The following is a 57,671-nucleotide window of genomic DNA, read 5'->3' as shown; positions in this document are numbered from 1 at the left end:
CTGCCGAGGACTACGAGACGATTCATTCCTATCACCCTTGGTTGAGTACATCCTGGTCTGGGTGGGCCCAGACCAGGCGGCACTGGCGGAAAAAGAGAGGGGAGGCGAACCTCCCCCAACAACTTACTTGTTGACGATTTGCAGCGGTACCGGGATGGATTTTTCCACCGGTTGACCCTTGAGCACCTTGTCGGCGGTTTCCACGCCGATGGCGCCGATGAGGGCGGGCTGCTGGGCCACGGTGGCGGCCAGTTTACCCTTGGCCACGGCGGCTTTGCCATCGTCGGTGCCGTCAAAGCCGACGATCATCACCTCTTTGCCGGCGGCCTGCACGGCGCGGATGGCACCCAGCGCCATCTCGTCGTTCTGGGCGAACACTGCCTGCACGGTCGGATGGGCGGCCAGCAGGTTCTCCATGACGTTCAGACCCTTGGTGCGGTCAAAGTCGGCGGGCTGGGAGGCCAGCACCTGCAGCTTGTTGGCGGTGACCGCCAGGGCGAAGCCTTCGCCGCGATCACGGGCGGCGGAGGTACCGGCGATCCCTTCCAGCTGGATCACCTTGGCGCCGCTGCCCAGCTTCTCGGCGATGAAGTCGCCAGCCAGCTTGCCACCGGCCACGTTGTCGGAGGCGATGTGGGCCTTGACGTCACCCTGGGCTGCGCCGCGGTCCAGGGTCAGCACCGGGATGTTCGCCTTGTTGGCCAGGCGAATGGCGTTGCCCACCGCTTCGGAGTCGGTCGGGTTGATCAGGATGGCGTTGACCTTGCGCACGGCGAGATCTTCCACGTTGGAGAGCTCCTTGGCCGGGTCGTTCTGGGAGTCCAGCACCACCAGCTCGTAGCCAAGCTCCTTGGCCTTGGCTTCCGCCCCTTCCTTCATGGTGACGAAGAAGGGGTTGTTGAGGGTGGAGACCACCATCGCCAGGGTGTGATCAGCTGCCTGGGCAGTGCCCAGCACGGACATGATGGCGGCGGCGAGCAGGGTATTGAGCTTTTTCATCATTTCATTCCTTGTGTGTGGCTGGTTTGGGTTGTTATTTATTGCTTTTGTTATCGATCATCACGGCAAGCAGGATCACGCTGGCCTTGGCGATCATCTGGTAATAGGAGCTGACGTCGAGCAGGTTGAGGGCATTGTTGAGGAAGCCGATGATGAGGGCACCGATCAGGGTTCCCATGATGCGGCCCTTGCCCCCCATCAGGCTGGTGCCCCCCAGCACCACGGCGGCGATGGCATCCAGCTCGTACCCCATGCCAGCAGTGGGCTGGGCGGACGAGAGACGGGATGTGACGATGAGCCCGGCCAGTGCCGACAGCATGCCGCACAGACCATACACCGCGAGCTTGACCCGATCCACATTGATACCGGAGAGGCGGGTGGCCGATTCGTTGCCGCCGAGGGCATAGATGTAGCGGCCCAGGCGAGTGTGATTGAGCAGGTACCAGGCCAGCAGGAAGACGATGGCCATCAGCCAGATGGGCACTGGCAGACCCAGCAGGTAGCCGGTCCCGAGCCAGGCGAAGTGATCGGCGCCGTCACTGAAGCCGGTGGAGATGGGGCGCCCCTCGGTGTAGACCATGGTGACGCCGCGCAGGGCGGTCATGGTGACCAGGGTGGCGATGAACGCCTGTACCTTGCCCTTGGCGATGATGAGGCCGCTGATGCTGCCAAGCAGGGCGCCGGCACCCAGGGTGAGGGGGATCACCAGGCCGATGGGCAGCTCCATGGCCACCATGGTGGCGGCCAGGGCGCCGCACAGAGCCAGTACCGAGCCGACCGACAGATCGATGCCGGCGGTGAGGATGACCAGCGTCATGCCGACCGCCATGATGGCGTTGACCGATGTCTGGCGCAGGATGTTGAGCAGGTTGTCAGCGGTGAAGAAGTTGGGGCTCAGGAAGGAGACCACGCCGATCAGCACCAGCAGCGCGACCAGGGACTTGTTCTCGATCCACCAGGCCTTGCTCATGACGCCGCGGCGGGAAAGGGTTTGGGTTGTCATTGTGCTGCCTCTTGCTCTGCTTGCCACTGTTTACCGACTGCCGCTGCCATCAGCTTCTCCTGATTGGCATCGCGGGTGTTGAATTCTGCGCTGATGCGCCCTTCGTGCATCACCAGGATGCGATCACTCATGCCGAGCACTTCCGGCATTTCGGAGGAGACCAGGATGATGCTCATCCCCTCCTTCTTGAACTGGTTGATGAGCTGATAGATCTCCTTCTTGGCGCCGACATCGACGCCGCGGGTCGGCTCATCCAGGATCAGCACCTTGGGCCGGGTCAGCAGCCCCTTGGCGATGGCCACCTTCTGCTGGTTGCCGCCGGAGAGCAGTTTTATCAGCTGATCCTGACTCGGGGTCTTGATGTTGAACAGACGCACATAGTCCCCTACCGCCTGGCGCTCGGCCTTGCCGTCAATCTTGCCGCCACGAATGAACTCGCCGAGGGCGCACAGGCTCATGTTTTCGCGCACCGACAGCTCCAGCACCAGGCCGTCGCCCTTGCGATCCTCGGAGATATAGGCGATGCCGGCGGCCAGACCATCGGCCGGGCTCTTGGGGACCAGGGCGTGGCCATCCACCGTCACCTGGCCAGCGCTGATGGGGCTGGCACCGTAGATAAGCTTCATTAGCTCGGTGCGGCCGGAGCCCATCAGGCCGCTGAAGCCCAGAATTTCACCCTGACGCAGGGAGAAGCTCACCCCGCGCACGCCGGGGCCGGCCAAATCCTTCACCTGCAGGCTGACGGGGCCGAGATCGCGGGCGAGGCGCGGGTACTGCTCTTCCAGCCGGCGACCCACCATCATCTCGATGATCCTGTCTTCGTCGAGATCGCTCACCGCCTGCTCGCCGATCCACTTGCCATCCCGCAGCACGGTTACCCGATCGCAGATTTCGAAGATCTCCTTCAAGCGATGGGAGATGTAGACGATGCCGCAGCCCTGCTCGCGCAGTTCGCGAATGACGGTGAAGAGCTGCTCGGTCTCGGTGTCGGTGAGGGCATCGGTGGGCTCGTCCATGATGATGACGCTGGCATCGAACGACAGCGCCTTGGCTATCTCCACCATCTGCTGTTCACCGATGGAGAGATCCCCGAGCCGGGTATCCGGGCCGTGTTTGACGCCAAGCCGTGCCAGCAGGGTGCTTGCTCGTTCGCGCAGCTGTTTGTGGTCGATGCTGCCAAAACGGGTACGGGGTTCGCGGCCGAGGAAGATGTTGGCGGCAATCGACAATTCCGGCAGCAGGTTCAGCTCCTGGTGGATGATGCTGATCCCCTGATCCTGGGAGTCGCGGGGGCCCTTGAAGTGAACCGGCTGGCCGCGATAGCTGATGCTGCCCGAATCGGCCTGGTAGATGCCGGTCAGCACCTTCATCAGGGTCGACTTGCCAGCGCCGTTTTCGCCGAGCAGGGCCATCACCTGGCCCGGATAGACCCGAAGACCCGCTTCGTCGAGGGCGCGTACCCCGGGGAAGGTCTTGACGATCCCGGTCAGCTCCAGAATGGGTGAGAGGGGGGAGGTTGTGCTCATTTGCAGCTTCCTTGAAGAGGCCTTCTTTGAAGAATTCAGAACGCCACACCGGCGCAGAGGATCAGGTTGGCGTAGGGAGTCACCTCGCCGCTGCGCACGATCGCCTTGCTCTGGCGGGAGCGAGCCTTGAACGCTTCGTGCAGGCAGTACTCGATGGTGATGGGCTTGCCTTGAGCCGCGGCGTGCGCCTCCAGCTGATCCACCAGCGCCTGATGGGTGGCGGGGCTGATCGCCTTGATCTCGCTTGCCATGATCACCTTCTCCACCACCAGATCGGTGAGTAGGGCGGTCAGCACGGTTTCAAGGCTCGGCGTCCCCGCCATCAGCGCCAGATCGATGCGCTCGGGGCCTGCCGGAATGGGCAGGCCAGCGTCGCAGACGGTGATCTCGTCGGTGTGGCCCATCTGCGCGACCAGCGCGCTTAAGGGAGCATTGAGCAGCTTGCCTCGTTTCATACAGCACCTCGGCGGCCTGGGACCGCATATGGATATTGAGTTGGGCAATCGGTTACGCAACCGGTTGCGTCATTAGGGCGAAAGATAGGTGTTAACCGTTAACGGGTCTAGGCAGTGATGACGAAAATGTGAAAACGATCTCAGTGACAGGGCAATTTCAGAAGAAACGGGTGCCAGAAGAGCACCCGTCTGAGAGGCGTCGCCGGATGTTGCCCGTACAAAAAGGCGTACCCGGCGCGAGGAGATCAGAGGGCGAGCGCCGCCTGCACTGCGGGGCGGGCCAGCATGCGCTGATAGTGATCCGCCACCTTGGGAAACTCGCTGATGGCAACCCCGTCGCTCTCGAGCCAGCCTGCAATCACGAAGAGGTAGATGTCGGCCAGGCTGAAGCGCTCCCCCAGTACCCAGGGGCCGGCCAGATAGTGGCGCTCAATCTGGTCAAAGCCATCGCGCATGTTCTGGGGCATCTTGGCCTGCATGGCAGCCATGGCCTGTTGATCGTCGGCCCAGCGGCCGGGACGGCGTCCATGGGCATGGGCGACATGGACGGTGGAGACGAGGAAACTGTGTACCTCCTGCATCCTGGCCAGGAGGAAGGGGTCATCCAATGGGGCCAGCCCGGCGTTAGGAAAACGCTGGGCAACGTAGAGCAGCAGAGCCGGTGTTTCGGTCAGCACGCCATGCTCCGTCACCAGTGCCGGGACTCGCCCCTTGGGATTGATGGCGAGGTAGTCAGGGCTGCGCTGTTCACCAGCGGCCAGATCCAGGCGCTTGACAAGGTGAGGGGCACCGGCCTCCACCAGAGCGATGCGCACCGCCATGGCACAGGTACCCGGGGCAAGATAGAGCGTCAGTTCGGACATGACCGTTTTCCTTGTGTGAGAGAGAAAAGCCAGTGGACATCTCGTCCGCCAGCGCGTGCCATCATCCTACTCCCGTTGGACAGAGGGGCCAAGGGTGAGGGGAACCTCATCAAGAAGGGCTGCAAGGCCTTTGGTATCAATGGCTTTCTGAACGGAAGATAACAGGAAAAACGGCTACGCATGCCGGTTCAAACCGCTATAATGTGCCACCTTGGATCAGTCGTCAGTGAATGTTGGACAGTCAATTGAGTAATAGAATGCGGATCGGTGGAACCCTCGAACAGTCCCTCAGCCAGGGATATCGTCTGGACCTGCAAGGGGTGTTGAAAGAGGGGTGGCAACAGACTCGTCGCACCGGTTTCGGATTGGCGCTGGCCATCGCCGGGGTCATGGCAATCTGGATCCTGCTGAGCAATACCTTGCTGACACCCTATGTCGCCCGTGAAGGAGGGGATATGGATATGGCCCTGATCCTGAGCCTGCTGGTCACGGTGATCATGTCACCCATGACCTCCTCCCTCGACATGCTGGGGTTGCAGCAGTCGGTGGGGGTGCGCGCCCGGCCGAGCCAGGTATTCGACTTCTTCCGCCACTTCCTGCGCCTGGGCAGCCTGAGTCTGCTCGGCAGCCTCATCACCAGCCTGTTTGGCCCCCTGTTCGAGCTGCTGGGTGTGCCGGTGATGCTGGCCTTCATCCCTTCCGCCCTGGTGGGCATGGGGCTGGTGTTTACCGTACCTCTGGTGCTGGAGCGCGGTCTTTCCCCGGCTCAGGCCATTCTGGTCTCCCTCAAGCTCTTTGCCCGGGGATGGCCCAGCATAGTGCTGCTGCACGGGGTCATGCTGGCACTCTTCTTCCTGGCGCTCATCCCCATGGGGCTGGGACTTATCTGGGTGGCGCCGCTCTACTTCAACTGCAAGGGCATTCTCTACCGGGAGCTGTGTGGGGTGGCAGTCGAAGTGACCGAGGTTGCCAGTGGCAACGACGGGCAGGGCCCGGATCATTTCAACGCATAACGGGATACCAGGGGATCAGCCGGTGTCGACCCGCCCGGAACATGATGCAAAAGGATGGCATATGAACAAGCGATACGGGATGGCGGCGCTCCTGCTGGTACCCATGCTGGGACAGGCTGAGCCGTCCCTTGAACTCGACTACGGCACCTTCTACAGCCAGATGAAGACCTTCGCCAAGGGGGAATTTGGCCACGCCAGACTGGGCTTTTATCTGGCCAGTCAACAGAACGGTCGGCGCTGCGGGCTCACCTCGGCCCGGGTCTCGACCCCGGACAGGGATGTGCCCGCCGAGGTCACGGTGGATGGCGAACTGCGTCTGCCCTATGACGAAGATCTCAACCTCGACAAGGCGATCGTGGTGGTGGGGCTCACCGAGGCCCACGCCGCCTGCGATCTGTCGGTACAGGTGATGGCCGACGCCCCCGCCACACCCGAGGTGCCGCTGGCCGAGCTCGTCTCGCGCCAGCAGCAGATGCAGCGATTGCTCGACAAGATGGCTGGCATGGTCGGCCAGTATTTCCTGCCCAAGATGGAAGGGGTGCGGATCTCCATGGTGGCGCCCGCAGGCACAGCCTACCTTGTGGAGGGGGCCCGTCAGGAGGCCGTCTCCTGGCAGCAGGGGCAACTGCTGCTCAGCAATGCGCAACTGAAGGGGTTTGCCCAGGGCAAGCTGCAACTGCAAGGGGAGATCCTGCGCCTGACCCCCTGGCTGCACAAGGGGTAGCGACCCGAGTCCGCAGATTGCCAGAATGAGAAAAGGAGCGCCTGGCGCTCCTTTTTTGTGGGTGACGGGGCTTAGCGCACCTCAATCACGTCCAGCATGTCCATCTCGTCGATGTCCAGCAGCGGCGCCTTGGGCAGCTCGGGCGGATCAAATGCCTTGTCGCCACCGTCGATGATGCCGGAGTCGCGGTTGATGCTCTTGAAGTCAAACAGCTGGTGATCGAGCAGGTGGCTTGGGATCACGTCCTGAATGGCGGTGAACATGGTTTCGAGACGACCCGGGAAGCGGCGATCCCACTCCTGCATCATCTGTTTGATGGCCTGGCGCTGCAGGTTCTCCTGGGAGCCGCACAGGTTGCAGGGGATGATGGGGAAGGCCTTGACCTCGGCATAGCGCACCAGATCTTTCTCCTTGCAGTAGGCCAGGGGGCGGATCACCACGTTCTTGCCATCGTCGCTCACCAGCTTGGGGGGCATGGATTTGAGCTTGCCACCGTAGAACATGTTGAGGAACAGAGTCTCGAGGATGTCGTCACGGTGATGGCCAAGGGCGATCTTGGTGCAACCCAGCTCCTGGGCGGTGCGATACAGAATGCCGCGGCGCAGGCGGGAGCAGAGCGCGCAGGTGGTCTTGCCCTCCGGTACCTTCTCCTTGACGATGGAGTAGGTATCTTCTTCCACGATCTTGAAGTCGATGCCGAGAGTGCTCAGGTATTCGGGCAGCACGTGCTCGGGGAAGCCGGGTTGCTTCTGATCCAGGTTGACGGCCACCAGATCGAAATGGATGGGGGCGCTGGCCTTCAGGCTCATCAGGATGTCGAGCATGGCAAAGCTGTCCTTGCCGCCAGACAGGCAGACCATGATCTTGTCACCCTCTTCAATCATGTTGAAGTCGGCGATGGCCTGGCCCACGTTGCGCCGCAGGCGTTTCTGCAGCTTGTTGAAACTGTATTTCTCTTTGGCGTTAAGCTCTTCTAGCATGGCCTCAAACCCGGGACAAAAATAAGCGGCTTATTATAGCCATGTCCCGGGGGAGGGCAAGAAACGCTTATGCAGGATGACGCCTGTCATCCACAGGGCAGCTGTAATCGTCGGGTTTGAGGATGAGAATGTCGCAGTTGAGCCTGTCCACCACGTGCTCGGCGGTGTTGCCAAGCAGGGCGGCAGAGAGGCCGGTACGGCCGACGCATCCCATGATCATCAGGGTGGCATTCAGATCGTCCGCCATGTCCGGCAGCACCTCCTCCGGCAAGCCTTCCGCCACCTTGGTCCACATGTGGTTGATGCCGAACTGATCGGCATGCTCCCGCAGCAGATCTTCATGGTGTTTGCGAATGGCATCGTTGTAGGCGTTGGGATCGAACTCTGGCAGTTCGATGGCGACATTGACCGGGGTGCCCGGGTAGGTGTTGACCAGATAGAGACTGGCACCAAGCAGCTCGGCGATGGCGATCCCCTCGCGGGTGATCCGCTCGTTGAGCACCTTCTGCTCCTTGTCATCGCTCGAGCAGTTGATGGCGGCAATCAGGTTGCCCCCCCGTTGCCAGTGCCCTTCTTTTACCAGCAGAACCGGACAGGGGCATTTGCGCAGCAGGTGCCAGTCGGTGGGGGTGAAGATGAAGGTTTGCAGGAAGGAGTGCTTGTGAGTCGCCTTGACGACCAGATCGTGACGCTGTTCCAGCACTTCCTGAATGACGCACTCGAAGGGACGGTTGTGCCAGAGCACTTTCACTTCGCATTCCAGCCCTCTGGCCCGATAGGGAGTGAGGATCTCGTCGAGCCACTCCCGACGCTGGGCGATGACACCATGGCGCATCTCTTCCCGCTCGTCTGCCGAGAGCATGGCGGTCATCTCGTAAGAGAAGTCGTAAATCGTCAGGAGCAGGGTCAGCTGGGCGCCCTCATCCAGCTCGGCGACCTTGACCGCGCGCTCGAGCGCGATCTGGCGCTCCTCCTCGGGATTGATCACCACCAGAATGTTTCGGTACTTGACCATGTTCTCCTCCTTGGCAAAAAGGCCAATGATGGCAACTCTTTAGCTATTACAGCTTAGTCCAAGGGGGGAGACGGGAAGGTGTGCCGGATCAAATTTCAGGGTGATCCGATCCGGCAAAAGAGGGAATAAACGGGGATTAACCGCAGGGAGGACGAGTGGCTCCGGCCATGACGCCCAAGGCAACGTTGTCCAGTACAGTAATGTATTTGCCTTTGACGCTGATGAGACCGGATTTCTGGAAACGGCCCAGCAGGCGGCTGATGGTCTCGACGGTGAGACCGAGGTAGTTGCCGATGTCCCCACGGGTCATGGAGAGGCGGAACTCCTTGGCGGAGAAGCCGCGCTCGGAGAAACGAACCGAGAGATTGTGCAGGAAGGCAGCGAGGCGCTCTTCGGCGTTCTTTTTGGAGAGCAGCAGTATCATCTCCTGGTCGCCCATGATCTCGTTGCTCATCAGTCGCATGATCTGCTGGCGCAGTTTGGGCATCTTGCCAGAGAGGTCGTCGAGCACATCGAACGGGATCTCGCACACCATGGCGGTTTCCAGCGCCTGGGCGAAGGAGGGGTGGGCCTGCTTGTGGATGGCGTCGAAACCGACCAGATCACCGGCGAGGTGGAAGGCGGTGATCTGTTCGTCACCCTGTTCGGTGATGGTGTATGACTTGATGGTCCCGGAACGTATGGCATAGAGCGACTTGAGCTCGTCGCCGGCCTTGAACAACTCTTCACCCTTCTGGATCGGCTTTTTGCGCTCGATAATGCTGTCGAGCTGATCAAGCTCGTTGTCGTTCAGGGTGAAGGGGATGCAGAGCTGGCTGATGCTGCAATCCTGGCAATGAATTGCACAGCCACCGCTCTGAATACGTCTGCCAGGTTTCTTGTCCGGGATCATAGGCTCAAATGAATAATTGATTTATATCAAACAAGTTTACCACCATCTCATCCGTTTTGGATAGGGTTTCAAAAGGACGCCATCCCGATCCAGAGGGTGTGGATCCCGTAGGCAATAAGCAGCAAGGCGCCCCCAAGGCGCAGGCTGCGCAGGGTGAGCCAGTAGCGTAATCGGTCTGCCAGCCCCCCCAGCGCAAACAGGGTCGGCAGGGTGCCGAGGCCGAAAAAGAGCATGATGAGTGCCCCGCCACTCGCGGAGCCTGCAGCAGCGCTCCAGGTCAGCATGGAGTAGACGAGACCGCAAGGGAGCCAGCCCCATATCATGCCAAAGGGGAGGGCCTGCCAGGCTGATGTAAACGGGAGAAACCTGCCTGCCAGCGGCTTGATGAGAGGCCAGAACTTCGCACCGATGCGCTCGAGCAGCAAGACGCCATGCCACCAGCCAGCCAAGTAGAGGCCGAGCGCTATCATCAGCAGGGCTGCGATGAGGCGAAGCCATGCCAGGGCGTGTTTGCCAGCGCCTATCTCCGTGGTGGTGGCGAGCAAGCCGCCCACCAGCGCGCCCGCCAGCACATAGCTCAGGATGCGCCCCAGGTTGTAGTTGAGCAGATAACCGAGCCTGCCCCAAAAATGCTGCTTCTCGGTAGGTATGGCCATGGAGAGCGCTGCGGACACGCCGCCGCACATGCCGATACAGTGGCCGGCACCGGCAAGCCCGACCAGCAGGGCGCCCATGAGGTCAAGGTTGCTGGTCATGAGGCCTGCTTTCCTGTTCTGCGTGTTGTTCAGGGGAGGGCAAGGGGCGCTGCTCCTCGTCAAACAGGATGTTGGAGCCCTGCCTGTCGAGATCCTCGAACTGCTCGGAGCGGATGGCCCAGAAGAAGACGGCTCCTGCAATGACAACGAACAGGATGGCGATGGGGATGAGGACGAAGATGATGTTCATGGCGCGGACCCTGTGGTGAAAGGGGGATGATAACCCGGCGAGGCAAGAGGTGCCGCCACCCGGGAGGATGCCAGACGGCTGCTCACCGGTTGAGCCGCATGGAGTTGGTGACCACGATGAGGGAGCTCAGGGACATGCCAGCAGCCGCCAGATAAGGGGGGAGCCAGCCACTGGCCGCCAGCGGCAGCACAAGCAGGTTGTAGCCGATGGACCAGGCAAAGTTCTCCTTGATGATCTTGCGAGTGCGCAGGGCCAGGGCCCGGGCGGCCAGCAGACGGGAGAGATCGTCGGCCAGCAGGATGGCGTCGGCGCTATTCTTGGCAAGATCCGTTCCCCCCGCCATGGCAAAAGAAGCGTGAGCACCGGCCAGCACAGGGGCGTCGTTGATGCCATCTCCCACCATGATGCTGATATCCCCGGCCGCTTCCCGGGCCTTGAGATAGGCCAGCTTGCCGTCCGGGGTGACCCCTTTTACCAGCTCATCGACCCCCAGCTCGCGGGCCAGCATGTCCGCCTGGTCCGAACCGTCGCCGGTGAGAATGGTGGTTTGCAGGCCTGCCTCCTTGAAGGCTTGGATCAGTGCACCGACATCGGGGCGCAGCGTGTCGGCCAGGATGAAACGGGCCAGCAGTCCGTGCTCATCGGCCAGATAGATGGCCAGCCCTTGAGCGGCATTCTCTTCTTGCGCCAGTTCGAGCCAGCGTGCACTGCCGATGCGGTAATGCTTGCCCTCAATCACTCCCTGCACGCCGTGGCCGATGACGGGGGTGACGTCGCTGGCGGCGAGCGGCACCCCGTCCGCCAGTGGTTTGCTTCGAAACGCACGGGCGATGGGGTGCTCGGAGTAGGTCTCCAGGGCCTGGGCGAGGGCGAGGCAGCGGGCTGCGTCGAGCTCGCCGAGGGGCTGGGTGCTCACCAGGCTGATGTTGCCCGTGGTCAGGGTCCCCGTCTTGTCCATCACGATGCGGTTGGCCCGGGTCAGAATGTCCAGCACGTGGCCGCGGCGCAGCAGGATGCCGCTGCGGGTCAGGTTGGCAGTGGCCGAGGTCAGTGCGGTCGGGGTGGCCAGCGAGAGGGCGCAGGGACAGGTCGCCACCAGCACCGCCAGGGTGACCCAGAAGGCCCGCTCGGGCTCATGAAAATGCCAGAAGGTCCAGACCGCAGCCGCAATGATCAGGAGCACCAGGATAAAGTGGCGCGACAGCACGTCCGCCAGTTGGGCGATGGCGGGCTTGTCGTCCAGAGCATGATCCTGCAGGCGCATGATCTGGGCGAGACGCGACTCTTCAATGGAATGGCTGACCCGGATCTCCAGGGGGGCATCGGTGTTGATGGTGCCTGCATAGACGGGATCCCCGGCCTGTTTGAGCAGGGGCAACTGTTCACCAGTCAGCATGGATTCGTTGAGGCTGGCCTGGCCCAGGGTGACGATGCCGTCGGCTGGCAGGGTGGCCCCCGCGAGTACCCGCACCCTGTCTCCGACTCGCAGCGTCTTGGCGGCCACCTCGTGTTCGCCGTCATCATCGATGCGGGTTGCCATGATGGGTACCAGGCGCGCCAGGTTGGAGCTCGACTCCGACGCCTTGCGCCTCGCTCGCAGTTCCAGCAGACGGCCCAACAGCAGGAAGAAGACGAACATGGTGATGGAGTCGTAATAGACCTCACCCGTGTTGAAGACCGTGGCCCAGATGGAGGCGACGAAGGCGCCGATCAGTGCCAGCGACACCGAGACATCCATGGAGAGGTGGCCCTGCTTCAGGCTGCGCCATGCCCCCACGTAAAAAGGCTGGGCCGAGTAGATCATGATGGGGGTGGAGAGCAGGAGGCTTATCCACTTGAAGTAGATCATGAACTCCTCTTCCACGCTGATGAAGAGGTCCATGTAGAGTGCCACGGCGCACATCATCACCTGCATGGAGCCAAGCCCGGCCAGCGCCATGCGGAACATGTAGCTGCGCACCTCTTTGGCGTAGAGTGCTTCCTGCTGATGAGTCTGGAAGGGATAGGCGCGATAGCCGACCCTGGCAAAGCCCTTGAGAATGTCGCTCAAAGAGAGCTGGGCCGGATCCCACTTGATGCGGGCGCGATGGGTGGTGGTATTGACGTTGATGTAACGCAGACCGCGCAGGGTCATCAGGTGCCGCTCGATGAGCCAGGCACAGGCGGCGCAGGTCAAGCCTTCCACCGTCAGCTGGATCTCGCGCGTAGTTTCGCGACCCGTACCGGTGTCGGTGACGAACTCCTGCTGCACCTCCGCCAGATCGTAGTGGGTGAGGGCGGCGAGCTCTTCGGGCACCAGCTCCCCCTTGATGCCGGGAGCGGTGCGGTGTTCGTAATAACTGGCGAGGCCGCATTCGAGAATGGTCTGTGCCACGGCCTGGCAGCCAGGGCAGCACATCGGCTGAACGATGCCTTTGATCTCGAGAGTAAAGTTACTGCCAGTGGGAACCGGTTCACCACAGTGAAAACAGCCGGTCATGGTGATCATCCCTCTTTGATGCAGCCCTGCAGGCCGGGTCGGGGAGAAGGGCGGCTGACCGGCGTGCCGATCACCCTGCCTTCGTGATTCAACGTCCCTTGGGATCGAGCTCAATCGCTGCCTGAGTCGGCAGTTGTGCCGTCTCCTGGAGGCGCCATTCATGGTTGAAGGCATCGACCCGCACGTGCCACTTGCCGGTGAGGGGCTTGTCCAGCATCAGGCGATAGACTCCCTTGCCATCGGCCGTCAGCAGATGTTCGCTGTCCAGGCCCGCCAACGTGGGATGAAACAGGGAGAGGTGCAGTGCTTGTCCTGGTGGGATCTTCCCTGCCAGGGGAGTCAAGGTCAGCTCTTTGTCGCTGACATTGAGGGCGATAAGGATGCCGAGCGCCTCGGCGCGATCGAACTTGCTGAGATCCTGGTTAATCTCCTTGCCCTGCTTGTAGTAGTCCTCCGCTACCAGGTTGACCCCATCCTTGCTGGCAATGATGGCGGTGGCGATGCTGCCTACCACGGCGGCGCAGGGGAGGGCGATGATGAACCAGGGCCAGAATTGGCGATACCAGGGTTGGGTCATGATGCTACCGAAACAAATGGTTAACGAAATGGCGGTAATTCAGCCAACACAAGATAACAAAAAGCCTCGAAGAGTCGAGGCTTTTTGCTGATTAATCACGTGCTTATCACATGTTACTGCTGATTCTGCCGATCGTTGTGGGACAAGCTGTAAACGTAGGAAGCGAGCAGGTGTACCTTGTCTTCCCCCAGAATGTCCTTCCAGGCCGGCATCACGCCGTGGCGCCCGTGGGTGATGGTCTGTTCGACCACCTGACGGGAGCCGCCATAGAGCCAGATGTTGTTGGTGAGATCCGGTGCGCCAAAGGCGATGCCGCCCTTGGCATCCGGGCCGTGGCAGGCGGCGCACATGGCAAAGCGTGCTTCCCCTTTCTTGGCTTCCACCAGATCAACCTTGCGACCGGAGAGGCTCAGCACATAGGAAGCCACCTCCTTCACCCCGTCCTGACCCAGGATCTCGCCCCAGGCGGCCATGATCCCCTGACGACCGCCCATGATGGTGGTCTTGATCTGGTCGGGTGCGCCGCCCCACTGCCATTCGCTGTCGGTCAGGTTCGGGAAACCTCGGCCACCACGGGCATCGGAGCCATGACACTGGGAACAGTTTTGCAGGAACAGGCGCTGACCCACCTTCAGGGCTTCCGGATCCTTGGCGATCTCGGTGATCTCCTTGTAGCTCTTGCCGTCAGCCTGATAGGTCAGCTCGCGGAACTTGGCGCCGTAGATCTCGTCAGCCTTGGCGAGTTCCCGGTCGTATTCCACCGCGCGTCCTTCGGCCTTGGCAGACTCGGCCGCCGCCTTGGACTCGGCCAGGGAACGCACATCCTGGTTGGAGCTCTGCCAGCCCAGCAGACCCTTGAAGTTGCCAAGGCCCGGGAAGGCGAGCAGGTAGATGAGCCCGGTGACGATGAAGAAGAGGAACATATAGGACCACCACTTCGGCAGGGGATTGTTGATCTCCTCGATGCCGTCGAAGGTGTGACCCATGGGTTTGCCCTCTTCGGCTCCCATCTTGTCCTTCATGCACCAGGCCAGCAGCAGGAAGCAGCCGAGAATGGTGCCAAGGCTTATGACGGTCACAAAAATGCTAAACAGAGTGCTCATTATTGCTTCGCTCCTGCGTTCTTGTTATCAGCACTGGGTTGCTCGTCATCGGCAAAAACCAGGTTGGCGGCCTCGTCGAAAGAAGCCTTGCGGCGCTTGCTGTAGGCCCAGACGATGATGCCAATCATGATGACCATCAGCAGCAGGGTGTACAGGCCGCGAAATGTGCCGTAATCCATATCCCGACTCCTTATTTCAGGGCATGGCCCAGTGATTGCAGATAGGCGATCAGCGCATCCAGCTCGGTCTTGCCCTTGACGGCCTCACCGGCACCGGCGATGTCGGCATCGGTATAGGGCACGCCGAAGTGATCCCGGAACAGAGCCAGCTTTTTGCCGGTCAGCTCGCCGCTCAGCACATTGGTCTCGAGCCAGGGGAAGGCCGGCATGTTGGACTCGGGCACCACGTCACGCGGGTTGATGAGGTGGGCGCGATGCCAGTCATCGGAGTAGCGGCCGCCGACCCGGGCCAGATCCGGGCCGGTACGCTTGGAGCCCCACAGGAAGGGGTGCTCCCACACGCTCTCGCCGGCAACCGAGTAGTGGCCGTAGCGTTCGGTCTCGGCGCGGAACGGGCGGATCATCTGGCTGTGGCAGACGGTGCAGCCTTCGCGGATGTAGATGTCGCGTCCTTCCATCTGCAGGGCGGTGTAGGGCTTGAGGCCCTCCACCGGCTCGTTGGTCTGCTTCTGGAAGAACAGGGGGGTGATTTCCACCAGGCCCCCCAGGCTGATGGCGAAGATGATGCCAATGACCAGCATGGGGACGCTTTTTTCAAAAATCTCGTGACGGTTGTTGTTGCTCATGCTTTAAACCCCTTCAAATCAGGCTGGCTGTGCGACGGGTTCCAGGGAACCCTTGGGCGCAGTGACGGTGCGGTAGGCGTTGTAGGCCATCAGCAGCATGCCGGTGACGAAGAAGCAGCCACCCAGGAAGCGCACGAAGTAGAAGGGATAGGAAGCTTGCAGCGCCTCCACGAAGCTGTAGGTCAGGGTGCCGTCGTCGTTGACCGCACGCCACATCAGGCCCTGCATCACACCGGAAATCCACATGGCGACGATATAGAGCACGGTGCCCACGGTGGCCAGCCAGAAGTGGACGTTGATGAGCTTGATGCTGTACATGCGCCCCTGCCCGAACAGGTTCGGGATCAGGTGGTAGACGGCACCGATGGACACCATGGCAACCCAGCCCAGGGCACCGGAGTGAACGTGACCGATAGTCCAGTCGGTGTAGTGGGAGAGGGCGTTGACGGTCTTGATCGCCATCATGGGGCCTTCGAAGGTCGACATGCCGTAGAACGACAGGGAGACGATCAGGAAGCGCAGAATGGGGTCATAACGCAGCTTATGCCAGGCACCAGAGAGAGTCATGATGCCGTTGATCATGCCGCCCCAGGAGGGCACGAACAGGATGAGGGACATCACCATGCCCAGCGACTGGGCCCAGTCAGGCAGGGCGGTATAGTGCAGGTGGTGCGGACCGGCCCAGATATAGAGGGAGATCAGCGCCCAGAAGTGCACGATGGAGAGGCGGTAGGAGTAGACGGGGCGACCCGCCTGCTTGGGCACGAAGTAGTACATCATGCCAAGGAAGCCCGCCGTCAGCAGGAAGCCCACCGCGTTGTGGCCATACCACCACTGCACCATGGCATCCATGGCACCGGAGTACATGGAGTAGGACTTCATGCCGGAGAGGGGCACTTCCATGTTGTTGACGATGTGCAGCACGGCCACCGTGATGATGAAGGCACCGAAGAACCAGTTCGCCACATAGATGTGGGAGGTGGTGCGCTTGACCAGGGTGCCGAAGAAGACGATGGCATAGCTCACCCAGACCACGGCGATGGCGATGTCGATGGGCCACTCCAGCTCGGCGTACTCTTTGGAGGTGGTGTACCCCAGCGGCAGCGAGATGGCTGCAGACAGAATGATCGCCTGCCAGCCCCAGAACACGAAGGAGGCGAGGGGACCACCAAACAGTCGGACCTGACAGGTGCGCTGCACCACGTAGAAGGAGGTGGCCATCAGGGCGCTGCAACCAAATGCGAAGATGACCGCATTGGTATGCAGGGGACGCAGACGGCTGTACGTCAGCCAGGGGGTGTCGAAGTTGAGGGCAGGCCAGATCAGCTGGGCTGCAATCAATACACCCACCGACATGCCGACGATACCCCAGACAATCGTCATGACGGTGAACTGGCGCACAACGGTGTAGTTGTACTCAGGGTGGTTTGTTGTATGGCTCATCGTTGTATTCCGCTTCCGATGCTGTTGTTTGTGTTGCCCGGTGTCCTGGGCCATTTTCACCCCGGTTTTGCAAAATCCTCTCGTTAACATCTGTTAATAAAAGGAAAAGCAAAAGGTGGTTAAATGAAAATCCATTGAGAATGATACTGAAATGACCGGTAAAATAACAGTACAAACAGTGATATATTTGGCTCCAGCGGGTCTCATGTCCGCCAGTTTTTACCTTGCGCCAGATCACGAAAATTACATTTTCAACGTACCTTACAGAGCTGTTTTTTCATGAAAGAGAGACTCACTTCACGCAAAATCGTCCACCTGTCCATGGTGCTGGTCATTTTGCTCTCCCTGATGGCCTATCGAACCTGGTTTTCAGGCACTGGAAGCGACCATGAAGAGGGCACCAATGTTCAGATTTGTGATCTGTCCCACAGCCCCTGCCGCCTCATCGTCGGGGATCGCCCGCTGACGGTCAGCATCGATGGCTTGCCGATCCGCCCTGAACATGACTTTGTCCTGCGCCTTCAAGGGGGTGTGCCGGCCATCACGCCGGTCAAGGCCTGGCTCGAGGGCAAGGAGATGTTCATGGGGCTCATCCCCGTGCTGTTTGAACCCAACCAAACGGGGTGGCGAGGGGTGACCCAGGTGGGAAGTTGTACGACCGAGGCGATGGACTGGCTCCTGACCATCGAGTGGAGCAATGGCCAGCGCCATCAACTGACGTTGGGCGCGGCACGTTGAACGGACTCTCATCGGGCCCCAGGAGGGGGGATAATTGAAAATTGATTTGAAATTTTCAGGCAGGACGGTACCTTGCATTGATTATCAAGGAGTGAAGTTCATTTAATCATGATTGAAAAACAAGCATTTTATCGCACGCTCAACCAGCAGGCCCAGGCATTGCTGGAGGGCGAACCCGACATGATCGCCACCCTGGCAAACCTGTCTGCCCTGCTCAATCAGGAACTGGCTGACATCAACTGGGTTGGTTTCTACCTGCTGCAGGGCGAGACCCTGGTGCTCGGCCCGTTCCAGGGCAAGCCGGCCTGTGTGCGCATCCCGGTCGGGCGCGGCGTTTGTGGCACTGCGGTGGCCGAGGGCAAGACCCAGCTGGTGGACGACGTGCACCAGTTCGCGGGGCACATTGCGTGCGACGGTGCCAGCAACTCGGAAATCGTGATCCCGCTGCGCCGTGGCGGGGAGATCATCGGGGTGCTGGACATCGACAGTCCAATCTTTAACCGCTTTGACGAGCAGGACCGGATTGGTCTCGAAGAAACGGTGCAAATTTTGGAAAGCATGCTCTAAGTCATTGCTAGATGGTTCGCAAAAGGTCCCAAGCTCTCTATAATGGGGCCTTTGTTGTGTTCGGGCATGCCCGTGCGTCTATATGAAAGCCAAGGTTATACATGGAAAACACTGAAAAGCTGAAGAACAGTAAAGAGATCGTCGCCTACCTGGTCGAGAAATTCCCGGCCTGCTTCATCGCTGAAGGAGAGGCCAAGCCACTCAAGATTGGCATCTTCCAGGATCTGGCCGCGCGTCTTGCTGATGACGAGAGAGTCTCCAAGACCATGCTGCGCTCTGCTCTGCGTCAATACACCTCCAGCTGGCGTTACCTGCATGGCCTCAAGGCTGGCCAGGCCCGTGTCGATCTGGACGGCAACCCGGGCGAGCTGCTCACCGAAGAGCACATCGAGCATGCCAAACAGGCGCTCAAGGAGAGCAAGGAACGTGTCTTTGCCAGCCGCCGCACCAACACCAAGGAGAAGGAAGACAAGCCCAAGCAGCCGCGTCGCAACGCGCCGCGCAAGGCTGACGCTCCCCGCTCCGACAAGCCCAAGTCCGCCCCTGCTCCCAAGGCTGCACTGGTCGCCGATGCGCCGCTGGTGAAAGTGGATGCCGCTACTCTGAAAGTCGAGCAGGGCGTGCGCGTCGTGCTGGGCAAGTCCCCTGTGCCTGCGACCATCAAGGAAGTGACCAAGGATGACGTACAGGTTCAATTGCAGACCGGCATGATGTTGCGGGTCAAGTTCGAGCATCTGGTTCTCTAAGGAGACGAATGTTGAAGCATGGCGTGATTCGTTTTTCACTCGTTGCCTGTAGCCTGGCGCTTGCCGGGCTCGCACAGGCCATCGAGCCGGTGCTCAAGGAAAGTGATTTGCCTGTGTTGGCTCAAGAGAGCCAACATGCTACGGCCAGCAAGCGAATTGCCAATCTGTTTACCCGCTCCCACTACAAACAGTTCAAGCTGGACGACGCCTTTTCCTCCGTGATCTTTGACAAGTATCTGGAGAATCTGGACTACAGCCGCAACCTGTTTCTGGCCTCTGACATCAGCCGTTTTGAGAAATATCGTACCGGTTTTGACACCGACCTCGAGCGAGGGCGGCTGGCTCCGGCCTACGAGATGTTCAACCTGAGTCAGCAGCGGCGGTACGAGCGGTTCGAATACGCCCTCAAACTGCTTGACACTCCCTTCGATTTTACCCAGAAAGACAATTACGTCTTCGATCGGGAAGGGGCTCCCTGGCCCAAGGATGAAGCCGAGCTCAACGAGCTGTGGCGTCAGCGGGTCAAGTTCGATGCCCTGAGCCTCAAGCTCAGCGGCAAGGAGTGGCCCGAGATCAAGGAGCTGCTTGGCAAGCGTTACAACAACGCCATCAAGCGGATGTCCCAGACCGAGAGCGAGGACGTGTTCCAGCTCTTCATGAACTCCTTCGCCCGCGCCATCGAACCGCACACCAGCTATCTGTCTCCGCGCAGCGCCGATCGGTTCAACACCGAGATGAACCTCTCGCTGGAGGGGATTGGTGCCGTGCTGCAGGCGGAAGATGACTTCACCGTCATCCGCTCCCTGGTGCCAGGCGGTCCGGCGGCCAAGTCCAATCACCTGAAACCCGATGACAAGATCACCGGGGTGGGGCAGGACGACGGCAAGATTGTGGATGTCATTGGCTGGCGTCTTGACGACGTGGTCGAGCTCATCAAGGGGCCCAAGGGCAGCAAGGTGAAGCTGGAGATCCAGCGCGGCAAGGGCGCGACCGCCAAGACCGAGCTGGTGGAGCTGGTGCGTGACAAGGTGCGTCTGGAAGACAGAGCCGCCAAGTCCAAGGTGATCACCGCCGAGGGCAAGAAGATCGGCGTGCTCGAGATCCCGAGCTTCTACGTCAACCTGCACGACGACGTGATCAAGGAGATCTCCAGCCTCAACAAGCAGAAGATCGACGGCCTCATCGTCGATCTGCGCGGCAACGGCGGCGGTGCCCTGACGGAAGCTTCCGCCCTGAGCGGTCTCTTCTTTGCCAGCGGCCCCGTGGTGCAGATCCGTGATCACATGGGTCGCATCACCGTCAATGGTGACGACGACGGCAATGTCTACTACGGTGGCCCCATGTCGGTGATGATCGACCGCTACAGCGCTTCGGCGTCCGAGATCTTCGCCGCCGCCATGCAGGACTATGGTCGTGCGCTGATCCTCGGCGAAAACTCGTTTGGCAAGGGGACGGTGCAGCAGCATCGCAGCCTCGCAAAGGTCTATGACTTCTACGAGCAGCCGCTGGGTCACGTGCAGTACACCATCGCCAAGTTCTACCGTATCGATGGCGGCAGTACCCAGAACAAGGGGGTTGCACCCGATATCGCCTTCCCGACCGCAGTGGCGCCGGGTGAGACGGGGGAGAGCCGCGAGTTCAACGCCTTGCCCTGGGACAAGATCGCCTCGGCCAGCTACGAGCGACTGGGGGACTTTTCCAGCCTGTTGCCCAAGCTGAAAGCGGCCCACGAGGCGCGGATCACCAAGGATCCGGAATTTGCCTATGTGCTGCAGGACATCAAGGAGTATCAGGCGGACAAGGACAAGAAGTCGGTCTCCCTGAACGAAGCCGAGCGGCTGGCTGAACAGGCCAAACAGGACGAGAAGGCGCTGGCGCGAGCCAACGAGCGGCTGACCCGTCTTGGCAAGCCGACGGTGAAGAGCCTGGATGAACTGCCGACCGATTTCGAGGCACCTGACGAATACCAGGTGGAAGCGGCCAACATCACGGCGGATCTGGCCACCCTCAGCAAGAAGAGCTGATGCTGGCAACGAAATGACAAGGGCGACTCGGGTCGCCCTTTCTTTTGCCTGAATGCAAACTATTTGACCCTGTCCGAGCCTTGTGACAGCCTCTGACACGTCAATAACAAAGCGTGGAAGCACACAATAATGACTGAACAACCTCAGGCCATGACGGCCAAATATCGCCAGGATTACCAGGCTCCCCTCTATTGGTGTGACAGCCTGGATCTCGATTTTCAGCTGCAAGAGCCCCTGACCCGGGTCACCGCCATCTCCCGTTTGCGTCGCAGCGGCGATCACAACGAACCCCTGGTGCTGGACGGCGAGGGGCTTGACCTTGTCAGCGTCAGCGTGGATGGCGTGCCCTATCAGCAATACGAGCAGGGAGAGAGCAGCCTGACCCTGTTCAACCTGCCGGCCGAGTGCGTGCTGACCGTGGTCACCGACATTGATCCCGCCGCCAACACGGCGCTGGAGGGGCTCTACAAATCCGGCGATGCCTATTGCACCCAGTGCGAGGCCGAGGGCTTTCGTCGTATCACCTATTACATGGACAGGCCGGACATCCTGGCCCGTTACAGTACCCGCATCACCGCCGACAAGGCCAAGTACCCCTATCTGCTCTCCAATGGCAACAAGGTCGCGAGCGGCGATCTGGACGACGGTCGCCACTTCGTGCAGTGGCAGGATCCCTTCCCCAAGCCGAGTTACCTGTTTGCCCTGGTGGCCGGTGACTTCGACGTGGAGCGCAACCACTTCATTACCAAAAGCGGCCGCCAGGTGGCGCTCGAGATCTTCGTGGACAAGGGCAACCTGGACCGCGCCGGTTTCGCCATGGAGAGCCTCATCAACTCCATGCGCTGGGACGAGCAGCGTTTCGGCCTCGAGTATGACCTCGACATCTACATGATCGTGGCGGTGGACTTCTTCAACATGGGAGCCATGGAGAACAAGGGGCTCAACATCTTCAACTCCAAGTTCGTGCTGGCCAACCCGGCCACTGCCACCGATGCGGACTACCACGGCATCGAGCGGGTGATCGGTCACGAATACTTCCACAACTGGACCGGCAACCGCGTCACCTGCCGCGACTGGTTCCAGTTAAGCCTCAAAGAGGGGCTGACGGTGTTCCGGGATCAGGAGTTCTCCTCCGATCTGGGGTCGCGCGGCGTCAACCGCATCAACAACGTGCGCACCGTGCGCGGTCCGCAGTTTGCCGAAGATGCCGGCCCCATGGCCCACCCCATCCGCCCGGATGTGGTGATCGAGATGAACAACTTCTACACCCTGACCGTCTACGAGAAGGGCTCTGAAGTGATCCGCATGATGCACACCCTGCTGGGGGAGGACGCCTTCCAGGCGGGCATGCGACTCTACTTCGAGCGTCACGACGGCTCTGCCGCCACCTGCGACGACTTCGTGCAGGCGATGGAGGATGCCTCCGGGGTGGATCTCGCTCGATTCCGCCGCTGGTACAGCCAGTCCGGCACCCCCGAGCTCACCGTGACCGACGAATACGATGCCGAAAGCGGTGTCTATCGTCTGCACGTGAGCCAGCACACGCCGCCGACCCAGGATCAGCCACAAAAGCTGCCGCTGCATATCCCTCTTGACATCGAGCTCTACGATGAGCAGGGTGCCGTTATTGCGCTGCAATACCAGGGCAAGGCCATTGGCAATGTGCTGGACGTGCTGGAAGCACAGCAGACTTTCGAATTCGATCGGGTGCCGGTCAGGCCAGTACCTTCCCTGCTGCGGGACTTCTCCGCCCCGGTCAAGCTTCACTATGACTACAGCGATGAGGCCCTGGCCTTCCTGATGCGCCATGCCCGTAACGAGTTTGCCCGCTGGGATGCGGCCCAGATGCTGATCAACAAGGCGGTGATCGACGGGGTGGCGCGGGTGCAGCAAGGGCAGGAGATTGCACTCTCCCACACCCTGCTGGCGGCCTTTGTCGCCATTCTGGACGAGGCTGCACTGGATCCCGCCCTCAAGGCAGAGATCCTGGCCCTGCCGGGGGAGGCGACCCTGGCCGAGCTGTTCGAGGTGGCCGATATCGACGCCATCCATCAGGTGCGCAACGGCATTCAGACTGCTCTGGCCCACGCCTTTGGCGACCGCCTGCTGGCGTGCTACGAGAGCCTGCGTCTGCCGGCTTATCAGGTGGTCCATGCCGACATGGCCAAGCGGGCCCTCAAGGGTGTGGTGCTGGGTTATCTGGCGGCGCTGGATGCCGCGAAGGCCGATACTCTGGTGCGCGAGCAGTACGGGGCTGCCGACAACATGACCGACACCCTGGCGGCGCTCCAGGTGGCCAACAGCCATCTGCTGCCGTGCCGCGCCGCGCTCTTGGCCGACTTCGAAGGCAAGTGGGCCCACGATGGCCTGGTACTGGACAACTGGCTGCGGCTGGTGGGGGCCAAGCCGGCCAAGGATGTGCTCCATGACGTGAAGCAGGCGATGGCGCACCCGACCTTCAGCATCCGCAACCCGAACCGGCTGCGGGCGCTCATCGGCAGCTTCGCCATGAACAACCAGGTGCAGTTCCACGCTGCCGATGGCAGCGGCTATCACTTCCTGACCGATCTCTTGATCGAGCTCAACGAGGTCAATCCCCAGGTGGCGTCCCGCCTCATCACCCCGCTTATCCAGTTCAAGCGGCTCGATGAGGGGCGCAAGGCGCTGGTTCGCGCCGAGCTGACCCGCCTGGCCAACCTGGACGGGCTGGCGCGGGATCTGTTCGAGAAGGTGAGCAAGGCGCTGGCACAGTAAGCGTCACGACGGCGGGCAGGGGAGCCTGGCTCTCCTGCCCGTTTTTCATGGATGACCAGGAGGTGACATGAGGCAATACACTTTTCGGCTCTCCCTTGGCCGCGACGAGATCATGTTGATGTACCAGGGGCAGGTGAACCGCCTGGTGGTACGTACCGAGCAGGGTCTGACCCTGGAGCTGGGGTTGGAGAAAATCCGGCGTTTTGTGTCGGAGAGCGGCGTTCACGGCTACTTTCGACTGAAAACCCAGGACGATCATCGCTTCATTTCCCTGGAACGCATAAATTAACAAAACTTGAACATCAATCCGGGTAAATATCTGCTTTAAGTCACTATCTATCCGGTAAATGGCGCGGCATCCAGTGCGATTTTCTGAATTTTGCCAACTTGGCAAAATTTATCACAACCCAAGCCGTGATCTGCCCCTTGTTTTTAACATCCCGTTATCACCTTTGCTCGCCTTCCTTGATCCAAGCCATTACACTTCGCTGCAACTCTGTACCGGTGGGCATCCTGGGTGGATGTCGCCGTGTCTGTGATGTCGTCCGATAAGGAAACTAGCAATGGCATTGAAAGACGCCCCTACCTCCGTTCTGCTCGAAAACGTTCTCAGTCTGATCCACCAGAAATTGCCGAAAAACAGTGCCTCCCTGGTCGAATGTTTCGTTGCCAAGTTCTACGGCAACATGGCCAGCACTGATCTGCATGACCGCAATGACAGCGATCTCTATGGCGCCGCCCTCAGTCTGTGGAATGCCCTCAACCACCGTACCGGCATCGAGCCCTATATCCGGGTCTACAACCCCGAGCTGACCCGCCACGGATGGCAGTCTCCCCATACCATCGTCGAGATCATCCTGCAGGATTCCCCCTTCCTGGTGGACTCCATCCGCATGGCGCTCAAGCGTCTCAATATCACCGCACACATGATGCTGCACCAGCCGCTGCACCTGATCCGCGGCGAAGGCGGCAAGATTGGCGCCATCCTGGATCTGGACAACACCGCAGAGCAGACCTCGGTGGAAACCGCCTTCCTCATCGAAATCGATCACCTGACCGGTGAAGAGGAGATGGACGCCCTGACTGCCGAGCTCAACTCGGTGGCGCGGGAAGTGGCCCTGGCGGTGGGAGACTGGCAGCCCATGCTGGCGCGCCTGAACGAGATCATCGAGGAGCTGCCCAAACGCAAGAACCCGGTCAGCCAAGCCGAGGTTGACTCCTGCGTCGCCTTCCTCAAATGGGTAGCCGCCCACAACTTCACCCTGATGGGTTATCGTCGCTACGACGTCAAGGCGGTGGAGGGAGATCACGAGATCCTGCCGCAGCCCGAGTCCAGCCTGGGGCTGATGAAGAACTCCATCAAGGACGAAGGCCAGCGCCTCGGCACCATGCCCGCCAGCGCCCGTCACGCGGCCCTCAGTTCCGACTTGCTGATCCTCACCAAGTCCAACAGCAAGTCCCGGGTGCATCGTCCGGCCTATGTGGACTACATCGGCATCAAGCGTTTCGACGAGCACGGCAAGGTGGTGGGAGAGGATCGCTTCATCGGCCTGTATGCCTCCTCCATCTACAACACCAGTGCGACCCAGATCCCCCTCATCAGCCACCGCCTCGAGCGCATCATGGCCGCCTCCGGCTTTGAATCGGGCTCCCATGCCTACAAGGCGCTGCTGAACGTGCTGGAAACCTACCCGCGCGACGAGCTGATCCAGGCCCGTGAAGAGGAGCTGCTGGCCACCGGTCTCGGGGTGCTGGAGATGCAGGAGCGGGACATGCTGCGCCTGTTCGTGCGCCGCGACGTCTACGGCCGCTTCTTCTCCTGCATGGTCTATGTCACCAAGGAGCGCTACAACACGGCGCTGCGGGTCAAGACCCAGCAGATTTTGCAGAAATATTTTGGCAGCAGCATCGATGTGGAGTTCAACGTCTACTTCACCGAGGGTGTGCTGGCACGGACCCACTACATAGTGCGGGTCAACAACAACAACGTGGATGTGGATGTGAACGAAGTACAGAACAACCTGATCGAAGCGGCCCGCAGCTGGGATGACCGCCTGGATTCCGTGCTGCTTTCCCACTATGGCGAGGCCCGCGGCAACGAGCTGCGCCGCCGTTTCAGCACCGCCTTCCCCCGTGCCTACAAGGAAGATGTGCTGCCGGGCTCTGCCGTCGCGGACATCATGGCCCTGGATGGATTGAGCGAGGCCGAGCCGCTTGGCATGCTGTTCTACCGCGCCCAGGAGGAGGAGAACGATCGCCGGGTACGCCTCAAGCTGTTCCACCGAAGCGAACCCATCCACCTCTCCGACGTCCTGCCCATGCTGGAAAACATGGGGCTGCGCGTCATCGGCGAGACCCCGTATCAGGTACGGACCCCCACCGGCGAGGTGTTCTGGATCCTCGATTTCTCCATGCTGCTGCGCGGTGAGCAACCGTTCGATCTGGAGCAGAGCCAGCAGCGCTTCCAGCAGGCCTTCGCCGCCATCTGGAGCAAGACCCTGGAAGATGACGGCTTCAACCGTCTGGTGCTGGGTGCCGGCCTCACCGGTCGTCAGGTATCCGTGCTGCGGGCCTATGCCAAATACATGCGCCAGACCGGCGTCTCCTTCAGCCAGTCCTATATCGAGGAGACCCTGACCCGTTATCCGGACATCGCCCAACTGCTGTTCACTCTGTTCGAACAGCGCCTGGATCCGGCCATCAAGCAGGATGCCAAGGTGCAGGCCAAGCTGCACGAGGAGCTTGCGGCCAAGCTGGATCAGGTCGCCAACCTGGATGACGATCGCATCATTCGCCGCTATGTGGAGATGATCGACGCCACCCTGCGCACCAACTACTACCAGCTGGACAAGGCGGGCAACATCAAGCCCTACATCTCCTTCAAGCTGGCCCCCTCCAGCATCACCGACATGCCGCTGCCGCTGCCGAAGTTCGAGATCTTCGTCTACTCCCCGCGAGTGGAAGGGGTACACCTGCGCTGGGGCAAGGTGGCCCGTGGCGGCCTGCGCTGGTCCGATCGCAAGGAGGACTTCCGCACCGAAGTGCTGGGTCTGGTGAAAGCCCAGCAGGTGAAGAACACCGTCATCGTGCCGGTGGGCGCCAAGGGCGGCTTCTATTGCAAGCAGATGCCGGCAGGCGCCCCCCGTGCCGTCATCCAGGAGGAGGGCAAGACCTGCTACCGTCTGTTCATCCGCGGCCTGCTCGACGTGACCGACAACATCATTGGCGGCGAGGTGATCCCGCCAAAATCCGTGGTGCGTCACGACGAGGATGATTATTACCTGGTCGTGGCCGCCGACAAGGGCACCGCGACCTTCTCCGACATCGCCAACGAGATAAGCCTCGAATACGGCCACTGGCTCGGCGATGCGTTTGCCTCCGGCGGCTCGGTCGGCTATGACCACAAGAAGATGGGCATCACCGCCCGCGGTGCCTGGGAATCGGTCAAGCGCCACTTCCGTGAGATCGGCATCAACTGCCAGACCACCGACTTCACCTGCGTGGGGATAGGCGACATGGCCGGCGACGTGTTCGGCAACGGCATGCTGCTCTCCGAGCACATCCAGCTGGTGGGCGCTTTCAACCACATGCACATCTTCGTCGACCCGACCCCGGATGCGGCCGGGAGCTTCGTCGAGCGCAAGCGCCTGTTCGAGCTGCCCGGCTCCAGCTGGGATGACTACAACCGTGAGCTCATCTCCAAGGGGGGCGGCATCTTCCTGCGCTCTGCCAAGTCCATCAAGCTGAGCCCGGAAATGCAGACCCTGCTCGGCACCGACAAGAGCGGCATGGCCCCGAACGAGCTGATCAAGGCGCTGCTCTGCCTGAACGTCGACCTGCTCTGGAACGGCGGCATCGGCACCTATGTGAAGAGTGCCCGCGAGAGCGACGCCGACGTCGGGGATCGCAGCAACGACGTGCTGCGGGTCAATGGTCGTGACCTGCGTGCCCGCATCGTGGGCGAGGGTGGCAATCTTGGCTTCACCCAGCTTGGCCGGGTGGAGTATGCCAGTCAGGGTGGTCGCATCAACACCGACTTCACCGACAACGTGGGCGGGGTGGATTGCTCCGACAACGAGGTCAACATCAAGATCCTGCTCAACCAATTGGTGGCCGCCGGGGATCTGACCCTCAAGCAGCGCAACCAGATGCTCTACGAGATGACGGATGCGGTGGCCCAGGTGGTCATCACCAACGCCTACCGCCAGTCACAATCCATCTCGGTGACCGCCTTCCGTGGTGCCGAGCAGTTGAAAGAGCAGCAGCGTTTCATCCAGGGGCTGGAGCGGGAAGGCAAGCTGGACCGTGCGCTCGAGTTCCTCCCCTCCGACGAAGAGCTCTCCGAGCGGATGGCGGCAGGGCAGGGGCTGACCCGACCCGAGCTGGCGGTGCTGGTGGCTTACGGCAAGATGGTGCTCAAAGAGCAGCTCAATTGCCCGGAAGTGACCGACGAGCCCTTCCTCGCCAACATGCTGGTCACCAGCTTCCCGACCCAGTTGCAGCAGCAATTTGGCGCGGCCCTGGCCCAGCATCCACTGCGAGGGGAGATCATCGCGACCCGGGTGGCCAACATGCTGGTCAATGACATGGGGCTCAACTTCGCCAGCCGGATGAAGGACGAGACCGGTGCCTCGGTGGCGGAAGTGGCCTGCTGCTTCGCCATGGCCCGGGAAGTGTTCGGCCTCGGCGCCCTGTGGCGTGACATCGAAGGGTGTGACAACGGGGTGGATGCCCAGACCCAGCTCGAGCTGATGTTCTACAGCCGCCGCATCGTGCGCCGCGCCACCCGCTGGTTCCTGCGCGCCCGCAACCGCAGCTGGAGCATCGGCGAGAACATCGCCTTCTTCCGCCCGGCCTTCGAGACCCTGAGTCAGCACCTTTATGAGGTAATGGACGAGAGCGAAGTGGCCGAACACAGCCAAGCTGTCACCGCCCTGATGGAGAAACAGGTGCCGGAGGCCATCGCCCGTCGCGTGGCACACATGAGCAGCCTCTTCTCCTGCCTGGATCTGGCGCAGATTGCCGCGGAGCACAAGACCGACATCCTGCGGGTTGCCAACGTCTACTATCGCCTGGGCGCCAAGCTGGATCTGCACTGGTTCCTCGAGCAGATCAACCATCAGCCGGTGGGCAACCACTGGCAGGCGATGGCGCGGGCTTCCTTCCGCGAAGATCTGGACTGGCAGCAACGCAGCCTCACCTCCGTGGTACTGGAAGGGTGCAAAGAGCAGGGGGAATGCGCTACCATACTGGCCGACTGGATTTCGGAGCATGAGCAACTCTTGTCCCGTTGGACCCACATGTTGGCCGACTTCAAGACCACGAGCACGCACGAGTTCGCCAAGTTCTCGGTGGCCTTGCGAGAGTTGAACCTGCTCCAGTTGAATTGCCGAACCTCGGCATAACCCCAAAAGCCCCGGCCAGTTGCCGGGGCTTTTTTTAAGGAGCAAGCATGCTGTACCCACTCGCCAGGCATTTCCTGTTCAAACTCAATCCGGAGCAGGCTCACGATCTCTCCATCAAATATTTGCCCCGCCTTCTCGGTACCCCGCTTGATTGTTTCTTCCGCCACTCTCTGCCCAAACGCCCCGTCACCGTCATGGGGCTTAATTTTGCCAATCCGGTGGGGTTGGCCGCCGGTCTGGATAAAGACGGGGAGTGCATCGATGCCTTCGGCGCCATGGGGTTTGGTTTCATCGAGGTCGGTACCGTGACCCCCAGACCCCAGAGCGGCAATGACAAGCCTCGTCTCTTCCGGGTGATCCCGGCCGAAGGGATCATCAATCGCATGGGATTCAACAACAAGGGAGTCGATCACCTGGTGGCCAAGGTGAAAGAGGCCAAATATCAGGGGGTGATCGGCATCAATATCGGCAAGAACAAGGACACCCCCATCGAGCAAGGCAAGGATGATTACCTTCTCTGCATGGACAAGGTATATGACCATGCCGGTTATATTGCGGTCAATATTTCCTCACCAAACACCCCGGGTCTGCGTCAATTGCAATATGGCGATGCACTGGATGAACTGCTGGCCGCATTGAAACAGCGTCAACAGGAGCTGGCCGAGAAATATAAAAAGTATGTGCCGCTGGCCGTGAAAATTGCCCCGGATCTGTCACTCGATGAAATAGATCAGGTAGCCGCCTCTTTGATCAAGAACCGTATTGATGGTGTCATCGCCACCAATACCACTCTGGAGCGGGAGATGATATATGACATGCCCCATGCCGCAGAGGCTGGCGGGCTTAGCGGTCGTCCGCTCCAGCACAAGAGCACCGAGGTGATCCGCCACCTGGCCAAAGCCCTCGACGGCGCCCTGCCCATTATCGGTGTGGGTGGTATCGACAGCGCCATGGCGGCTCGGGAAAAACTGGCGGCGGGTGCCAGTCTTGTCCAGATTTACAGCGGCTTTATTTATAAAGGGCCGAGTCTGGTCAAAGAGATCGTTACCCATATTTAAAAAATAACCGGTTGCCCTTATTTAACGTTGCTCAAATTCTCGACATGGAATAAAGTCGAGGGACGGCTTAGATAAGGGCACCACCATGTGTATTCAACCCAATGACAATTGGCAGTGGCATTATGACGCTCAGGATGATCGCCTGATGCTGGATTTGTCCGATCGCATGATATTTGCCACCGAATATAAAGGTCGGCAACTTGTTCCCTGTTCTTTCACCACCCAGCCTTTTTGTGTGGATGATGCAGCCCTCTATTACCAGTTGATGGACAAGGCCGCTGAACTCGACTGGAGTACGCCCCACCAGGTCCAGCTGGTCCTCAATGCCATCGCCGTCAGCCGTTTTTATAAACCCCTGATGCCGCAAAGCTGGTTCTTTCATGAACAGCAGGCTCATGTTATTCCGGAGATGGGATCCCTGGTGTGGATGGATACGCCCCACGGTCGGGGGGAATTCATGGTCATCGAAGCCGGCGATCAGGCGAGCGTTTGCCTGAACCTGACCGACGAACTGGTGCTGACCAACAGCAAGACGCTGCCGCGCTTTGCCGTGATCAAGGTGATGAATAACCGGATGCAAGCCAGAGTCCGGGCACAGACACAATATCGGGAAGTGGGCTGACGACGGGGCCGTTATATGGCGACGAATAAGTCCGTTATAGGCCTGCTATATTGGTCTGATATTTAAGCGCTCAGTCTCTCTCTTGTTCCATTATTTGTCTTTTTCCTTCGTCTGGTCGTCACGACCATTTTCTGCCTGGTCCGGGCAAGATTTTCGAATTCTTTACGAATGTGATGGTAGACAACTGCCAGCCAGGAGCGGGATCCTGTCGCCCGCAAGGGGGGAGGGGAGCGTTTGCCGCGCCTCTTGCCGTTTATATGGCGCCTTTGTCCAAGGTTCGAGTGCCGAGCGCGGGCCGATAAGGTATAATACGGCACTATTTTTATGGCATCCCCGTGAGCGTGATGAAAGAATTTTTTGCAACCTGCCCCAAAGGGCTGGAAAACCTGCTGGCCGTCGAGCTGACCAATCTGGGTGCGGAGCAGGTCCGTGAGACCGTGGCCGGCGTCCACTTCAAGGGCGAACTGGCCATCGGCTACAAGGCCTGTCTGTGGAGCCGCTTTGCCTCCCGTATCGTGCTGGTGCTCTCCGAGTTCCAGATGAACGACGATCTGGACCTCTACCTCGGGGCCCATACCATTCCCTGGGAGGAGCACTTCTCCGGTACCGCCACCATCGCGGTGGACTTTACCGGTACCAACGCCTCCATTCGCAATACCCAGTACGGTGCCCTGAAGATCAAGGACGCCATCGTCGATCGCTTCACCAAGCGCGGTCACGTGCGCCCGGATGTGGACAAGAAGTCCCCGGACATTCGCATCATGGCGCACCTTGGCAAAGGCAAGGCCAATATCACGCTGGACTTGTCAGGCCCGGCGCTGCACCAGCGCTTCTATCGCCAGGGCACCGGCGAGGCGCCCCTCAAAGAGAACCTGGCTGCGGCCATGATTGCCCGCAGCGGCTGGGCCGGCGAGCCCATGATGGACCCCATGTGCGGCTCCGGTACCCTGCTGATTGAAGCGGCCTTCATCGCTGCCGACATGGCGCCGGCCCTGCGCCGTGAGCGCTTCGGTTTCGATCGCTGGCTGCAACACGATGGTGAACTGTGGCAGAGTCTGATGATGGAAGCCCAGGTGCGTGCCAAGCGCGGCATGCAACGCTGCGAGGTGAAACTGTTCGGTTGCGATGCGGATACCCGGGTCCTGATGAAGGCCCGTGACAACGCCAAAGCCGCCGGCGTGGCCCATCTCATTACCTTCAAGCAGGCCGATGTCACCAAGCTGGAAAATCCGCTGCCGATGCCGGCTGTGGAAGGGGAGAGCCGTCAGGTCGGCATGCTTATCTCCAACCCGCCCTATGGCGAGCGTCTTGGGGAGTTCCCGGCGTTGCTGGAAGTGCATCAGGCCCTTGGCGATGCCCTGCGCCGCGGCTTTCAGGGGTGGAAGGTCACCATTCTCTCCGCCTCTCCCGAACTCCTGAGCTGCCTGCGCCTGCGTGCCGACAAGCAGTATCGCCTGTTCAACGGCGCCCTCGAGTGCCAATTGCGCAACTACCAGATCGCCCTCGATGCCGTCGCTTCCCAGAAAGAGGTGGCCCAGGACTTTGCCAACCGTCTGCGCAAGAATCTGAAGACCCTCGAGAAATGGGCGAGCAAGGAGAACCTCGATTGCTACCGCCTCTATGACGCGGACTTGCCGGAATACAACGCCGCCATCGACCGCTATCAGGACTATCTGGTGGTGCAGGAGTACGCGGCGCCCAAGGACATTCCCGCCCAGAAGACCCGCCAGCGTCTGCTGGACATGGTGCAGGCCGCCATCAAGGTGACCGGCATGGACGGCGAGAAGGTGATCCTGAAGGTGCGCGAGCGCCAGGAAGGCAAACAGCAGTACCAGAAGCTCTCCGAAGAGCAGCACCGGATGGAAGTGCAGGAGTACGGTGCACGCCTCTGGGTCAACCTCTATGACTATCTGGACACCGGCCTCTTCCTCGACCACCGCCAGACCCGCCGCATGCTGGGCCAGATGGCTCGGGGCAAGCGCTTCCTGAACCTCTTTGCCTACACCGGCAGTGCCACCGTGCACGCGGGGCTCGGCGGCGCCCGCGAAACCACCACGGTGGACATGTCGCGCACCTACCTCAACTGGGCCCAGGACAACATGCGCCTCAACTCGCTGGTGGGCCGCGAGCACAAGTTCGTGCAGGCGGACTGTCTGAAGTGGTTGTCGGAAGCCGACGAGCAGTACGACCTCATCTTCATCGATCCGCCCACCTTCTCCAACTCCAAGCGGATGGACGAGAGCTTCGACGTGCAGCGGGATCACCTGCTGTTGATGCAGCACCTCAAGCGCCTGCTCGCGGCGGACGGCACCCTGGTCTTCTCCAACAACAAGCGCCACTTCAAGATGGACTTGGCCGGCCTTGACGCCATCGGTCTCAAGGCGCAGAACATCACGAACAAGACCCGGCCCAAGGACTTCGAGCGCAATCAGCATATCCACAACTGCTGGATCATCACCCACGCCGAGGCACAAGGCTGATGCTGACCCTGTTTCACACCGACGGCTGCCACCTGTGCGAACAGGCGTGGGCGCTGGTGGAACAGGCCGGGATGGCCGCGCAGACCCGCCGCTGCGACATCCTGGAGGAGGAGGCCTGGCTCGAGGCTTACCGGGTGCGCATCCCGGTGCTGCAAGACGGTGCCGGCCGGGAGCTGGGCTGGCCCTTCACCCTGAGGGAGCTGCAAGGCTGGCTGGCACAGGGGTGAGCAGGATTTGACGACAAAACGGGGGCAGATTCACGCTGCCGCCCGTTTTTTCATAAGCAACAAGGAACAAACATGGCTCTTTTGACATTGCACGGCGCGTCCCTGTCGTTCAGTGATTTTCCGCTGCTCGACCATGCCGAGCTCACCATAGAGCGGGGCGAGCGCCTCTGCCTGGTGGGGCGCAACGGGGCGGGCAAGTCTACCCTGATGAAGGTGATTGCCAGCGAACTGCCGCTGGACGACGGCCGTCTGGTGTTGCAACAAGATTTGAAAGTGACCCGCCTCGAGCAGGATCCGCCCGCCTCGAGCGAGATCACCGTGTTCGATTACGCCGCAGAAGGGCTGGCCGGGGTAGGGGAGCTGCTCAAGCAGTACCACCATGTCTCCCACGCCCTGGCGCACGACCCTTCCGATGCCAACATTCGCACCATGAGCCAGTTGCAGGAGCAGCTCGACTACCAGAACGGCTGGCAGTACGAGACCCGCATCAATCAGGTGTTGACCCTGCTCGATCTCGACCCTGATGTGACGCTCGACAGTCTGTCTGGCGGCTGGCTGCGCAAGGTGGCTCTGGCCCGCGCCCTGGCTTGTGATCCGGATCTGTTGCTGCTGGACGAGCCGACCAACCACCTGGACATCAATGCCATCAACTGGCTGGAAGAGTTCCTCAAGGACTTTCGCGGCGCCATCGTCTTCATCTCCCACGACCGGGAGTTCATCCACAAGCTGGCGACCCGGATCATCGATCTCGATCGCGGCGTGATCACCTCCTGGCCCGGCAACTACGACGAATATCTGCAAGGCAAGGAGGAGTGGCTGCGGGTCGAGGAGCTGAAAAACGCCGAGTTCGACCGCAAGCTGGCCCAGGAAGAGGTGTGGGTGCGCCAGGGGATCAAGGCGCGTCGTACCCGCAACGAGGGACGGGTGCGGGCCCTCAAGGCGATGCGCATGGAGCGCACCCAGCGCCGGGAACTGCAGGGCAAGGCCAAGCTGCAACTGGACGAGGCGGGTCGCTCCGGCAAGCTGGTGTTCGAGACCGAGGGGCTGGGGCTGGACTTTGGTGATCGCACCCTGTTCCAGGGACTGGATCTGCAGGTGCTGCGCGGGGACAAGATTGCTCTGGTGGGCCCCAACGGCTGCGGCAAGTCGACCCTGATCAAGCTGCTGATGGGCCAGCTCGAGGCGAGCCGTGGCTCGGTGCGCCAGGGGACCAACCTGGAAGTGGCCTACTTCGATCAATACCGTGAGCAGCTCGACCCCGAGAAGACGGTGGTGGACAACGTGGGGGAGGGCAAGCAGGAGGTGATGGTTCGCGGCCGCTCCCGTCACATCCTCGGCTATCTGCAGGACTTCCTGTTCGAGCCCAAGCGGGCGCGCACCCCGGTCAAGGCCTTGTCAGGGGGCGAGAAAAACCGTCTACTGTTGGCCAAACTCTTCCTCAAGCCCAGTAACTTGTTGATTCTGGATGAACCAACCAACGACCTGGATGTCGAAACGCTGGAATTGCTGGAAGAGCTGCTCACCGATTACCCGGGCACCCTGCTGCTGGTCAGCCACGATCGCCGTTTCATCGACAATACCGTGACCGGCTGCTGGCTGTTTGAAGGGGATGGACGGATCAGCGATTATGTCGGGGGCTACGCCGACATGATGGCCACACGAGCCTTGCAGGCCGCCCAACAGACGGCCAAGCCGGCCCCGGTCAAGGTGGCAGAGCCTGTCGCGTCGGCAGCGGAGCCTGCGAAAAAAACACGAAAACTCTCTTACAAGTTGCAACTGGAGCTGGATAATCTGCCAGCCCGGCTGGAACAGTTGGAAATGGAACTCGATGCCCTGCAGGCCGAGATTAACCACCCCGGTTTCTTCTCCCTGCCAGCAGAGCAGACCCAGCCCAAACTGGATGCATTGAATGCGGCAGAGGCCGCATTGGAACACGCCTTCTCCCGTTGGGAGGAGTTGGAAGCGTTGAAACATCAAGACTAAGGAAGTAGATGAAAAAGCAATTATCCATGCTGGCCATCCTGGTCGGCGCCAGCCTCAACGCGCAGGCGGCACAAAGCTCCTTTTTCACCATCGTCGATGACGAAGTCAAAGGCTATGCCAGCGGGATCAGCGGCGATGCCAACGGCCTCATCGGGCTCAACACCAAGAACAACATGGCGGAATACTTCTCCACCGTGCGGTTTGCCGACTTCCTGGTCGATCGTTTCCGTTTCGAGCAGGGTTGCATGCTCTCCAACTCGGTCTGCAACTCCTTCTGGAGCGACAACTCGGGCTTTGCCTACCAGTGGCGTCGCGACTTCCTGGACAAGGTGGATCAACGCAGCAACCTGGGCTACGTGACCAGCTCCGAGGTCGATGGCCTGGTGACGGCCCTCGGGGATGTTCCGGAGGATCGTGTCGGTTACAAGATGAATGGCAAGCTGCGCACCGCCTTTGCCGTGGTCAATGACGGCAACCCGGTCGAGCTCAAGGATGCGGCCAGCACCCACGGTCTGAGCGTCCCCACCTCCATCAAGAAGCTGGACAACGGTCAGTATCTGGTGACCGGTACCGCGGCCAGCGACAAGTATCGCCACAAGGTGGGCGGTGACTTCTACAAGTGGTGTTTCGAGACGGGTAATGACAGCCAGTACGGTGACTTCCGCTACTGCCCCGGGGTCGATACCCAGGCGAGCTTCTGGCTGCTCAACAGCTCGGGCGGGTTCAGCAAGCTGATGCAGGCCGGCACCTATGGCCATCAGCGTGACGAGGTGCTGCAAACCGCTTCTGCACTGGGCGTGGCCAAGTACAACGGCACCCTCTACGGCGTGGGCTACAGCTCCACCGGCGAGGTGGGCACCGGTGATCTGGATGGTCGCAACCTCGCCAGCTACTGGACCCTGGATACGGCTGCCGGCACCGTGGGCACCACCAAGATCATCCCGCTGCCGGATGGCGAGCCTGGCAAGGACGATGCCAAGCTGCAACACAGCTGGGCCGTGGCCGTCAACGACAACGGCTACGTGATCGGCAACCAGCGCTATCGCATCAACAAGGGCCAGAACCGCCCGGTGGAGATGTTCCTGTTCAACTTGAGCAAGCCGGGTACGGCGGCCAGCCTTCCTCTCCAGGACAAGCCGGTCTCGGGGGCAGGCTCGGAAGCGGCCGCCATCAACGAGCACAACATGGTGGTTGGCTGGCGCGACTCCCGCCATCAGACCCAACCAGTGGTCAATGGTACCAACCGCATGCAGGAAGCCTTCCTGCTGAACGCGGCCGCCCCGGCCAACAGCTGGTATCTGAACGATCTCATCTGTGGCAAGGATGACGCCGGCAACAAGCAGTGTGCCCAGAACGGCAAGTACTATCACATCGCTTATGCCAGCGGCATCAGCAGCGACGGCACCATTGCCGCGACGGCGTATCGCTATGACAGCGAGAGCGACCTCAACAAACGCGCCAATGCCACCGTGGTCGCCGTCAAACTGACGCCGGCCGTGGCGGATTATCAGGGCAATGCCCCGGCCAGCTATGTGGTCAGCAATGCGCCGGTCAACAACCAGACCGGTCAGGATGGCGGCGAGGGTGGTGGCGGCAGCCTGTTCTGGTTGACTCTGCTGGCGCTGCCCTTTGCCTGGCTGCGTCGCTATCAGCGATAAATAAGTGTCATCAAAAATTAATGCAGTTCAGTATCTTGTGTCACAACCCCTGAATAGCATGGAATTTTTTGTTTGACCCTGCCTCCCCCCTGGGGTAAAGATGAAGGCGACCGGTGAAAAATTGGTCGCTTTTTTTGTTCCACGAAGAGGGTCGTAGATGATGAAGAGACAGAAACGGGACCGTCTGGAGAGAGCTCGCGCTCGTGGTTATCAGGCTGGCGTAGTCGGCAAACAGAAAGAAGCGTGTCCGTACCAGTGCCTGGATGCCAGGGGCCATTGGCTTGGTGGTTGGCGCGATGCCATGGAAGGGCGAGGCTCAGGCCTCTTCATGAAGTAACCGATACTTCATCACTCATTACAAAAGGAAAGGGGCCATCGTGGCCCCTTTACGTTGTCTCTGCTCACCAGGAGCAGGATCAGAATGCGGTGGTGTCTTTGAACAGGCCCACTTTCAGATCGGTGGCGCTGTAGATGGGGCGACCATCCACTTCCACGACGCCATCGGCAATGCCCATGACCAGTTTGCGGTTGATGACGCGCTTGAAGGTGATCTTGTAGGTGACCTTCTTGGCCGTCGGCAGGATCTGGCCGGTGAACTTGACTTCACCGACACCCAGCGCACGTCCTTTGCCAGGACCCCCTTTCCAGCCCAGGAAGAAGCCGACCAGTTGCCACATGGCATCCAGGCCCAGGCAGCCGGGCATGACGGGATCGCCGGGGAAGTGGCAGTCGAAGAACCAGAGATCCGGCGTGATATCGAGTTCAGCCAGGATTTCACCCTTGCCGTGCTCGCCGCCATGGTCGTTGATCTTGACGATGCGATCCATCATCAGCATGTTGGGGGCGGGCAGCTGGCTGTTACCTTCACCAAATAATTCGCCACGGCTGCAGGCAAGCAGCTCTTCACGGGTAAAGGACTCTTTGCCTTGTTCGCACAGGGAGAGGCGGGGATCAGTGGTGTCGTTATCTAGGGTCACGCTGTTTATCCTTCATATGGGTCAAAGCCGGGCCAATTTAGCTTACAGATGTTCGCTAAACAACTCCGATCACTTCATTTAACGGCCAAGCAGCCGATCCAGCACACTGCGCAGCAGGCCGCCACTCTTGGTAGCCGTGCCATTGAGTTCGTCCAGTCTCTCCTGGATGCGACCAAATAGGGTATCCGGCATGTCCGGTTCGCCAGCGACGCAGCCGGTGAGCAGCTCGATAGCCTCTTCCACGTGATCCACCGGGTGGATGTGGAACTGGCCAGCCTCTACTGCCGCGATCACTTCATCAGAAAGGTTGAGCTGCTGGGCGTTGGTGCCTGGCAGCAGAATGCCTTGCTTGCCGGTGAGGCCGTGGATCTTGCACACCCGGAAGAAGCCTTCGATCTTCTCGTTCACGCCACCAACTGCCTGCACATTGCCGAACTGGTCGACCGCACCGGTCACGGCAAAGTGCTGATAGATGGGCTGGCGGGCGAGGGCGGAGAGCAGGGCACACAGGCCGGTCAGGGAGGCGCTGTCACCATCGATCTCGTGGTATGACTGCTCGAACACCAGGTTGGCCGAGAGCGGCGAGGGGTTCTCTGCGCCGAACTTGTTGGAGAGGTAGCCGTGGATGATCATCATGGCTTTGGCGTGAATGTGCCCGGCGAGCTCCGCCTTGCGCTCGATGTCAGCCACATCGCCATCCCCGAGGTGGACGGTCGCAGTGAGACGTACCGGCTCCCCGAAGTCATAGGGATGGCCGGCCACCTGGATGACGGAAAGGCCGTTGATCTGGCCAACCTCTTCACCGTCGGTCTGCAGCAGGATCTGGCCGTCGATGACACCCTGATCCGATTGCTCCACCAGATAGTTGAGGCGGTAATCCTGTTCTTCCAGGGCGAGCAGGATATGTTCGTCAGTGACGCAGGTCGCTTCCAGCTCGCGGGCCAGACTGTCGGCCATGCGCATGATGGCGCCGAGCTGTACCTCGGAGAGGGATAGCCACTCCTGGTGGTCACACAGGCGGCTGGCATGGCGACAGAGGGCGAGGAGGGCACTTGGGGTGAAATCCAGCAGCGCCCAGCGCGCTCGCAGCCAGGCGAGATATTGCAGGAAGGCGGGTAGATCTTCCTCTATGTTCACTTCGGAGACCAGATCGGCACGCAGGAAGATGCGCTCCGCCATGTCCCTGTCCAGCATCTGGAATTCCGCCACGTCCAGCCTGTCACCGACCAGGATCAACTTGAACCGGATCGGGGTCGCCTCCGGGGTGAAGAAGGGCGTCAGCGTCTTGCCTTCCTGATAGGCATTCCAGTCCAGCTCGCCTTTTTGCATGGCGTTCTTGAGCTTGAACCAGAGATGAGGCTGATCCAGCAGCTCATCAAGCTGAAGTATCAGGTAACCACCGTTGGCTTCCCGCAGCAGACCGGGTTCCAAAAGGTGCTGGTTGGCGTAAACGGAGCCTTGTTCCGTCTGATAGTTGATGGAGCCGAACAAGGTATCCCAGTTCAGGTCGCGGCCGTAGACGACAGGGGCTTGCTGATCCTCATGATGGATCAGCAGGTTGATGAGCACTGGGTGCTGGAACTCGAGGCCCTGGGCAACATGGGCGGCCAGATCGGAGAGGAAATCCACGATCTTGGGGTCATTGTTCTGTTTGCGGATGATCCGGGTGACCAGCCGCTCGGCGTCGAGATGGTGGCTCATCAGCTTGAGCAGTTCGCCGACCATCTCGCAGAACTCGAAACCCGAGCCCGGTTGCAGGCGCAGCCAGATGGGTTTGAAAGGGTTGTTGAGATTCTCGGTATAACAGAGATCGAACAGGTCGCCATCCTTGCCATTCGAAGAGGCAATCAGGGTCTGGCAGACATTCTCGTAATCTGCACCGGGGAAACCATTGAGGATCATGACCGGGCAGTCACCATCAAAACTGGCCAGCCGTTTGATACCCGAAATCGCTCTGGGTTGCAGGGCGGCAAACGGAATGGGGTCGAGTTCGCCCAGTGTGGGGAACTGCTCAATCGAGAAAGCGGGTTTTAATTGTTCTGATGTTAATTCAGCCACTTAAGACATCCGGTCGGGGATAGGATCAATTGCCACCATTATACACAGTTCGGTTGAGGGTGACAGAATACCAAGATATTCAATTTAACATAATATACATTATGCGCGGTATGGTCAGGCCCGCTCAGTGGAGACAGAAACACAGCCGCCGCAAGGGCTACCGCCGTGCCAGCTCCTTTTGAATACTTCGCCAGGATATCGTACCAAGCCTGTTTCAGCTCGGGATCCGTGGCCCTGACTGCCGCCATGCTTAACAGCACTTCGCTGACATCCAAGCCAGCTTCCTCAGCCATTCTTTTTGCAGTCGCATCAGTGAGTTGCGACTTTCCTTTGTTCACGGCTGAGATATACGAGGTGGTAAATCCCAGGTCTGCGGCGACTTCCTGGAATTGGCTGTACTTTTTGGCCCTCATGTAGGCCAGAAGCAGCGTTTTAGAGTCCATGTTTTTGTCTCCTGAGTGGTTAGACAATCCGTCCCATCATACCGATTTTGGCGAAAAACAGCTTGTTTCCATTCAACTCGCCACATGGTTGAATGAGTCAACCAACCATTTGATTGCGTGACATATGGCCCACTCTAGCCCACAAAACCAGGATCTGCCCGCGCTCATCGAGCGCAAGGTCTATTGGCAGGCAGAGCCGACTGGCGATTACTCCGCCTGCATCGCGGGTCAGGTCGAGATGTTCCGCGACCTGCATGAGCTGCGGGTCTATCTGTCGATGACGTACCCCGATACCGTGTTCGAACTGGTGGAAGTCACCGAGGACACGTGGCGCGGCTTCTATGACCAGGGAGTGTTTTTCGATGACTGGTCATAATGCCGTGCTGCTGATTGACGGGGGTCGCTCATGATCACCTCAACTTCTGGCTATCTTTTTGATGCCATGACCATGTCCAGCGACGTGGCGCCGATAAATAGGGTTATCGGCATCAGGGCTTGCTGTGCGCCTTGGGGGCAACGACCTGAGGCATCTTGCTGTGATACCCCATGATGACGAGCAATCGGCATATTCAATGAATATGCAGTGTGGTTAGAAAGTTCTCGGGGAAAATAGTCGTGACAATGACTTAAGTTGCACTTTTCATGAATGAGAGAGCGGCTTCTGCCTCACATCCCCTTCCCCGCCCTTTCGTCTCAAGCCACGCTCTTCAGGGGCTTCCCCTTTGGCAGTTCAGTATCCAGCTTGTCTTCTTTGGGGGGATTCCCCTGCCCTTTTCCACCGCGCAATACCTGCTGCAACTGATCCCGCTGCTCGGCCAGATAAAAGGCCAGACTCTCCTGCTGCTCCGGTGCAAGCGCGACCGGCGCACCCGCCAGCAGTGTCATCAGCTCATCGGCGGTGTCCAGCAGTTTGTCATAGGCATCCGCCTCTTTCTTGCTGGCAAAGGTCATCTTCTCCACTCCCCCACGTACCACAACATACTTGATCTCAACGGCCATCGCGGCGCCCTCCTGATGATAGTGATTGCAAGTATATGTACGTATATACAGTATTGCAAATACCCTCAGCATGTCGGCATGCATCGCCAGCCCCTGTTTGGCTGGCGGCGGCCAGTTCACAGCGGAAAACACGTCTTTTCAAAGGGGGGTGTGCAGCGCGGCAAGACAGGGCAGGCGTTTTAAGGTAAATTTCATCAATTCCTTCAACAGGTTGAATCGTATGTCGGATCCGCACTCGGTGATTGTCTGTCCGGCCTGTGACTTGCTGATCGAACGCAAGTTGCTGCCGCTGCGCCGTCACGCCCATTGCCCCCGCTGTCATCAGCATCTGTATGGGCGCTATGCCTTTCGCCCTTCCCAGTTGATGGCGCTGACCATCACCGGATTCCTGTTGCTGCCTTCCGCGTTTTTTGAGCCTTTGATCTATCTTCGTCTGGCGGGCGTGAACTCGGACGCCAACCTGATCAAGGGAATTATGATGCTGTATGCCGAGAGCGAGCTCTGGGTGGCAACACTGGTGCTCTGGTGCGCCGTGCTGGCGCCGACAGGGCTGCTGCTCGGGATCTTTGCCCTCGCCTCCGGCCTGGCCAAGCGCTGGCATCTGCTGGCGTGGACCCTCAAAGCGGTCGAGGTATTTCGTCACTGGGCCATGCTGGAGGTGTACATCGTCAGCCTGCTGGTCGCCCTGTTCAAGCTTATCGACATCGCCGACGTGCGCCTGGGAGGCGGTCTGCTGAGCCTGGGTTGTCTGATGCTGCTCAACATGACGCTGCTGATCCTCTTTGATCCTGCCCCTTACTGGGAGCGGATTCCGCTGCAACACGCCTCCCGGGAGCCGGACCATGTCCCCGATCAGCGCCCGTGAACTGGGGCTTTGCCGCTGCCATACCTGCGGGTTGCTGGTGCGCCATCAACACGGCATGAGCTGCCCTCGTTGTCATACCCCCTTGCAGATGCGCATTCCCCATTCCCTCGCCTGGTCATGGGGCCTGCTGGCGCTGGCCACCTTCATGTTGTTGCCTGCGAATCTGCTGCCCATCACCCACTTCTACAACAAGGGATTATTGCAGTCCGATACCATTTTCAGCGGTATCATGGCGCTCTATCGCAGCAAGATGTCCGGCATCGCCACCATAGTACTGACCGCGAGCATCATCGTGCCCATCGGCAAGATCCTGGGTCTTGGCTGGATCTGCTGGCAGTTGCAGCGCAGCAAGCCGGTGCGCCGCAAACGCCAACTCGTCATGTACCGCATCATCGATTTCATCGGACGCTGGTCCATGCTGGACCTGTTCGTCATCTCGCTGATGGTGGCCCTGGTGGATCGCGGCGTGCTGCTCAATGTGCGTGCCGGCCCCGGGGCGACGGCGTTCGCCGGCGTGGTGGTGCTCACCATGATGTCGGCCAGGATGCTCGATACCCGCCTGTTGTGGGACAAGGCGGCCCGTTAATGTTTTTTGTGTCGAACGCGCTGTGCATCACAGCCAATGTAAGGAGTCGGTATGGTCGGGGCTGAGCCCGTCATTGAGAAGCACCGCTGGTTATCACCGGTCTGGTTGCTGCCCTTCATCGCCCTCTTGCTGGCGGGAGGCTTTCTCTACCAGCAGTGGACGAGCAGTGGTCAACTCATTCGCATCAACTTTGCCCAGGGCAACGGTATCTTGCCGGGCAAGACCCAGTTGCGCTATCAGGGGGTCGCCATCGGCGTGGTCCAGGAGCTGGAACTGGCACAGGATGGTCGCAAGATTGCGGTGCTGGCCAAGGTGGACAGCCGTGCCCGCACCCTCATACGCAAGGGCTCCGACTTCTGGCTGGTGAGTCCGAAGGCGTCACTAACCGAGATCTCCGGCCTGGACACCCTGGTGTCCGGCAACTACATCAACCTGCAACCCGGACGGGAGAACAACCCGCTGGAGGATGAGTTCGATGCCCTGGATGGCCCTCCCCCCGGTTATCAGGCCCAGGGGCGAACCCTGCACCTGACAGCCGATTCTCTGGGGTCGGTGGGCATCGGCGCCAAGATCTATTTCCGAGGGCTGGAGGTGGGCAGTGTCATCAACACCCGTCTTGGGGAAGAGAACCAGAACGTGATCCTGGATCTGGTGATCGAGCCGCGCTTCGAGCACCTCGTCAAGGCGGATACCCGCTTCTGGAACATCAGCGGCATCAAGGGCTCCTTCAGCCTGGCTGGCGTCAGCGTGGAGGCGGGCAGTCTCACCTCCATCCTGAGCGGCGGCATTGCGTTTGACTCCCCCAAAGATTCTCCCGTGGCGCAAAAGGGGGTCAATTTCATCCTCTACAAGGGGCTGGCCGAGGCCGCCCGGGGTGAGCGCATCACCATCCAGGCGGGGACTCTGCCCATCAAGGAAGGGATGCCCATCCTCTATGAGGGCATCGAGATTGGACGAGTCGACCCTATTCGCCTCACCGAACAGGGGCGGAGCGTGACGGCCCTCATCAACCCCGAACAGGCGTTCCGGGTGACCGGCAAGAGTCGTCTGGTGTGGGAGACGGTCTCTCTCTCCCCTGCCGGGATCAAGCACGCGGATCGCCTGCTGGCCGGGCCCGCCATTCGTCTGGACTATGAACCCGGTAAACGGGTCAACACCATGACCCTGGAGAGCCAGGCACAGCGCGGCGGCATCAAGCTGACCCTGCAGGCCGAGGATCTCGCCGGTTTGAGCGAAGGGGCTCCGCTCTGGTTCAAGGGGTTACAGATAGGTCAGCTCGGGGCACTGACCCTGGATGCCGGCGGCAATGCCAGTGTCGAGTTGCTGGTGAACGAGCGTTATCGCCATCTGCTGCAACGGGCTCGCTTCTATCGCGCCGCCCCCTTGCAGGTGGAGGCGGACCTCAGCGGTATCAAGGTGGAGACCAGCCCGGCCAGTGCCTGGTTGGCGGGGGGCATCAAGCTGGTACAGGCTGCGAAGGGTGACAGGATTGACCGCCTCTACCCCAGCCAGGAGCTGGCCCTGCTTGGGAGCCGCCATGCCAAAGCGGTCAGCTGGACGCTGCGTGCCGCTCAGGCTGATGGTATCGGTGTGGGCTCCCCCGTCCTCTACCTGGGACTGGAAGCGGGCAAGGTCAAGGCGCTGGATGCCGATGATCGCGGGGTGGCCATCACCCTGGAGATCGATGCCATCTATGCTCCTTTGCTCAAGCAGCAACCTCAGTTCTGGAAGAAGGCCGCCATCGACGGCAAGATCCGGCTCGACGGCGTGCAGGTCAAGATGGGGAACCTCGCCACCCTGCTGCGTGGTGCCATCGAATTCGACAAGCTGGGGACAGGTCGCAGCAGTCATCAGCTCTTTGACAGCAAGGAGCAGGCAAGCTCCCAGGTGCGTACCCTCACGCTCACGGCGGATCACAACCCGGGTCTCGGGGTCGGCAGCCCCATCCGCTATCGCGGAGTGGACATCGGCAAGGTGGAGCAGGTGGAACTGGATCCGACCCTGGGCCAGGTAAGCTTCAAGGCCGAGCTGAATGAGCAATATGCCGCGCGCTTCCTGCAATCCGGGGCGCGCTATGCACTGGTGCAGGCCAAGGTCGGGCTGGGAGGCGTTGCCCACCTCGATACCCTGATCAAGGGGGCCTTTGTGGAGGCGACACCGGGCCGAGGGGCTGGCAAGGAGACCTTCCCCTTGAGCCAGAGTGGCCCCGCCGGTCTTGCCCTGACCCTCAAGAGCCCCTCCGTCGATGGCATCAGCGTGGGCAGCCCCCTGCTGTTTCGCAAGATGGTGGTGGGCAGCGTCACCGGCGTGACCCTGGCCCGGGATGGCAGCGAGGTGCTGATCGATGTGAATGTGGATGGACAGTACGCCCATCTGATACGCGCCAACAGCCGCTTCTGGAATGTCTCCGGGGTTAAGGCCGATATCGGGCTGACCGGTGGCACCATCGAGGTCGAAACGGTGCAAAGCCTGCTGGCGGGAGGGATTGCCTTCAATACGCCGGAGCGGGAGATGGGCGCGACCGTCAAGGCGGGCCATCGTTATCCGCTTCATGCCAAGGCAGAGAAAGAGTGGCTGGAGTGGAGCCCCCGCATCTTGCCCTGAGTTATTCCTCTACTCGTCAAAAACCGGCCTTGTGCCGGTTTTTTTATGGTCTCATGGACTCCCCCATCAAGAAGGGCCGCGCACTGTGGTAATATGTCGCCCCTCATTTTGGGTCAGCGAGATTGCGCCGTGCACGACAACACCTACCTCCCCGATCACTTCCTGCGTCACATTGCGGAGTTCATGCCATCCCATCTCTCCATGGAGGCATTCGTGGCGAGTTGCCGGCAGCCGCTGCGGCGCAGCATCCGGGTCAACACCCTCAAGGTCACGGTATCCGAGTTTGTCGCCCGCATGGCGCCGCTTGGCTGGCAGCTGGATCCCGTGCCCTGGTGTGAAACCGGCTTCTGGCTCACCCGCAGTGATGAGAGCGTTCCCCTTGGCAACACGGCCGAGCATCTGTGCGGCCTCTTCTATATTCAGGAAGCGAGCTCCATGTTGCCGGTGACGGCGCTCTTTGCCAGTGAGCAAACCAGAGGGGATGGCATGTTGCTGGACGCGGCCGCCGCCCCTGGCTCCAAGACTACCCAGATCGCGGCGCTGATGGAGAACCGCGGCATGCTGATCGCCAACGAGTTTTCCAGCAGCAGGCTGAAAGTGCTGAGCGCCAATATCCAGCGCTGCGGTGTGACCAACGTCGGCATGACCCATTTCGATGCCAAGGTCTTTGGCCAATGGCTGCCGGAAACCTTCGACGCCATCCTGCTCGACGCCCCCTGCTCCGGCGAGGGGACGGTGCGAAAAGATGAAGACGCACTGCGCAACTGGAGCCTGGAGAGCATCGAGGAGATCGCCGCGGTGCAGCGTGGCCTGCTGGAGAGTGCTTTTCACGCCCTCAAACCCGGCGGCGTACTGGTCTACTCCACCTGCACCCTGAGCCTGCAAGAGAACCAGGACGTCTGCCAGTCACTGCAAGAGAAGTTCGGCGATGCCTTCAGCTTTGACTCGTTGGCCGATCTCTTTCCGGGAGCGGAGAAAGCCTGTACGCCGGAGGGATACCTGCATGTGTGGCCCCAGATCTTCGACAGTGAGGGCTTTTTCGTTGCCCGGTTGCACAAGCATCACTCCGTGCCCAACACCATGTTCAAACCTGGCAAGCTCGGCAAGTTCCCCTTCTCACCGCTGCCAGAGAAAGAGGCCGGCCCCATGCTGCGGGAGATTGAAGGGAATTTTGGCATCGTGCCCCATGGCCAATTGTTTGGCCGCAATGACGAGATCTGGCTCTTCCCTCACGCCTTCGAGCAGGTACAGGGGAAGCTGCGTTTCGATCGCATCGGTATCAAGCTGGCTGAAACCTTCAAGAAGGGATATCGATTGACCCATGAATGGGCTCTGGCTTACGGCCATGAGGCGAGTAAGGGATGCGTCGAGCTGGATGCTGCCAATGCCCGTGAATTCATGATGGGACGAGATGTCTGGCCAGAGCAGGATGCCGGGACTGGGGAAGTGATCGTTCGTTACCAGGGGCACCCGCTCGGCATGGGGAAATGGGTGGGGAGTCGCATCAAGAATGCCCTGCCCCGGGAGCTGGTACGGGACAACAACCTGTTCAATGCGTGAGAGTGGGGTCGCTCGAGCAAAAACAGCGCCTGTTCGAGTCTGAAAAACCCCCACTCTGGTTGAACTTTTATCCGGTTCTTGAAATGCCTAGAGCCTTGTCTAAGCTTAAGGCTATCCGCATACCAGTTAGCGCACGGCTCTGCAAGGAGCCAATTCCCCTATGCCAGGTACAAGGAATTCGTACCTGGCTTTTTTTGTCTTCCTTTTTCAACCATGCCGGCACGATACCATCGTCTATTCGAGCATGTCTGCCGACTCGGGGAGATCGCTCTGCTGCGCGTTGGTCGTTTGTTGCAGTTCGTGCTGATAGAGCAGATCGATCGCCTGCTCGATGATGGAGGCCTGACTGTCTTCCAGTTGTTGCCCCAGCATGGCCAACCGCTCTGCATGACGATTGCTTATCCAGCATTGCAACCGGCTGTGGGTTTCCTGCTTGCGCTTCACGTGCTGGCGCTGCCGTTCGGCATTCTCTTGCGCAGCGTTTTTTTTCAATTCCTGGCTGCCATGACCCTCTGACACATCATTGTCGCGAATGTTATCTCTCATTTTTCGTTGGCATCTTCTACGAAAGTAAATCGGATTACGACTCCCCCACCGTCATGATGTCTGTGGAGGACGACATGAATATACCACCAGATCAACAGGATATCATTTAACATAAAAAAAGCAGGGGCGCGGTTTGCTATAACAACCCATCCAGGGCGTGATCCGAGAACTTGTGTGCATCATCGAAATATTCCTGCAAGGTGCGCATGTCCTTGTGCCTTGTCACCTCGATGATCTTGTTCATCGGTTTGCCCGCCGTCACCGCAGAGGTGATGAACCCCCGCCGCAAACTGTGGCCACTGACGTGGAGATCGTCGATGGCCTGGCCGGTTCGCCGCTTGATCATCAGGTTGATACCTTGCGGCCCCAGGGGGTCTGCCATCAGCTGTCCCCAGCGATTCATCCGGCGAAACAGGGGGCCCTCAGCAATCCGGCTTTTTTTCAGCCATTGTTGCAGTGCAGACACTGGGCAATACCGGGTACCTGGAATGAGTGCTATCTCCGATTCATGGAGCTGATGTTTGCTTGGTTTGAGACGAAGGCGTATTCCCTGCCCCACAAACTGCACGTCATCCACCTCGATCCTGGCCGCTTCCGATCGGCGCAAGGCGCCACTGAACATCAGGAGCAACAGGGTGTAATCCCGAAGCCCAGCCAGGTTGCTGGTATCTATCTCGTCCAGCACGCAGGCCAATGGTTTCAGGGTCAGCGCCCCCGTTTTGCGTTTGCGGTTATCACCGAGCCGTACTATGCCCCGCATCATCTCCTTTATCTCCGCATGCTCGGTCGGCATGGGGTGGATCCCCTTCTGCTTGAAGGCATAACGAATGCCGGCAAGCCGTCTTACCAGGGTGGCCGGTTTGCGAGGTTCCCCGTTGCGAAGTTCCCCCTTCCCTTCTTCCTTGTCGAGCCAGACCCAGTTGGCCAGGACGCCATCGGCCTGATCCGCCAGAAAATTCATGATGTCGTGGTGTGTTGTCTGCAAGGGATCCAGCCCGTGGAGTTGGCACCAGGAGACAAAGATGCGGGTATCTGCCTGATAGGCATTGAGGGTGGAGTCGGCTTTGGCGCTGCGCAGGAAGCGTCTTGCCCGGCTGTTCAGCTGAGGATCGAAGACGCTCTGCAAAGATTGCTGAACTGGGTTTTGAAGGCGTGGGTAGTTCACTTAACTCTATGATTTAAAGCGGAGTTTCGGTGGATCTTACAGGATCATCCAGATCTATCAAGTATCGATAATGAATATTATCGATACTTATGAAGAGTGCTTTAACCCATTTGAGCCCCTCATATATTCCTCAAGCATTCTGTCATCCCTGCTCCGTTTTATCAGGTGCTGGCGATTTGATCTCGTCAGCACCCACCACACAAAGTGAGAGATAACAACTTGGCATGATTGTTTTTGGATGGATCCATAATAGTGAAAATTGTCATAGTAAAACGCCCCGCTATGCGGGGCGTTTTCTGTTATCGCTTTGCCAACTTGAACAATTCGAAGAAATTGTGGCTGGTGGCCTCCGCCAATTCAGCGAGCGGAATCTGGCGAAGATCCGCGATAAATTGGGCAACGTCGCGAACAAAGGCCGGCTCGTTCTCCCTCCCCCGGTGCGGAACCGGTGCCAGATAGGGAGAGTCGGTTTCAACCAGCAGTCGCTCCAGGGGCAACGCCTTGACCACTGCCTGCAGGGCTGAGGCGTTCTTGAAAGTGGCTATCCCCGAGATGGAAATATAGAACCCCATTGCCATCGCGGCCTCGGCCATTTCGAGGGACTCGGTGAAGCAGTGCAGCACTCCGCCCACCTGTTCGGCCCCCTCCTCTCGCATGATCCTCAAGGTGTCTTCCTGGGCATCCCGGGTATGAATGATGAGCGGTTTGTTCAGTGCCCGGGCTACCCGGATATGTTCGCGGAAAGAGGCTTGCTGTACATCCTTGTTTTCCGGTGAATAGAAGTAGTCGAGCCCGGTTTCGCCAATGGCCACCACTCTCTCATCGGCCGCCTGAGTCAGCAGCAAGGCAGCATCCACCCCGGGATCCTGATTGAGCGGGTGAACACCGCAGGAGGCAAACACCTGGGGATAGGGAGCGATGGCCTCCATCATGGTCGGGAACTGGGCCTGGGTCACACTCACGCAGAGAAAATATCCCACGCTCTGCTGCGCCGCCTTGGCCAGTACATCGGCCATGTCGGTCTGCTTGGAGCCATAACTCAAGCGATCGAGATGGCAATGGGAATCAACGAGTAACATAGACAACCTTGTTTATAACCAGCGATTGAGCCAGTTCATCAAATGGATGGTGGGATTGGAAAGCTGCCCTGGCTGACAAGTCTCTTTCAGCACAACCAGCTGCTGTTCAGCTTCCAGGAGCCGTTCGCTGGAGTGTCTCTCAGCCAGTTGCTGGCTGAGTGATGCAAGATCCGGCATCGCCAGTTGATGATGGCCGCAGCCAGCCTGAAGCTTGAGGGCATCGCACAAGAAGAGCTGCAACCAGTGCAGCCGGACCTGATTATCCTCGGCCAACTGGTCGCAGACATTCGCCGCACGGGTGGGGGCCGATGCCAGCGAGACAAATCCGTCGAGCAATGCCCGTCTGGCATCATCTTGCTGTGCTTCGATATAGCTCAGCACCCGCAGCGGCGCACCCTGGCAGATCCGCACCTGGGCCTGGGTGGCCTGATGGCCCTGCTCGGCGAGCCAGGCAAGGGTCTCACCTTCAGAGGGGAGCTGGCAGACATGTTTGTGACAACGGCTCAAGATGGTGGGGAGCAGGCGAGATACCCGGGATGCGATGAGCAGCAACAGACTGTCGCCAGCCGGCTCTTCCAGCGTCTTCAGCAAAGCATTGGCGGCAGACTCCGTCATGCGCTCCGCCTCCTGAATGATCACCACCTTGCCGCGACCAAGCTGGGACGTGCTCTGGAGGCGGCTGCAAATCTCCCGGATGGCTTCGACACCTATGGTCTTGCCCTCGGGCCCCAGGGTCCCAAGATCCGGGTGATGCCCCTTCTCAAAAAGCTGGCAGGAGTGGCACTGACCGCAGGGCTCACCTCGTTGTGGATGCTGACACAGGTGCAGTCGCGCCAGTTGCTCTGCAAGCTGCTCCTTGCCAAGGCCGGGATCGCCTAGCAGCAACCAGGCGTGGCCGAGCCGTCCGGCCCGGGCCGTCTCGCTCAAGGCATGCCAATCCGGGATCAGCCAGGGATACATAGCCCCTCGCTTGCCAGATAATGCTCAAGGGCTGCCTCGATGGCGGCTTTGACTTGCGCCGGGGGCAACCCGGCATCGATGACCTGGATGGAATCATCGGCGGCCGCCAACTCGAGGTAACGCAGGCGGGTACGTTCAAAGAAGCCGATCTGCTCCAGCTCAATCCTGTCCAGCTCGCCGCGATGGCGGGCCCGTTGCAGGCCGATGGCAGGATCAATGTCGAGATAAAGGGTCAGATCCGGCTTGAAATCCCCGAGGACCGCCCGTTTGATGGCGCCGATGAGGTTCGCATCGATGCCGCGGCCACCCCCCTGATAGGCCTGGGAGGAGAGATCATGGCGATCGCCCACTACCCAGATGCCGTCTGCCAGGGCAGGCTTGATCCGGGTCTCCACCAGTTGTACCCGGGAGGCGTACATCAACAGCAGCTCGGCCTCGACGGTCAGGCGCTCGTCGTGTACTTCCTTGACGATGGCCCGCATGCGTTCCGCCAGCGGCGTGCCGCCCGGCTCCCGGGTGCACTCGATCCGCGCCACTCCGTGGGCTTGCAGATAGTCGGTCACATAGCGCACCGCAGAGCTCTTCCCTGCCCCTTCCAATCCTTCAATCACGATAAATTTAGACATTAGGGTTTCTTCAATATGTATTCACGTACCGCCCGATTGTGTTCATCGAGGGTCTTGGAGAAGTAGTGGGCACCGCCCCCCTTGGCAACGAAGTAGAGATAGTCGGTCGATTTGGGGTTGAGCGCCGCTTCGATGGAGGCCTTGCCCGGCATGGCGATGGGCGTCGGAGGCAGACCGTCGATCACATAGGTGTTGTAGGGGTTCACGTCGGTCAAATCGCTGCGGCGAATGTTACCATCGTACCTCTCCTTCACCCCGTAGATGACGGTAGGGTCGGTCTGCAACTTCATGCCAAGGCGTAGACGGTTGACGAACACAGAAGCAATCTGGGCTCGTTCATCCGGTTGGCCCGTCTCTTTTTCGATGATGGAGGCCATGATGAGCGCCTCATAGGATGTCTTGTAGGGCAGATTGGCCTGACGCTTCTCCCAGGAAGCCTCTAGGAACGTTTTCATGTCCTGATAGGCGCGGCGCAGGATCGAAAGATCGCTGGCATGAGTGGTATAGGCGTAGGTTTCCGGCAGGAACCACCCCTCCAGCTTGCCATTTTCGATGCCGAGTTCCTGAGCCAGCTCGGTTTCGCTCTGCTCCAGAGTCAGACGCTCCAGATAGGGGGCGCTGGAAAGTTGCTTCAGCCAATCCTCAAATCGGGACCCTTCGACAAAGGTCAGGCTGAAGTGAAACTCCTTGCCGGAAGCAAAGAGAGAGAGAGTCTCCTTGAGCGGCGCCCCTTCCTTGATTTCATAGGTGCCGGACTTGATGGCCACCAGTTCGGGATGACCGCGCAACCAGAGACGCACCGCCCAGGGGCTGGTTTCCCCCTCCCCCAGTTCGGCAATCAGGCGCGCCGCATGGGCGCCTTTTTCGACGGTAAAGAGGCGGGTTGGCCCCTTGTTGGTGAGCGTCTCCACCTGTTGCCACTTGTGATACACGTACCCTCCGGCAACGGCGACAGAGAGTGCCGCCCCCGCGAGCAGGGTGTAAAGCCGATTAAACTTCAATGACCAAGCGCTCCTGTAAACGGCGAATCAATACCGGACTGGGATAGTGCATATCCCCGATGCTGGTGACCGGGACAATCCCCATCAGGGTATTGGTCAGCCAGACCTCTTCCGCCTGCCAGAGTGACTCCAATGGAGCCTCTACGACACGCAGTTCAATGCCCATCTGTTTAAGCATCGTCATCACGCGCTTGCGCATGATGCCATCGATCCCGGCGCGGGTGAGATCCGGTGTGAACACCGTCCTGCCACGACGCCAAAACAGATTCGCGCTGACCCCTTCTACCAGAAATCCCCGGCTGTTCAAGACTATACCTTCGACCCCGCCACGCGCAGCAAGTTCGCGCTTCAGCATCACTTGTTCGAGGCGCCCCAGCGTCTTGAGACCGGCGAGCATGGGACTGTCCCCAAGCTGCTGCTGGCATACCAGGGCATTGATGCCGGTTTGCTGCCAATCATGATAATGCTCAGGATAAGGTGCCAAAGAGACGATGCGAGTGGGCGTGTCACAGCCTGCGCCGTCATATCCCCGCCCACCGGCGCCCCGGGTCAGCATTATCTTGACGACAGCCTGTGTCTGCCCAGAAGCCAGCTGCGCCGCCTCGTCGGCAAGCAGGTCCCAGGAGTGCTCGCCAAAACCAAGCCGGGCGTTGGCATGTTGCAGCCGGGCCAGATGGTCCTGCCACCAGAGTACCTTCCCTTCCCTCACCAGCATGGTGGTGAAATGACCATCACCGTATGCCAGTCCACGATCCCTGGCTGACAGTGTTTCTGTGGGTATTCCATTAATCAGCAAGGGGATCCCTCCGATAAAAAAGGCCCGATACTACCGTATCGGGCCTTATCATTCGCCCAGAGCGAATTATACGCGTTTGAAGATCAGGGAGCCATTGGTGCCGCCAAAACCGAAGGAATTGGAGAGGGCATATTCGAAGCTGCCGCCCTTGGCAACATGCGGCACCAGATCCAGGTCGCACTCATCATCCGGGTTGTCCAGGTTGATGGTAGGAGGCACCATCTGGTCACGCAGAGAGAGCACGGTGATGATCGCCTCGATGGCGCCAGCCGCACCCAACAGGTGGCCTGTCATGGACTTGGTGGAGCTGACCATCAGGGCGCTGGCATGTTCACCAAACACCTTCTTCATGCCGCGCAGCTCTGCCACATCCCCAAGGGGGGTGGAGGTACCGTGGGCATTGATGTAACCGATCTGCTCGGGTGCGATACCAGCATCCTTGATGGCGTTCTTCATGGCGCGTGCGCCACCATCGCCGTCCGAGGGAGGGGCCGTCATGTGATAGGCATCCCCGCTCATGCCAAAGCCGACCAGCTCGGCATAGATCTTGGCGCCGCGGGCCTTGGCATGTTCATACTCTTCCAGCACCAGCACGCCGGCACCGTCGCCCAGCACGAAACCGTCGCGATCCTTGTCCCAGGGGCGGCTCGCCTTCTGCGGTTCGTCATTGCGGGTGGAGAGCGCCTTGGCAGCGGCAAAGCCGCCCATGCCCATGGGGGTGGAGGCTTTCTCGGCACCACCGGCGACCATCACGTCCGCATCGCCATAGGCGATCATCCGGCCAGCCATGCCGATGGCATGGGTACCCGTGGTACAGGCGGTAGTCACGGCGATGTTCGGGCCCTGCATGCCTTTCATGATGGAAAGATGACCGGACACCATATTGATGATGGTGGACGGAACGAAGAAAGGGCTCAGCTTGCGGGGGCCGCCATTGATGAGGCTGCTGTGGTTCTGCTCAATCAGACCCAGACCGCCGATACCAGAGCCGATGGCAACGCCTACCCGCTCCGCGTTCTCTTCGTTGATGGTCAGGCCGGAATCTTCCAGGGCCTGAACACCCGCCGCCACGCCATACTGGATGAAGAGATCCATCTTGCGGGCTTCTTTGCGGTTGATGCCGAACTCTTCGGGGTCGAAATCCTTGACCAGGCCTGCGAAACGGGTTGCGAACTCGCTTGCATCAAAGTGGTCGATGAGGGAAATGCCGCTCTGCCCGTTGAGCAGGGCTTGCCAGCTGGATTCGGCAGTGTTGCCTACCGGGGAAAGCATCCCCAAGCCGGTCACCACGACTCTGCGTTTTGACACTGAGGTAGTCTCCGAGAGGTGTTTTGAAAGGGGTAAACATAAAAGAAGCGGCCCTTGGGCCGCTTCTTTCAGAACAGGAACTTATTCCTGATTAGCGGTGATGTAGTCGATAGCCGCTTGAACAGTGGTGATCTTCTCGGCTTCTTCATCAGGAATTTCGGTATCGAATTCTTCTTCCAGCGCCATTACCAGTTCAACGGTATCCAAAGAGTCAGCGCCCAGGTCGTCGACGAAGGAGGCAGCGTTCTTCACGTCTTCTTCTTTAACACCCAGTTGTTCGATGATGATTTTCTTTACGCGTTCTTCGATGTTGCTCATGACCTGAATTTTCCTTTAAAAATACGCTATTGCGTCTGGTTGGGGTAGTGTATTCAATTGACGTGAGTTTGCAAGTGACTTGCCGCTGGTCAAACCACGAAATGTGCCAAACTTCGGCGTATTATCGCAAATTTGAACAGAACTCACGACAAATTGATTACACCATGTACATCCCGCCATTAACATGCAGGGTTTCGCCGGTAATATAGGCGGCATCATCCGATGCCAAGAATACCACAGCGGCAGCAATTTCTTTCGGATCGCCCAAACGGGCGGCAGGCACCTGATTCATGATGCTGGCGCGCTGCTCTTCATTGAGCGCCTTGGTCATGTCGGTCTCGATGAAACCGGGAGCAACCGCATTCACCGTGATGCCACGGGATGCCACTTCACGGGCCAGCGACTTGGTAAAGCCAACCAGACCCGCCTTGGCAGCAGCATAGTTGACCTGACCGGCGTTGCCCATGGTGCCGACCACGGAACCGATGCTGATGATGCGACCGTTGCGCTTCTTCATCATGGCACGCAATACCGGCTTGCTCAGACGGTACAGGGAGGTGAGATTGGTGTCGATGATCTCGTTCCACTCGTCATCCTTCATCCGCATCAGCAGGTTGTCGCGGGTGATGCCGGCGTTGTTGATCAGGATGTCGATGTCGCCAAAACGCGCCTTGATGGCGGCGAAGACGGTTTCGATGGATTCCTGACTGGTCACGTTCAGTGCCATGCCGCAGCCTTGCTCACCCAGGTAAGCACTGATCGCTTCGGCACCGCTCTCGCTGGTCGCGGTACCCACGACTTTGGCGCCACGAGCAGCAAACGTCTCCGCAATCGCACGACCAATGCCACGGCTGGCGCCAGTGACCAACACAACCTTATCGGTAAAACTCATGACTTGCTCCTGTTTACTTGATCTGGGCCAGCGCCTGCTCGAACGAGGCGGCGTCGTTGGCGTGAATACCTTCCACTCGCGCATCGATACGCTTGGCCAGGCCGGTCAACACCTTGCCCGGGCCCATCTCGATTTCGAGGGTTACACCGTCGTTTGCCATGCGCTCTACCGTTTCAGTCCAGCGAACCGGGCTGAACAGCTGACGCACCAGGGCTTGCTTGATGGCGGCAGGATCCTGCTCACAAGAGACGTCGACATTATTGATGACGGCGATGGCAGGAACCTTGATCTCGATCCCATCCAGGGCGGCGGCCAGCTTTTCTGCGGCCGGTTTCATCAGGGCGCAGTGGGAGGGTACGGAGACCGGCAGCGGCAGAGCACGTTTGGCACCTGACTCTTTCATCAGCACGTTGGCACGCTCGACCGCCTCTTTGTGGCCGGCGATGACCACCTGGCCCGGAGAGTTGAAGTTGACCGGAGAGACCACCTGCCCCTGGGCCGCTTTCTCACAGTTGGCAGCGATGCTCTCGTTGTCCAGACCGATGATGGCAGCCATGGCGCCAGTGCCTTCCGGTACGGCTTCCTGCATGGCCAGACCACGCAGCTCGACCAGTTTGACGGCATCGGCAAACGCCAGCGCGCCGCTGCACACCAGAGCGGAGTATTCCCCCAGGCTGTGGCCGGCCATCACGGCAGGGGTTGCCCCGCCTTGTTGTTGCCACAGGCGCCACAGCGCGACGGAGGCGGTCAACAGCGCTGGCTGGGTACGCCAGGTCTTGTTGAGATCCTCGGCCGGGCCTGCCATCACCAGGGCAAACAGGTCATAACCCAGCACCTGGCTCGCCTCGGCGAAGGTCTCTTTAATCACGGCGTGTTGCTCGGCCAGCTCGGCCAGCATGCCGACGCTCTGGGAGCCTTGTCCCGGGAAGGCAATGGCAAATCGGGTCATCATTGATTCCTTTAAGGTAAGACGAATTCGGTAAGCGGGCGCCCGAGGACCGGGCACCGCTCGGTATCAGAGGCGAACCAGCGCAGAGCCCCAGGCAAAACCGCCGCCGAAGGCTTCCAGCAGGACCAGCTGGCCGGGTTTGATGCGACCATCGCGCACCCCTTCATCGAAGGCGATGGGCACGGAGGCCGCGGAGGTATTGCCATGACGATCCAGGGTCAGGATCACCTTGTCGAGCCCCATGCCGAGTTTCTTCGCGGTGGCATTGATGATGCGGAAGTTGGCTTGATGGGGCACCAGCCAGTCCAGCTCGCTCGGCTCGACGTTGGCCGCAGCCAGGGTTTCGGTCACGATCTCGCTAAGGCGTGTCACCGCGACCTTGAAGACATCGTTGCCCTTCATGTACATGTAGGCTTCGAGCTCGGCACCCGGCATGCCGCGACGGGGCTGCGGCAGTTTGAGCAGCTCGCCATAACGGCCATCGGCATGCAGATGGGTGGAGAGGATGCCAGGAGTGTCGCTGGCACCGATGACCACGGCCCCTGCCCCATCCCCGAACAGGATGATGGTGCCGCGATCCTCGGGATCGCACATGCGTGACAGCACGTCCGCACCGACAACCAGCACGTGGCGAGCAGCGCCGGATTTGACGAACTGATCGGCGATTGCGAGAGCATATGTAAAGCCGGCACAGGCGGCGGCTACGTCAAACGCCGGGATCCCCGGTACGTCAAGCAGCCCCTGCAGTTCACAGGCAGCAGCTGGGAAGGCATTCTCTGCGCTGGTGGTGGCCAGCACTATCATGTCCAGATCGGCGGCAGTCAGACCTGCCGCATCAAGCGCACGCAAGGCCGC

General features: G+C 59.9%; 54 protein-coding genes (2 of these 54 cut by a window edge). 21 read left to right on the top strand and 33 right to left on the bottom strand.

What is annotated here, in order from left to right; translation table 11 throughout:
- From rbsK to H7R73_RS12140, 6 genes are all read right to left on the bottom strand, one after another.
- A protein-coding gene (gene rbsK / locus H7R73_RS12165) for a ribokinase (RefSeq protein WP_103260148.1) crosses the window boundary here: on the bottom strand, positions 1-26 show its beginning. The gene continues 907 nt to the left of window position 1, outside the view; the window shows 26 of its 933 coding nt (coding positions 1-26); the start codon lies at positions 24-26; its stop codon lies off the left edge, out of view.
- 97 nt (positions 27-123) lie between these two features.
- Positions 124-999, bottom strand: a complete 876-nt coding sequence (gene rbsB / locus H7R73_RS12160) for a ribose ABC transporter substrate-binding protein RbsB (protein WP_103260147.1) — start codon at positions 997-999, stop codon at positions 124-126.
- Positions 1,000-1,033: 34 nt separating this feature from the next.
- Complete coding sequence (gene rbsC, locus H7R73_RS12155) at positions 1,034-2,002, bottom strand: ribose ABC transporter permease (RefSeq protein ID WP_103260146.1); 969 nt, start codon at positions 2,000-2,002, stop codon at positions 1,034-1,036.
- The gene (gene rbsA, locus H7R73_RS12150) at positions 1,999-3,528 is read right to left on the bottom strand and encodes a ribose ABC transporter ATP-binding protein RbsA (protein WP_103260145.1); all 1,530 of its coding nucleotides are present in this window, start codon (positions 3,526-3,528) and stop codon (positions 1,999-2,001) included. Before rbsA ends, rbsC begins: the two co-directional genes overlap by 4 nt.
- Positions 3,529-3,563: 35 nt before the next feature.
- On the bottom strand, positions 3,564-3,983 hold the full coding sequence (gene rbsD, locus H7R73_RS12145; protein ID WP_048207718.1) for a D-ribose pyranase: 420 nt from the start codon (positions 3,981-3,983) through the stop codon (positions 3,564-3,566).
- Between the two features lie 245 nt (positions 3,984-4,228).
- Positions 4,229-4,846: a glutathione S-transferase family protein gene (locus H7R73_RS12140; protein WP_103260144.1), complete on the bottom strand. Its 618-nt coding sequence runs from the start codon at positions 4,844-4,846 to the stop codon at positions 4,229-4,231.
- A gap of 257 nt (positions 4,847-5,103) precedes the next feature.
- Here H7R73_RS12140 and H7R73_RS12135 point away from each other — a divergent pair, with 257 nt between their 5' ends.
- Both H7R73_RS12135 and H7R73_RS12130 read left to right on the top strand, forming a co-directional pair.
- Positions 5,104-5,859, top strand: coding sequence for a hypothetical protein (locus H7R73_RS12135; protein ID WP_182951137.1), 756 nt, complete (start codon positions 5,104-5,106; stop codon positions 5,857-5,859).
- Positions 5,860-5,920: 61 nt separating this feature from the next.
- Positions 5,921-6,583, top strand: coding sequence for a DUF2987 domain-containing protein (locus tag H7R73_RS12130; RefSeq protein WP_010674784.1), 663 nt, complete (start codon positions 5,921-5,923; stop codon positions 6,581-6,583).
- A 71-nt stretch (positions 6,584-6,654) separates the two neighbouring features.
- On the opposite strand, the gene ttcA is transcribed toward H7R73_RS12130, so the two are convergent.
- The 11 genes from ttcA to ccoN all read right to left on the bottom strand — a co-directional run bounded on the left by ttcA (position 6,655) and on the right by ccoN (position 16,822).
- Positions 6,655-7,563 carry a tRNA 2-thiocytidine(32) synthetase TtcA gene (ttcA, locus tag H7R73_RS12125; RefSeq protein WP_010674783.1) on the bottom strand — a complete coding sequence of 303 codons (909 nt, stop codon included), beginning with the start codon at positions 7,561-7,563 and terminating at the stop codon, positions 6,655-6,657.
- Positions 7,564-7,630: 67 nt separating this feature from the next.
- Complete coding sequence (uspE, locus tag H7R73_RS12120) at positions 7,631-8,578, bottom strand: universal stress protein UspE (protein WP_039040780.1); 948 nt, start codon at positions 8,576-8,578, stop codon at positions 7,631-7,633.
- A 136-nt stretch (positions 8,579-8,714) separates the two neighbouring features.
- Positions 8,715-9,470, bottom strand: coding sequence for an FNR family transcription factor (locus tag H7R73_RS12115; protein WP_041215139.1), 756 nt, complete (start codon positions 9,468-9,470; stop codon positions 8,715-8,717).
- 68 nt (positions 9,471-9,538) lie between these two features.
- Positions 9,539-10,225 carry a sulfite exporter TauE/SafE family protein gene (locus H7R73_RS12110; RefSeq protein WP_103260142.1) on the bottom strand — a complete coding sequence of 229 codons (687 nt, stop codon included), beginning with the start codon at positions 10,223-10,225 and terminating at the stop codon, positions 9,539-9,541.
- Entirely contained in the window at positions 10,209-10,415 is a 207-nt protein-coding gene (ccoS, locus tag H7R73_RS12105; RefSeq protein WP_103260141.1) for a cbb3-type cytochrome oxidase assembly protein CcoS, read from the bottom strand. The genes H7R73_RS12110 and ccoS overlap by 17 nt, the downstream gene beginning before the upstream one ends.
- Before the next feature lie 82 nt (positions 10,416-10,497).
- Positions 10,498-12,894 carry a heavy metal translocating P-type ATPase gene (locus H7R73_RS12100; protein ID WP_103261133.1) on the bottom strand — a complete coding sequence of 799 codons (2,397 nt, stop codon included), beginning with the start codon at positions 12,892-12,894 and terminating at the stop codon, positions 10,498-10,500.
- Positions 12,895-12,982: 88 nt separating this feature from the next.
- Complete coding sequence (locus H7R73_RS12095; protein WP_103260140.1) at positions 12,983-13,471, bottom strand: FixH family protein; 489 nt, start codon at positions 13,469-13,471, stop codon at positions 12,983-12,985.
- A 113-nt stretch (positions 13,472-13,584) separates the two neighbouring features.
- Positions 13,585-14,574 carry a cytochrome-c oxidase, cbb3-type subunit III gene (gene ccoP / locus H7R73_RS12090; RefSeq protein ID WP_039040785.1) on the bottom strand — a complete coding sequence of 330 codons (990 nt, stop codon included), beginning with the start codon at positions 14,572-14,574 and terminating at the stop codon, positions 13,585-13,587.
- Positions 14,574-14,753, bottom strand: coding sequence for a CcoQ/FixQ family Cbb3-type cytochrome c oxidase assembly chaperone (locus H7R73_RS12085; protein WP_010674775.1), 180 nt, complete (start codon positions 14,751-14,753; stop codon positions 14,574-14,576). Before H7R73_RS12085 ends, ccoP begins: the two co-directional genes overlap by 1 nt.
- An 11-nt stretch (positions 14,754-14,764) precedes the next feature.
- The gene (gene ccoO, locus H7R73_RS12080; protein WP_010674774.1) at positions 14,765-15,379 is read right to left on the bottom strand and encodes a cytochrome-c oxidase, cbb3-type subunit II; all 615 of its coding nucleotides are present in this window, start codon (positions 15,377-15,379) and stop codon (positions 14,765-14,767) included.
- Positions 15,380-15,397: 18 nt separating this feature from the next.
- Entirely contained in the window at positions 15,398-16,822 is a 1,425-nt protein-coding gene (gene ccoN, locus H7R73_RS12075; RefSeq protein WP_010674773.1) for a cytochrome-c oxidase, cbb3-type subunit I, read from the bottom strand.
- Positions 16,823-17,101: 279 nt separating this feature from the next.
- Between ccoN and H7R73_RS12070 the strand changes: the two genes are divergently transcribed.
- From H7R73_RS12070 to rmf, 14 genes are all read left to right on the top strand, one after another.
- Positions 17,102-17,560, top strand: a complete 459-nt coding sequence (locus H7R73_RS12070; RefSeq protein WP_103260139.1) for a hypothetical protein — start codon at positions 17,102-17,104, stop codon at positions 17,558-17,560.
- A gap of 108 nt (positions 17,561-17,668) precedes the next feature.
- Positions 17,669-18,127, top strand: a complete 459-nt coding sequence (locus H7R73_RS12065; protein WP_010674771.1) for a GAF domain-containing protein — start codon at positions 17,669-17,671, stop codon at positions 18,125-18,127.
- A 101-nt stretch (positions 18,128-18,228) separates the two neighbouring features.
- Positions 18,229-18,873 (top strand): RNA chaperone ProQ, encoded by a 645-nt coding sequence (proQ, locus tag H7R73_RS12060; protein WP_103260138.1) that lies wholly within the window; start codon positions 18,229-18,231, stop codon positions 18,871-18,873.
- Positions 18,874-18,881: 8 nt separating this feature from the next.
- The gene (gene prc / locus H7R73_RS12055) at positions 18,882-20,897 is read left to right on the top strand and encodes a carboxy terminal-processing peptidase (protein WP_041211433.1); all 2,016 of its coding nucleotides are present in this window, start codon (positions 18,882-18,884) and stop codon (positions 20,895-20,897) included.
- A 129-nt stretch (positions 20,898-21,026) separates the two neighbouring features.
- Entirely contained in the window at positions 21,027-23,651 is a 2,625-nt protein-coding gene (gene pepN, locus H7R73_RS12050) for an aminopeptidase N (protein WP_103260137.1), read from the top strand.
- A gap of 67 nt (positions 23,652-23,718) precedes the next feature.
- Positions 23,719-23,940 (top strand): DUF2835 family protein, encoded by a 222-nt coding sequence (locus tag H7R73_RS12045; RefSeq protein WP_010674767.1) that lies wholly within the window; start codon positions 23,719-23,721, stop codon positions 23,938-23,940.
- Between the two features lie 274 nt (positions 23,941-24,214).
- Positions 24,215-29,056, top strand: a complete 4,842-nt coding sequence (locus tag H7R73_RS12040) for an NAD-glutamate dehydrogenase (RefSeq protein WP_182951135.1) — start codon at positions 24,215-24,217, stop codon at positions 29,054-29,056.
- A gap of 47 nt (positions 29,057-29,103) precedes the next feature.
- Positions 29,104-30,114, top strand: coding sequence for a quinone-dependent dihydroorotate dehydrogenase (gene pyrD / locus H7R73_RS12035; RefSeq protein ID WP_039040791.1), 1,011 nt, complete (start codon positions 29,104-29,106; stop codon positions 30,112-30,114).
- 85 nt (positions 30,115-30,199) lie between these two features.
- Positions 30,200-30,736, top strand: coding sequence for a cell division protein ZapC (locus H7R73_RS12030; protein WP_041211431.1), 537 nt, complete (start codon positions 30,200-30,202; stop codon positions 30,734-30,736).
- 308 nt (positions 30,737-31,044) lie between these two features.
- Positions 31,045-33,216: a bifunctional 23S rRNA (guanine(2069)-N(7))-methyltransferase RlmK/23S rRNA (guanine(2445)-N(2))-methyltransferase RlmL gene (gene rlmKL, locus H7R73_RS12025; protein WP_052814621.1), complete on the top strand. Its 2,172-nt coding sequence runs from the start codon at positions 31,045-31,047 to the stop codon at positions 33,214-33,216.
- Positions 33,216-33,443, top strand: coding sequence for a glutaredoxin family protein (locus H7R73_RS12020; protein ID WP_042863878.1), 228 nt, complete (start codon positions 33,216-33,218; stop codon positions 33,441-33,443). The genes rlmKL and H7R73_RS12020 overlap by 1 nt, the downstream gene beginning before the upstream one ends.
- Before the next feature lie 72 nt (positions 33,444-33,515).
- Positions 33,516-35,426, top strand: a complete 1,911-nt coding sequence (uup, locus tag H7R73_RS12015; protein WP_042863877.1) for an ATP-binding cassette ATPase Uup — start codon at positions 33,516-33,518, stop codon at positions 35,424-35,426.
- Between the two features lie 8 nt (positions 35,427-35,434).
- Positions 35,435-37,084: a DUF3466 family protein gene (locus H7R73_RS12010; RefSeq protein WP_103260135.1), complete on the top strand. Its 1,650-nt coding sequence runs from the start codon at positions 35,435-35,437 to the stop codon at positions 37,082-37,084.
- Between the two features lie 157 nt (positions 37,085-37,241).
- Entirely contained in the window at positions 37,242-37,421 is a 180-nt protein-coding gene (gene rmf / locus H7R73_RS12005; RefSeq protein ID WP_005315693.1) for a ribosome modulation factor, read from the top strand.
- A 79-nt stretch (positions 37,422-37,500) separates the two neighbouring features.
- Here the strand turns inward: rmf and fabA are convergent, their stop codons facing one another.
- The 3 genes from fabA to H7R73_RS11990 all read right to left on the bottom strand — a co-directional run bounded on the left by fabA (position 37,501) and on the right by H7R73_RS11990 (position 40,562).
- Complete coding sequence (gene fabA, locus H7R73_RS12000) at positions 37,501-38,061, bottom strand: 3-hydroxyacyl-[acyl-carrier-protein] dehydratase FabA (protein WP_010674758.1); 561 nt, start codon at positions 38,059-38,061, stop codon at positions 37,501-37,503.
- Positions 38,062-38,139: 78 nt separating this feature from the next.
- On the bottom strand, positions 38,140-40,119 hold the full coding sequence (locus H7R73_RS11995; RefSeq protein ID WP_103260134.1) for a Lon protease family protein: 1,980 nt from the start codon (positions 40,117-40,119) through the stop codon (positions 38,140-38,142).
- Between the two features lie 38 nt (positions 40,120-40,157).
- A complete protein-coding gene (locus tag H7R73_RS11990) occupies positions 40,158-40,562 on the bottom strand; it encodes a helix-turn-helix domain-containing protein (protein ID WP_103260133.1) in 405 nt (134 codons plus the stop codon).
- Between the two features lie 124 nt (positions 40,563-40,686).
- Here H7R73_RS11990 and H7R73_RS11985 point away from each other — a divergent pair, with 124 nt between their 5' ends.
- On the top strand, positions 40,687-40,938 hold the full coding sequence (locus H7R73_RS11985; RefSeq protein WP_182951133.1) for a hypothetical protein: 252 nt from the start codon (positions 40,687-40,689) through the stop codon (positions 40,936-40,938).
- 317 nt (positions 40,939-41,255) lie between these two features.
- Here the strand turns inward: H7R73_RS11985 and H7R73_RS11980 are convergent, their stop codons facing one another.
- Positions 41,256-41,561, bottom strand: coding sequence for a YebG family protein (locus H7R73_RS11980; protein WP_039041159.1), 306 nt, complete (start codon positions 41,559-41,561; stop codon positions 41,256-41,258).
- A gap of 220 nt (positions 41,562-41,781) precedes the next feature.
- On the opposite strand from H7R73_RS11980, the gene H7R73_RS11975 reads away from it, so the two are divergent.
- From H7R73_RS11975 to rsmF, 4 genes are all read left to right on the top strand, one after another.
- Positions 41,782-42,426: a paraquat-inducible protein A gene (locus tag H7R73_RS11975; protein WP_010674754.1), complete on the top strand. Its 645-nt coding sequence runs from the start codon at positions 41,782-41,784 to the stop codon at positions 42,424-42,426.
- The gene (locus H7R73_RS11970) at positions 42,404-43,012 is read left to right on the top strand and encodes a paraquat-inducible protein A (protein ID WP_010674753.1); all 609 of its coding nucleotides are present in this window, start codon (positions 42,404-42,406) and stop codon (positions 43,010-43,012) included. The genes H7R73_RS11975 and H7R73_RS11970 overlap by 23 nt, the downstream gene beginning before the upstream one ends.
- 51 nt (positions 43,013-43,063) lie before the next feature.
- Positions 43,064-45,616 carry an MlaD family protein gene (locus H7R73_RS11965; RefSeq protein WP_103260132.1) on the top strand — a complete coding sequence of 851 codons (2,553 nt, stop codon included), beginning with the start codon at positions 43,064-43,066 and terminating at the stop codon, positions 45,614-45,616.
- 129 nt (positions 45,617-45,745) lie between these two features.
- Positions 45,746-47,176 carry a 16S rRNA (cytosine(1407)-C(5))-methyltransferase RsmF gene (rsmF, locus tag H7R73_RS11960; RefSeq protein WP_103261132.1) on the top strand — a complete coding sequence of 477 codons (1,431 nt, stop codon included), beginning with the start codon at positions 45,746-45,748 and terminating at the stop codon, positions 47,174-47,176.
- 234 nt (positions 47,177-47,410) lie between these two features.
- On the opposite strand, the gene H7R73_RS11955 is transcribed toward rsmF, so the two are convergent.
- The 12 genes from H7R73_RS11955 to H7R73_RS11900 form a co-directional block, all read right to left on the bottom strand.
- Positions 47,411-47,722, bottom strand: coding sequence for a RepB family protein (locus tag H7R73_RS11955; RefSeq protein ID WP_103260131.1), 312 nt, complete (start codon positions 47,720-47,722; stop codon positions 47,411-47,413).
- Positions 47,723-47,858: 136 nt separating this feature from the next.
- The gene (locus H7R73_RS11950; protein WP_103260130.1) at positions 47,859-48,887 is read right to left on the bottom strand and encodes a site-specific integrase; all 1,029 of its coding nucleotides are present in this window, start codon (positions 48,885-48,887) and stop codon (positions 47,859-47,861) included.
- Positions 48,888-49,186: 299 nt separating this feature from the next.
- A complete protein-coding gene (locus tag H7R73_RS11945; RefSeq protein ID WP_042863871.1) occupies positions 49,187-49,966 on the bottom strand; it encodes a TatD family hydrolase in 780 nt (259 codons plus the stop codon).
- Between the two features lie 12 nt (positions 49,967-49,978).
- Entirely contained in the window at positions 49,979-50,926 is a 948-nt protein-coding gene (holB, locus tag H7R73_RS11940; protein WP_103260129.1) for a DNA polymerase III subunit delta', read from the bottom strand.
- A complete protein-coding gene (gene tmk, locus H7R73_RS11935) occupies positions 50,911-51,552 on the bottom strand; it encodes a dTMP kinase (protein WP_103260128.1) in 642 nt (213 codons plus the stop codon). The genes holB and tmk overlap by 16 nt, the downstream gene beginning before the upstream one ends.
- Entirely contained in the window at positions 51,552-52,553 is a 1,002-nt protein-coding gene (gene mltG, locus H7R73_RS11930; RefSeq protein ID WP_103260127.1) for an endolytic transglycosylase MltG, read from the bottom strand. Before mltG ends, tmk begins: the two co-directional genes overlap by 1 nt.
- A complete protein-coding gene (pabC, locus tag H7R73_RS11925; RefSeq protein ID WP_041211426.1) occupies positions 52,543-53,349 on the bottom strand; it encodes an aminodeoxychorismate lyase in 807 nt (268 codons plus the stop codon). The genes mltG and pabC overlap by 11 nt, the downstream gene beginning before the upstream one ends.
- Positions 53,350-53,415: 66 nt before the next feature.
- Positions 53,416-54,657: a beta-ketoacyl-ACP synthase II gene (gene fabF / locus H7R73_RS11920; RefSeq protein ID WP_103260126.1), complete on the bottom strand. Its 1,242-nt coding sequence runs from the start codon at positions 54,655-54,657 to the stop codon at positions 53,416-53,418.
- Between the two features lie 81 nt (positions 54,658-54,738).
- Complete coding sequence (gene acpP, locus H7R73_RS11915; protein WP_005300909.1) at positions 54,739-54,975, bottom strand: acyl carrier protein; 237 nt, start codon at positions 54,973-54,975, stop codon at positions 54,739-54,741.
- Positions 54,976-55,132: 157 nt separating this feature from the next.
- On the bottom strand, positions 55,133-55,867 hold the full coding sequence (fabG, locus tag H7R73_RS11910; protein WP_103260125.1) for a 3-oxoacyl-ACP reductase FabG: 735 nt from the start codon (positions 55,865-55,867) through the stop codon (positions 55,133-55,135).
- Between the two features lie 13 nt (positions 55,868-55,880).
- Entirely contained in the window at positions 55,881-56,816 is a 936-nt protein-coding gene (fabD, locus tag H7R73_RS11905) for an ACP S-malonyltransferase (protein ID WP_042017641.1), read from the bottom strand.
- 66 nt (positions 56,817-56,882) lie between these two features.
- On the bottom strand, positions 56,883-57,671 hold the 3' portion of the coding sequence (locus tag H7R73_RS11900) for a beta-ketoacyl-ACP synthase III (RefSeq protein ID WP_010674740.1). 171 nt of this gene lie beyond the right edge of the window; 789 of the gene's 960 nt are visible here — the last part of the coding sequence; the start codon falls outside the window, past its right edge; it ends in the stop codon at positions 56,883-56,885.

The sequence above is a fragment of the Aeromonas sp. WP2-W18-CRE-05 genome (assembly GCF_014168615.1).
GTDB classification, from domain to species: Bacteria; Pseudomonadota; Gammaproteobacteria; order Enterobacterales; family Aeromonadaceae; genus Aeromonas; species Aeromonas caviae.
Note: the sequence above shows the minus strand (reverse complement) of the source record. Positions and strands in the feature narration are given on the sequence as shown.

Bases quoted from the DNA above. Each gene is read 5' to 3' on its own strand.
- rbsB (WP_103260147.1), bottom strand. From the start codon at position 999: ATGAAAAAGCTCAATACCCTGCTCGCCGCCGCCATCATGTCCGTGCTG.
- rbsC (WP_103260146.1), bottom strand. From the start codon at position 2,002: ATGACAACCCAAACCCTTTCCCGCCGCGGCGTCATGAGCAAGGCCTGG.
- rbsA (WP_103260145.1), bottom strand. From the start codon at position 3,528: ATGAGCACAACCTCCCCCCTCTCACCCATTCTGGAGCTGACCGGGATC.
- rbsD (WP_048207718.1), bottom strand. From the start codon at position 3,983: ATGAAACGAGGCAAGCTGCTCAATGCTCCCTTAAGCGCGCTGGTCGCG.
- H7R73_RS12140 (WP_103260144.1), bottom strand. From the start codon at position 4,846: ATGTCCGAACTGACGCTCTATCTTGCCCCGGGTACCTGTGCCATGGCG.
- H7R73_RS12135 (WP_182951137.1), top strand. From the start codon at position 5,104: ATGCGGATCGGTGGAACCCTCGAACAGTCCCTCAGCCAGGGATATCGT.
- H7R73_RS12130 (WP_010674784.1), top strand. From the start codon at position 5,921: ATGAACAAGCGATACGGGATGGCGGCGCTCCTGCTGGTACCCATGCTG.
- ttcA (WP_010674783.1), bottom strand. From the start codon at position 7,563: ATGCTAGAAGAGCTTAACGCCAAAGAGAAATACAGTTTCAACAAGCTG.
- uspE (WP_039040780.1), bottom strand. From the start codon at position 8,578: ATGGTCAAGTACCGAAACATTCTGGTGGTGATCAATCCCGAGGAGGAG.
- H7R73_RS12115 (WP_041215139.1), bottom strand. From the start codon at position 9,470: ATGATCCCGGACAAGAAACCTGGCAGACGTATTCAGAGCGGTGGCTGT.
- H7R73_RS12110 (WP_103260142.1), bottom strand. From the start codon at position 10,225: ATGACCAGCAACCTTGACCTCATGGGCGCCCTGCTGGTCGGGCTTGCC.
- ccoS (WP_103260141.1), bottom strand. From the start codon at position 10,415: ATGAACATCATCTTCGTCCTCATCCCCATCGCCATCCTGTTCGTTGTC.
- H7R73_RS12100 (WP_103261133.1), bottom strand. From the start codon at position 12,894: ATGACCGGCTGTTTTCACTGTGGTGAACCGGTTCCCACTGGCAGTAAC.
- H7R73_RS12095 (WP_103260140.1), bottom strand. From the start codon at position 13,471: ATGACCCAACCCTGGTATCGCCAATTCTGGCCCTGGTTCATCATCGCC.
- ccoP (WP_039040785.1), bottom strand. From the start codon at position 14,574: ATGAGCACTCTGTTTAGCATTTTTGTGACCGTCATAAGCCTTGGCACC.
- H7R73_RS12085 (WP_010674775.1), bottom strand. From the start codon at position 14,753: ATGGATTACGGCACATTTCGCGGCCTGTACACCCTGCTGCTGATGGTC.
- ccoO (WP_010674774.1), bottom strand. From the start codon at position 15,379: ATGAGCAACAACAACCGTCACGAGATTTTTGAAAAAAGCGTCCCCATG.
- ccoN (WP_010674773.1), bottom strand. From the start codon at position 16,822: ATGAGCCATACAACAAACCACCCTGAGTACAACTACACCGTTGTGCGC.
- H7R73_RS12070 (WP_103260139.1), top strand. From the start codon at position 17,102: ATGAAAGAGAGACTCACTTCACGCAAAATCGTCCACCTGTCCATGGTG.
- H7R73_RS12065 (WP_010674771.1), top strand. From the start codon at position 17,669: ATGATTGAAAAACAAGCATTTTATCGCACGCTCAACCAGCAGGCCCAG.
- proQ (WP_103260138.1), top strand. From the start codon at position 18,229: ATGGAAAACACTGAAAAGCTGAAGAACAGTAAAGAGATCGTCGCCTAC.
- prc (WP_041211433.1), top strand. From the start codon at position 18,882: ATGTTGAAGCATGGCGTGATTCGTTTTTCACTCGTTGCCTGTAGCCTG.
- pepN (WP_103260137.1), top strand. From the start codon at position 21,027: ATGACTGAACAACCTCAGGCCATGACGGCCAAATATCGCCAGGATTAC.
- H7R73_RS12045 (WP_010674767.1), top strand. From the start codon at position 23,719: ATGAGGCAATACACTTTTCGGCTCTCCCTTGGCCGCGACGAGATCATG.
- H7R73_RS12040 (WP_182951135.1), top strand. From the start codon at position 24,215: ATGGCATTGAAAGACGCCCCTACCTCCGTTCTGCTCGAAAACGTTCTC.
- pyrD (WP_039040791.1), top strand. From the start codon at position 29,104: ATGCTGTACCCACTCGCCAGGCATTTCCTGTTCAAACTCAATCCGGAG.
- H7R73_RS12030 (WP_041211431.1), top strand. From the start codon at position 30,200: ATGTGTATTCAACCCAATGACAATTGGCAGTGGCATTATGACGCTCAG.
- H7R73_RS12020 (WP_042863878.1), top strand. From the start codon at position 33,216: ATGCTGACCCTGTTTCACACCGACGGCTGCCACCTGTGCGAACAGGCG.
- uup (WP_042863877.1), top strand. From the start codon at position 33,516: ATGGCTCTTTTGACATTGCACGGCGCGTCCCTGTCGTTCAGTGATTTT.
- H7R73_RS12010 (WP_103260135.1), top strand. From the start codon at position 35,435: ATGAAAAAGCAATTATCCATGCTGGCCATCCTGGTCGGCGCCAGCCTC.
- rmf (WP_005315693.1), top strand. From the start codon at position 37,242: ATGATGAAGAGACAGAAACGGGACCGTCTGGAGAGAGCTCGCGCTCGT.
- H7R73_RS11990 (WP_103260133.1), bottom strand. From the start codon at position 40,562: ATGGACTCTAAAACGCTGCTTCTGGCCTACATGAGGGCCAAAAAGTAC.
- H7R73_RS11985 (WP_182951133.1), top strand. From the start codon at position 40,687: ATGGCCCACTCTAGCCCACAAAACCAGGATCTGCCCGCGCTCATCGAG.
- H7R73_RS11980 (WP_039041159.1), bottom strand. From the start codon at position 41,561: ATGGCCGTTGAGATCAAGTATGTTGTGGTACGTGGGGGAGTGGAGAAG.
- H7R73_RS11975 (WP_010674754.1), top strand. From the start codon at position 41,782: ATGTCGGATCCGCACTCGGTGATTGTCTGTCCGGCCTGTGACTTGCTG.
- H7R73_RS11970 (WP_010674753.1), top strand. From the start codon at position 42,404: ATGTCCCCGATCAGCGCCCGTGAACTGGGGCTTTGCCGCTGCCATACC.
- H7R73_RS11965 (WP_103260132.1), top strand. From the start codon at position 43,064: ATGGTCGGGGCTGAGCCCGTCATTGAGAAGCACCGCTGGTTATCACCG.
- H7R73_RS11955 (WP_103260131.1), bottom strand. From the start codon at position 47,722: ATGAGAGATAACATTCGCGACAATGATGTGTCAGAGGGTCATGGCAGC.
- H7R73_RS11945 (WP_042863871.1), bottom strand. From the start codon at position 49,966: ATGTTACTCGTTGATTCCCATTGCCATCTCGATCGCTTGAGTTATGGC.
- holB (WP_103260129.1), bottom strand. From the start codon at position 50,926: ATGTATCCCTGGCTGATCCCGGATTGGCATGCCTTGAGCGAGACGGCC.
- tmk (WP_103260128.1), bottom strand. From the start codon at position 51,552: ATGTCTAAATTTATCGTGATTGAAGGATTGGAAGGGGCAGGGAAGAGC.
- acpP (WP_005300909.1), bottom strand. From the start codon at position 54,975: ATGAGCAACATCGAAGAACGCGTAAAGAAAATCATCATCGAACAACTG.
- fabG (WP_103260125.1), bottom strand. From the start codon at position 55,867: ATGAGTTTTACCGATAAGGTTGTGTTGGTCACTGGCGCCAGCCGTGGC.
- fabD (WP_042017641.1), bottom strand. From the start codon at position 56,816: ATGACCCGATTTGCCATTGCCTTCCCGGGACAAGGCTCCCAGAGCGTC.